Source organism: Hymenobacter mellowenesis (genome assembly GCF_030581005.1).
GTDB lineage: Bacteria > Bacteroidota > Bacteroidia > Cytophagales > Hymenobacteraceae > Hymenobacter > Hymenobacter mellowenesis.
Genome location: NZ_JAUQSX010000010.1, coordinates 115344 through 172610, shown reverse-complemented (window position 1 = coordinate 172610; position 57267 = coordinate 115344). Strand labels below are relative to the sequence as shown.

Annotated in this window: 54 protein-coding genes (2 of these 54 running past the window's edge); 31 read left to right on the top strand and 23 right to left on the bottom strand. The window is 58.9% G+C overall.

From position 1 onward, the window contains the following. Nucleotides 1-499 carry the 5' portion of a pyridoxine 5'-phosphate synthase gene (locus Q5H92_RS18645; RefSeq protein ID WP_305013069.1) on the bottom strand. The gene continues 215 nt to the left of window position 1, outside the view, so the window shows 499 of its 714 coding nt (coding positions 1-499); it begins with the start codon at nt 497-499; the stop codon falls past the left edge of the window. 204 nt (nt 500-703) lie between these two features. On the opposite strand from Q5H92_RS18645, the gene Q5H92_RS18640 reads away from it, so the two are divergent. The 14 genes from Q5H92_RS18640 to Q5H92_RS18575 all read left to right on the top strand — a co-directional run bounded on the left by Q5H92_RS18640 (nt 704) and on the right by Q5H92_RS18575 (nt 14428). Then, nucleotides 704-1165: a GatB/YqeY domain-containing protein gene (locus tag Q5H92_RS18640; RefSeq protein WP_305013068.1), complete on the top strand. Its 462-nt coding sequence runs from the start codon at nt 704-706 to the stop codon at nt 1163-1165. 140 nt (nt 1166-1305) lie between these two features. Beyond that, nucleotides 1306-1836, top strand: coding sequence for a CvpA family protein (locus tag Q5H92_RS18635; protein ID WP_305013067.1), 531 nt, complete (start codon nt 1306-1308; stop codon nt 1834-1836). A gap of 146 nt (nt 1837-1982) precedes the next feature. Continuing rightward, nucleotides 1983-2579 (top strand): anthranilate synthase component II, encoded by a 597-nt coding sequence (locus Q5H92_RS18630; protein ID WP_305013066.1) that lies wholly within the window; start codon nt 1983-1985, stop codon nt 2577-2579. Nucleotides 2580-2590: 11 nt separating this feature from the next. Beyond that, nucleotides 2591-3373: an alpha/beta fold hydrolase gene (locus Q5H92_RS18625; protein ID WP_305013065.1), complete on the top strand. Its 783-nt coding sequence runs from the start codon at nt 2591-2593 to the stop codon at nt 3371-3373. A 129-nt stretch (nt 3374-3502) separates the two neighbouring features. Next, nucleotides 3503-4180 (top strand): CBS domain-containing protein, encoded by a 678-nt coding sequence (locus tag Q5H92_RS18620; protein ID WP_305013064.1) that lies wholly within the window; start codon nt 3503-3505, stop codon nt 4178-4180. Nucleotides 4181-4186: 6 nt separating this feature from the next. Then, the gene (locus Q5H92_RS18615) at nt 4187-5647 is read left to right on the top strand and encodes a BamA/TamA family outer membrane protein (protein WP_305013063.1); all 1461 of its coding nucleotides are present in this window, start codon (nt 4187-4189) and stop codon (nt 5645-5647) included. A 91-nt stretch (nt 5648-5738) separates the two neighbouring features. Continuing rightward, nucleotides 5739-6626 (top strand): NAD kinase, encoded by an 888-nt coding sequence (locus Q5H92_RS18610; protein WP_305013062.1) that lies wholly within the window; start codon nt 5739-5741, stop codon nt 6624-6626. 146 nt (nt 6627-6772) lie between these two features. Beyond that, entirely contained in the window at nt 6773-7675 is a 903-nt protein-coding gene (locus tag Q5H92_RS18605) for a DUF6089 family protein (protein WP_305013061.1), read from the top strand. Between the two features lie 47 nt (nt 7676-7722). Next, nucleotides 7723-8478: a type IX secretion system protein PorG gene (porG, locus tag Q5H92_RS18600; RefSeq protein ID WP_305013060.1), complete on the top strand. Its 756-nt coding sequence runs from the start codon at nt 7723-7725 to the stop codon at nt 8476-8478. A gap of 131 nt (nt 8479-8609) precedes the next feature. Then, nucleotides 8610-9356, top strand: coding sequence for an undecaprenyl pyrophosphate synthase (gene uppS / locus Q5H92_RS18595; RefSeq protein ID WP_305013059.1), 747 nt, complete (start codon nt 8610-8612; stop codon nt 9354-9356). 18 nt (nt 9357-9374) lie between these two features. Continuing rightward, complete coding sequence (gene bamA, locus Q5H92_RS18590; RefSeq protein ID WP_305013058.1) at nt 9375-11882, top strand: outer membrane protein assembly factor BamA; 2508 nt, start codon at nt 9375-9377, stop codon at nt 11880-11882. Nucleotides 11883-11920: 38 nt separating this feature from the next. Continuing rightward, nucleotides 11921-12613 carry an OmpH/Skp family outer membrane protein gene (locus Q5H92_RS18585; RefSeq protein ID WP_305013057.1) on the top strand — a complete coding sequence of 231 codons (693 nt, stop codon included), beginning with the start codon at nt 11921-11923 and terminating at the stop codon, nt 12611-12613. 51 nt (nt 12614-12664) lie between these two features. Further along, a complete protein-coding gene (locus Q5H92_RS18580) occupies nt 12665-13294 on the top strand; it encodes an OmpH/Skp family outer membrane protein (protein ID WP_305013056.1) in 630 nt (209 codons plus the stop codon). An 81-nt stretch (nt 13295-13375) separates the two neighbouring features. Then, nucleotides 13376-14428 (top strand): RluA family pseudouridine synthase, encoded by a 1053-nt coding sequence (locus Q5H92_RS18575; RefSeq protein WP_305013055.1) that lies wholly within the window; start codon nt 13376-13378, stop codon nt 14426-14428. A gap of 66 nt (nt 14429-14494) precedes the next feature. Here the strand turns inward: Q5H92_RS18575 and Q5H92_RS18570 are convergent, their stop codons facing one another. The 9 genes from Q5H92_RS18570 to mazG form a co-directional block, all read right to left on the bottom strand. After that, nucleotides 14495-16126, bottom strand: a complete 1632-nt coding sequence (locus tag Q5H92_RS18570; protein ID WP_305013054.1) for a tetratricopeptide repeat protein — start codon at nt 16124-16126, stop codon at nt 14495-14497. A gap of 54 nt (nt 16127-16180) precedes the next feature. Continuing rightward, complete coding sequence (locus Q5H92_RS18565; RefSeq protein ID WP_305013053.1) at nt 16181-17176, bottom strand: PstS family phosphate ABC transporter substrate-binding protein; 996 nt, start codon at nt 17174-17176, stop codon at nt 16181-16183. Continuing rightward, nucleotides 17169-17441 carry a hypothetical protein gene (locus tag Q5H92_RS18560; protein ID WP_305013052.1) on the bottom strand — a complete coding sequence of 91 codons (273 nt, stop codon included), beginning with the start codon at nt 17439-17441 and terminating at the stop codon, nt 17169-17171. The genes Q5H92_RS18565 and Q5H92_RS18560 overlap by 8 nt, the downstream gene beginning before the upstream one ends. 180 nt (nt 17442-17621) lie before the next feature. Further along, the gene (locus tag Q5H92_RS18555; protein WP_305013051.1) at nt 17622-18443 is read right to left on the bottom strand and encodes an energy transducer TonB; all 822 of its coding nucleotides are present in this window, start codon (nt 18441-18443) and stop codon (nt 17622-17624) included. Between the two features lie 214 nt (nt 18444-18657). After that, nucleotides 18658-19488 (bottom strand): energy transducer TonB, encoded by an 831-nt coding sequence (locus Q5H92_RS18550; RefSeq protein WP_305013050.1) that lies wholly within the window; start codon nt 19486-19488, stop codon nt 18658-18660. Continuing rightward, nucleotides 19485-20021, bottom strand: coding sequence for an ExbD/TolR family protein (locus Q5H92_RS18545; RefSeq protein ID WP_305013049.1), 537 nt, complete (start codon nt 20019-20021; stop codon nt 19485-19487). The genes Q5H92_RS18550 and Q5H92_RS18545 overlap by 4 nt, the downstream gene beginning before the upstream one ends. A 57-nt stretch (nt 20022-20078) precedes the next feature. Continuing rightward, on the bottom strand, nt 20079-20708 hold the full coding sequence (locus Q5H92_RS18540; protein ID WP_305013048.1) for an ExbD/TolR family protein: 630 nt from the start codon (nt 20706-20708) through the stop codon (nt 20079-20081). Nucleotides 20709-20795: 87 nt separating this feature from the next. Beyond that, the gene (locus Q5H92_RS18535; RefSeq protein WP_305013047.1) at nt 20796-21665 is read right to left on the bottom strand and encodes a MotA/TolQ/ExbB proton channel family protein; all 870 of its coding nucleotides are present in this window, start codon (nt 21663-21665) and stop codon (nt 20796-20798) included. Nucleotides 21666-21950: 285 nt separating this feature from the next. Beyond that, nucleotides 21951-22805, bottom strand: a complete 855-nt coding sequence (mazG, locus tag Q5H92_RS18530) for a nucleoside triphosphate pyrophosphohydrolase (protein ID WP_305013046.1) — start codon at nt 22803-22805, stop codon at nt 21951-21953. Between the two features lie 73 nt (nt 22806-22878). On the opposite strand from mazG, the gene glmM reads away from it, so the two are divergent. Both glmM and Q5H92_RS18520 read left to right on the top strand, forming a co-directional pair. After that, complete coding sequence (gene glmM, locus Q5H92_RS18525; protein ID WP_305013141.1) at nt 22879-24276, top strand: phosphoglucosamine mutase; 1398 nt, start codon at nt 22879-22881, stop codon at nt 24274-24276. Between the two features lie 152 nt (nt 24277-24428). Then, nucleotides 24429-25598: a cysteine desulfurase family protein gene (locus tag Q5H92_RS18520; RefSeq protein ID WP_305013045.1), complete on the top strand. Its 1170-nt coding sequence runs from the start codon at nt 24429-24431 to the stop codon at nt 25596-25598. Nucleotides 25599-25624: 26 nt separating this feature from the next. Here Q5H92_RS18520 and Q5H92_RS18515 read toward each other — a convergent pair whose 3' ends face one another. The 3 genes from Q5H92_RS18515 to Q5H92_RS18505 form a co-directional block, all read right to left on the bottom strand. Then, nucleotides 25625-26821 carry a hypothetical protein gene (locus Q5H92_RS18515; protein WP_305013044.1) on the bottom strand — a complete coding sequence of 399 codons (1197 nt, stop codon included), beginning with the start codon at nt 26819-26821 and terminating at the stop codon, nt 25625-25627. Then, complete coding sequence (locus tag Q5H92_RS18510) at nt 26818-27861, bottom strand: DUF2157 domain-containing protein (RefSeq protein ID WP_305013043.1); 1044 nt, start codon at nt 27859-27861, stop codon at nt 26818-26820. The genes Q5H92_RS18515 and Q5H92_RS18510 overlap by 4 nt, the downstream gene beginning before the upstream one ends. A 71-nt stretch (nt 27862-27932) precedes the next feature. Continuing rightward, nucleotides 27933-28862 (bottom strand): DUF389 domain-containing protein, encoded by a 930-nt coding sequence (locus Q5H92_RS18505; RefSeq protein WP_305013042.1) that lies wholly within the window; start codon nt 28860-28862, stop codon nt 27933-27935. A gap of 210 nt (nt 28863-29072) precedes the next feature. On the opposite strand from Q5H92_RS18505, the gene Q5H92_RS18500 reads away from it, so the two are divergent. Both Q5H92_RS18500 and Q5H92_RS18495 read left to right on the top strand, forming a co-directional pair. Continuing rightward, complete coding sequence (locus Q5H92_RS18500) at nt 29073-29759, top strand: hypothetical protein (protein ID WP_305013041.1); 687 nt, start codon at nt 29073-29075, stop codon at nt 29757-29759. Between the two features lie 5 nt (nt 29760-29764). Then, complete coding sequence (locus Q5H92_RS18495) at nt 29765-30217, top strand: PRC-barrel domain-containing protein (protein ID WP_305013040.1); 453 nt, start codon at nt 29765-29767, stop codon at nt 30215-30217. A gap of 163 nt (nt 30218-30380) precedes the next feature. Here Q5H92_RS18495 and hemH read toward each other — a convergent pair whose 3' ends face one another. Continuing rightward, on the bottom strand, nt 30381-31427 hold the full coding sequence (hemH, locus tag Q5H92_RS18490) for a ferrochelatase (RefSeq protein ID WP_305013039.1): 1047 nt from the start codon (nt 31425-31427) through the stop codon (nt 30381-30383). Nucleotides 31428-31652: 225 nt separating this feature from the next. Between hemH and era the strand changes: the two genes are divergently transcribed. The 3 genes from era to Q5H92_RS18475 all read left to right on the top strand — a co-directional run bounded on the left by era (nt 31653) and on the right by Q5H92_RS18475 (nt 34467). Continuing rightward, nucleotides 31653-32549, top strand: a complete 897-nt coding sequence (gene era / locus Q5H92_RS18485) for a GTPase Era (RefSeq protein ID WP_241938252.1) — start codon at nt 31653-31655, stop codon at nt 32547-32549. Nucleotides 32550-32707: 158 nt separating this feature from the next. Next, complete coding sequence (gene der, locus Q5H92_RS18480; protein WP_305013038.1) at nt 32708-34036, top strand: ribosome biogenesis GTPase Der; 1329 nt, start codon at nt 32708-32710, stop codon at nt 34034-34036. 164 nt (nt 34037-34200) lie between these two features. Further along, nucleotides 34201-34467, top strand: a complete 267-nt coding sequence (locus Q5H92_RS18475) for a hypothetical protein (RefSeq protein WP_305013037.1) — start codon at nt 34201-34203, stop codon at nt 34465-34467. A gap of 128 nt (nt 34468-34595) precedes the next feature. Here the strand turns inward: Q5H92_RS18475 and Q5H92_RS18470 are convergent, their stop codons facing one another. The 4 genes from Q5H92_RS18470 to Q5H92_RS18455 all read right to left on the bottom strand — a co-directional run bounded on the left by Q5H92_RS18470 (nt 34596) and on the right by Q5H92_RS18455 (nt 37703). After that, the gene (locus Q5H92_RS18470) at nt 34596-35180 is read right to left on the bottom strand and encodes a hypothetical protein (protein WP_305013036.1); all 585 of its coding nucleotides are present in this window, start codon (nt 35178-35180) and stop codon (nt 34596-34598) included. 110 nt (nt 35181-35290) lie between these two features. Then, nucleotides 35291-36127, bottom strand: a complete 837-nt coding sequence (gene murQ / locus Q5H92_RS18465) for an N-acetylmuramic acid 6-phosphate etherase (RefSeq protein WP_305013035.1) — start codon at nt 36125-36127, stop codon at nt 35291-35293. Between the two features lie 36 nt (nt 36128-36163). Further along, the gene (locus Q5H92_RS18460; protein WP_305013034.1) at nt 36164-36406 is read right to left on the bottom strand and encodes a cytochrome b5 domain-containing protein; all 243 of its coding nucleotides are present in this window, start codon (nt 36404-36406) and stop codon (nt 36164-36166) included. 145 nt (nt 36407-36551) lie between these two features. Then, nucleotides 36552-37703, bottom strand: coding sequence for a formimidoylglutamase (locus Q5H92_RS18455; RefSeq protein ID WP_305013033.1), 1152 nt, complete (start codon nt 37701-37703; stop codon nt 36552-36554). A gap of 198 nt (nt 37704-37901) precedes the next feature. On the opposite strand from Q5H92_RS18455, the gene Q5H92_RS18450 reads away from it, so the two are divergent. From Q5H92_RS18450 to Q5H92_RS18420, 7 genes are all read left to right on the top strand, one after another. Then, nucleotides 37902-39701 carry an AMP-dependent synthetase/ligase gene (locus Q5H92_RS18450; RefSeq protein ID WP_305013032.1) on the top strand — a complete coding sequence of 600 codons (1800 nt, stop codon included), beginning with the start codon at nt 37902-37904 and terminating at the stop codon, nt 39699-39701. A gap of 135 nt (nt 39702-39836) precedes the next feature. Beyond that, the gene (locus Q5H92_RS18445; protein WP_305013031.1) at nt 39837-40316 is read left to right on the top strand and encodes a MarR family winged helix-turn-helix transcriptional regulator; all 480 of its coding nucleotides are present in this window, start codon (nt 39837-39839) and stop codon (nt 40314-40316) included. A 162-nt stretch (nt 40317-40478) separates the two neighbouring features. Continuing rightward, nucleotides 40479-42884, top strand: coding sequence for a 3-hydroxyacyl-CoA dehydrogenase/enoyl-CoA hydratase family protein (locus Q5H92_RS18440; RefSeq protein ID WP_305013030.1), 2406 nt, complete (start codon nt 40479-40481; stop codon nt 42882-42884). A 248-nt stretch (nt 42885-43132) separates the two neighbouring features. After that, nucleotides 43133-43378, top strand: a complete 246-nt coding sequence (locus tag Q5H92_RS18435) for a four helix bundle protein (RefSeq protein WP_440137025.1) — start codon at nt 43133-43135, stop codon at nt 43376-43378. A 45-nt stretch (nt 43379-43423) separates the two neighbouring features. Beyond that, nucleotides 43424-44614, top strand: a complete 1191-nt coding sequence (locus Q5H92_RS18430; RefSeq protein ID WP_305013029.1) for a thiolase family protein — start codon at nt 43424-43426, stop codon at nt 44612-44614. A 293-nt stretch (nt 44615-44907) separates the two neighbouring features. Then, complete coding sequence (locus tag Q5H92_RS18425) at nt 44908-46698, top strand: acyl-CoA dehydrogenase FadE (protein ID WP_305013028.1); 1791 nt, start codon at nt 44908-44910, stop codon at nt 46696-46698. Nucleotides 46699-46953: 255 nt separating this feature from the next. Beyond that, a complete protein-coding gene (locus tag Q5H92_RS18420; protein ID WP_305013027.1) occupies nt 46954-48150 on the top strand; it encodes a fibronectin type III domain-containing protein in 1197 nt (398 codons plus the stop codon). 104 nt (nt 48151-48254) lie between these two features. Here Q5H92_RS18420 and Q5H92_RS18415 read toward each other — a convergent pair whose 3' ends face one another. From Q5H92_RS18415 to mutY, 5 genes are all read right to left on the bottom strand, one after another. After that, entirely contained in the window at nt 48255-49727 is a 1473-nt protein-coding gene (locus Q5H92_RS18415; protein ID WP_305013026.1) for a hypothetical protein, read from the bottom strand. A gap of 619 nt (nt 49728-50346) precedes the next feature. Continuing rightward, nucleotides 50347-52446, bottom strand: a complete 2100-nt coding sequence (gene recG / locus Q5H92_RS18410; RefSeq protein ID WP_305013025.1) for an ATP-dependent DNA helicase RecG — start codon at nt 52444-52446, stop codon at nt 50347-50349. A 96-nt stretch (nt 52447-52542) separates the two neighbouring features. Beyond that, nucleotides 52543-53127, bottom strand: a complete 585-nt coding sequence (gldD, locus tag Q5H92_RS18405) for a gliding motility lipoprotein GldD (RefSeq protein ID WP_305013024.1) — start codon at nt 53125-53127, stop codon at nt 52543-52545. A gap of 156 nt (nt 53128-53283) precedes the next feature. Continuing rightward, nucleotides 53284-53718: a single-stranded DNA-binding protein gene (locus Q5H92_RS18400; protein ID WP_305013023.1), complete on the bottom strand. Its 435-nt coding sequence runs from the start codon at nt 53716-53718 to the stop codon at nt 53284-53286. Between the two features lie 142 nt (nt 53719-53860). Next, nucleotides 53861-54943 carry an A/G-specific adenine glycosylase gene (mutY, locus tag Q5H92_RS18395; RefSeq protein WP_305013022.1) on the bottom strand — a complete coding sequence of 361 codons (1083 nt, stop codon included), beginning with the start codon at nt 54941-54943 and terminating at the stop codon, nt 53861-53863. Nucleotides 54944-55132: 189 nt separating this feature from the next. Between mutY and Q5H92_RS18390 the strand changes: the two genes are divergently transcribed. From Q5H92_RS18390 to Q5H92_RS18380, 3 genes are all read left to right on the top strand, one after another. Continuing rightward, entirely contained in the window at nt 55133-55441 is a 309-nt protein-coding gene (locus tag Q5H92_RS18390) for an HU family DNA-binding protein (RefSeq protein WP_190928317.1), read from the top strand. A 123-nt stretch (nt 55442-55564) separates the two neighbouring features. After that, nucleotides 55565-56524 (top strand): tetratricopeptide repeat protein, encoded by a 960-nt coding sequence (locus Q5H92_RS18385; RefSeq protein WP_305013021.1) that lies wholly within the window; start codon nt 55565-55567, stop codon nt 56522-56524. Nucleotides 56525-56931: 407 nt separating this feature from the next. Beyond that, nucleotides 56932-57267 carry the 5' portion of an Rne/Rng family ribonuclease gene (locus Q5H92_RS18380; RefSeq protein WP_305013020.1) on the top strand. 1272 nt of this gene lie beyond the right edge of the window, so only the first 336 of its 1608 coding nucleotides appear in the window; the start codon lies at nt 56932-56934; the stop codon falls past the right edge of the window.

The following is a 57267-nucleotide window of genomic DNA, read 5'->3' as shown; positions in this document are numbered from 1 at the left end:
CTTCGCGGTCGGCGAGGTACTGCACGGCGTAGGCTTCGGTGTAAAGCTCGATGCGGTCGGTGCCGGTGCTGGCGGCGGCTTCCACCAAGCGCACGTCGGGGTCAAGGAAGATGCTCACCCGGCAGCCAAAGGATTTCAATTCAGCCACTACGTCGCGCAGGAATTGCTGGTGCGTCACCACGTCCCAGCCCGAGTTGGAGGTGATGGCGTCGGGCGCGTCGGGCACCAGCGTCACCTGCTCGGGGCGCACCTCGCGGCACAGGGCCACGAAGTCGGGCGTGGGGTTGCCCTCCACGTTCAGCTCCGTCGTCACAATGGGCTTGAGGTCGCGCACGTCCTGGTAGCGGATGTGGCGCTCGTCGGGGCGCGGATGCACGGTGATGCCCTCGGCCCCAAACCGCTCAATGTCGCGGGCGGCCTGCAGGATGTCGGGGCGGTTGTGGCCCCGGGCGTTGCGCAGGGTGGCCAGTTTGTTGATGTTGACGCTGAGCTTGGTCACGGGGTGATGGGTTGGTGGGGTAGTGGATTGGGTTAGCGAGGGCAAAAGAACGTCATGCAGAGCGCCGCGAGGCATCTTGCCCGCAACAACTAACGCACCCGTTTAGATTACTTGCTGCGGGCAAGATGCTTCGCTACGCTCTGCATGACGTTCTTTGTTGTTCTATCTATTCAACCCTCCGCCATCAACCCACCAATCCGCCTCATGTTAAAAGACACCATCGACGCCGCCATCAAGCAAGCCATGCTGGCTAAGGACAAGTTGCGCCTCACCGCCCTGCGCAGCATCAAATCGCAAATCATGCTGGCCGAAACCGCTGAGGGCGCCCACGGCGCCGCCCTCACCCCCGAGGCCGAGCTCAAGCTCCTTAACAAAGCCGCCAAGCAGCGCCGCGACGCCGCCGCCATCTACAAGGAGCAATTCCGCTCCGAGCTCGAAGAAAACGAACTGGCCGAGCTGGCCATCATCGAAGAATTTCTGCCCGCCCAGCTCACCGAAGCCGACCTCGTGGAGCGCCTCGTGCACATCATCCAGCGCGTGGGCGCCACCGGCCCCTCCGACCTGGGCAAGGTGATGGGCGTGGCCGCCCGCGAGCTCTCGGGCCAGGCCGACGGCAAGCGCATTTCCGACGTGCTGGGCCATTTGCTGAACAACACGAACCTATAATCAGTGGGTGAATGAGTGAATGGGCGAATGAGTGAATGGATTCATTCGCCCATTCGCCCATTCACCCATTCGCCCATTCGCCCATTCACCCATTCGCCCATTCACCCATTCGCCCATTCGCCCATTCACCCATTGAAGAAGTGACTGCCCTCGACATCCTGCTTCTCCTGCCACTGGGCATCGGGGCTGTGAAGGGCTACCGGCGCGGGCTGGTGCTGGAAGCCGTGTCGCTGCTGGCCTTCGTGCTGGCCGTAATAGGGGGGCTGAGCCTGCTCTCGGCGGCCGTGCCGCTGGTGCGGCAGTACGTGGGCGACGCCTTCGGCATGCTGCCACTGGTGTCGTTTGCGCTGGTGTTTGTGGGCATTATGTGGGGCGTGCACCTGCTGGGCGGCCTGCTCAAAACGGCCGTCCACCTCACGCCCCTCGGTGTGCTCGACAACCTGCTGGGCGGCGCGGCCGGCGTCCTCAAATGGATTCTCGGCCTGAGCCTGCTGTTGCACGGCACCGGCCTGGCAGGTTTGCATCTGCTTTCGCCCAGTCTTGTGGCTGGCTCGCAGGTGCTGCCCATCGTGCGACAAGCTACGCCAATGGCCCTGCAAATCACCGGCTACGTGCTGCCCATCGCCCAGGATTTGCTGGTGCGAATGCGGGCGGCGTTTGTGAAGGGGTGAAGATTGAAGAAAATGAAACGTCATGCAGAGCGCAGCGAAGCATCTTGCCCGCAACAACTAACGCACCCGATTAGATTACTTGCTGCGGGCAAGATGCTTCGCTGCGCTCTGCATGACGTTCTCTATTCTCCGTTTTCCCTCCAAAAGTGCGCCTGCTGCTCCTCGATAATTTCGATTCCTTCACCTTCACGCTGGCCGACTACCTGCGCCAATTGCAGGCCGAAGTCATCGTGCGCCGCAACGACGTGCCGCTGTCGGAACTCCAACAACTCAGTTTCGATGGCATCGTCCTCTCGCCCGGCCCCGGCACGCCCGCCCAGGCCGGCGTGATGCCCGCCGTCATTCAGCATTATCATGAGCAGGTGCCGATGCTGGGCGTATGCTTGGGCCACCAGGCTTTGGGGGAATTTTTCGGTGGCACCGTGACCCGTGCGGCGCGCCCGGTCCACGGTAAAGTGTCGGAAATGCAGTGCGCGCCGAACGAACCGCTTTTCGCGGGGCTGCCTGCCACTCAGCAAGTCACGCGCTACCATTCGCTGCTGGTCTGCGAACCCCTGCCGCCGGTCCTCGTGCCGCTGGCCCGCACCACCGGCCCGGTGCCCGAGCTCATGGCCCTGCGCCACCGCACGCTGCCGCTCTACGGCGTCCAGTTTCACCCCGAAGCCCTGTTGACGCCGCACGGGCTGGCAATTTTGGCCAATTGGCTCCGTTGTTGTATCATTGCCAAAACCGCCGGTAATTGACGAGAAACGAGATGGAATTGCGCCGCCAGCACCAACATGGGTACGAGTATGTGGACGAAGGCCAGGGCCCTGTGCTGCTCCTGCTACACGGCCTCTTTGGCGCGCTCAGCAACTGGCAGGACGTGGTGCAGGAGTTCTCCACCGACCACCGCGTCATCATCCCCCTGCTGCCCGTCTACGACATGCCCCTCACGCAGGCCGGCGTACCGGGCCTGGTGGCCTACGTCGAAGGCTTCGTCAAAGCGTTGGCGCTGCCGCCGTCCTTCGCCGTACTCGGCAACTCCCTGGGCGGCCACATCGCCTTGGTCTATGCTCTCAGCAACGCCAGCCGCGTCAATAGCCTGGTGCTCACCGGCAGCAGCGGGTTGTTTGAGGATAGCATGGGCGGCTCCTTCCCCAAGCGCGGCAACTACGCCTACGTGCAGGAGCGGGTGGGCTACACGTTCTACGACCCCAGCATTGCCACCCGGGAGCTGGTCGATGAGGTGTTCAACGTCACGAATTCCAACGCCAAGTGCCTGCGCATCATCGCCATTGCGCGGTCGGCCCAGCGCCACAACCTGAGCAAGGAGCTTACGAAAATCGGGGTGCCCACGCTACTGGTTTGGGGGCTGAACGATACCATCACGCCGCCGCCCGTGGCCCACGAGTTTGCCCGCCTGCTGCCCCACGCCGAGCTACGCTTCCTCGACCACTGCGGCCATGCCCCCATGATGGAGCGCCCCGCCGGCTTTAATGCCTACCTGCGCCGGTTTTTGCGTACTACCGAAACCGCGCCGGCCGTGGCTGCCTAAAAGGCAGTTATCTTTTTGGCCGGCCCGATTGTTGTTCACCAGACCATCACGCCGCGGGCTGCTGTTTTATTCTATCCTTTCCACCCAATTCCGCCATTATTGCCGTTTACCTCCTTATCAGCTAAGACTATGCCCGCTCTGCTCGCCGAGGACTTACTCAACGAAATGATTCCGCCCCTGAAAGGCACCGATTCGGCGGGCAAAGCAGCGCGCTGGCTCGATGAGTTTCACGTGGCCCAGCTGCCGGTGCTCGACAACCGCCACTACCGTGGCCTCGTCACCGAGTCCGACCTGGCCGATTTCGACGACCCCGAAACGCTGCTTTCCGAGCTGCCCCTGGGCTACGCCGATGCCTACGTGCGCCCCGACCAGCACTTCTACCGCGTGATGGAGCTGGCCATTGAAAATAAAATTCAGCTCGTACCGGTAGTCGATGAGCACCAGGAGTACGCCGGCGTGGTGACCATTGCCGACGCGCTGGCCGCCTTTGGCCAGCAACCGGCCGGCGGCGGGCAAGGCGGCATCATCGTCCTCACCATGGAGGAGCGGGACTACTCGCTCACCCAAATCAGCCGCTACGTAGAAGAAAACAACGCCAAAATCCTCAGCGCCCTAGTCGCGCAGGACGAAGTCGACCCCTACCGCATCCGCCTCACCCTCAAGCTTAATACCGACAACCTGGCCCGCATCACGGCCACGCTGGAGCGGTTTGGCTACGTTGTCACCGCCCAGTTCAGCGGCACCGCCGCCCCGAACGAGGATGAGCAGGACCGCTACGACGCCCTGCTGCGGTACCTGAGCGTCTAATCACGGGTGTTCGGCGTCTTCCTACTATTCCTGCGGATGCTGCTGGCCGGCCCGGCCCCCAGCCAGGCGCCCGCCGATACCCTGCCGCGCCTGCTTAAACCCGTCGTAGTGCCGTCCGATACGCTGGTGCGCGTGTTGCCCTGTGCTGCTTTGGCCCGTGCCCCGGTAGGCACCATCCTGTTTTTGGGCAATGCCATTACTAAAGAGCGCATCCTGCGGGTCGAGCTTGATTTTCACGAAGGCGATACCTTGGCCGTAGCCGACGTAGCCGCCCGCCTCGAAGCCAACCGCAGCCGTCTGTTTAACCTGCAGCTTTACCACGCGGTGGTGGTGCAGGCCAGCTGCACCGGCGGCAAGTGGCTCATCGTGTTCGGCTTGCAGGAACGGCTCTACACTTTCCCGGTCCCCATTCTTTCGCTGGCTGACCGCAACCTGCGCTCCTGGCTCGACCGCTCCGACCGTTGGCGCCGTCTCGATTACGGCGTGCATTTGGTGCGCACCAACTTCCGCGGCCGCAACGAGCAGGTCAGTGCCAATCTGCAGCTCGGTTTCAATCGCAAGTACGAGCTGTTCTACGAAGCCCCTGGCTTGGGCCGTTACCGCCGTCTGGGCTTCGGCGTGGGCGCCTCCTACTACCAAAGCCGCACCCTTGACTACATCACCCAGGCCGACCGCCTCGTACCGTTTCGCGCCGAAGCAGGCTTTCCCATTCAGCGCTTCTACGCTACGGGCGGGCTGCGCCTGCGGCACACCGTTCAGTTCCTCACGGCGTTCGACGTGTCTTACCACCGCGAGCGCCTCGCCGACACCATTGCCTACTATAATGCCGATTATTACCTCGGCCGCACCCAGCGCGAGTACCTGGACTTCACTCTCACCAGCACCCGCAACCAGCGCCGCACCTTTGCCTATCCGCTCACCGGCCAATATGCGCAGGTGTCGCTCTCACACCGCGTTTTTCTGGGAGGCGTCGCGCCCAGCATCACCACGCTGCATCTCAGCTACTCGCGCTACCTAGCGCTGGGCCACAACTTTTATTACAGCATCGGCCTCAGCGGCCAAACGCGCCTCGCCCGCCGCCTCGCCTACGCCGACACCCGCGCCCTGGGCTACGCCGACCTCGTGCGGGGCTACGATGAGTACGTTATCGACGGCCGCCACTATGGCCTGGTGCAGCAAGGTGTATCCTACGCCCTCCTGCGGCCCCGCGCCATTCGCTTGGGCAGCATCGATAATCCCAAAATCAACACCATCCCGCTCGCCCTCTACCTCAATATCTTTACCGATGCCGGCTACGTCATCGCCCCGGCACCTCCGCCCTCAAATCGCCTGCCCAACCACTTTCTTCGCTCCGTCGGCCTCGGCCTGCACCTCGTCACGTATTATGACCGGGTCTTCACCGTCGAATACACCCTGAATGGCCTAGGGCAAACCGGCTATTTTTTCCGAGCCGAATTCCCTATTTAGCCGCTGATGCCTGCTCGTCTGGTTATTTCTTTGTTATGAATCACCCAAGTGAACCGGTCGCGTCTATGCCCAAGTCTTTTCTTCCCTCCGCATGAAAATCGCCATTCTCGGCAAGCCTTTCGACGATGAAGCCGCACCGGCTATCCAAGCCCTACTGGACGACCTAGCCGCGCGCCGCGCCGAAGTCCGCATCGGCGAGGCCTTTCGCACCTTCCTCGACAACCGCCTGCGCCTGCCCCCCGGCACCACCGAGTTCCGCCGCGGCGACTCCCTGCGCGGCGTGCAGTTCGTGCTCAGCATCGGCGGCGATGGCACCCTGCTCGACACCGTCACCTACGTTGGCAGCCTCCAAATTCCCATTCTTGGCATCCACACCGGCCGGCTCGGCTTCCTCGCCACCATCACCCCCGACCGCATTGCCCAAGCCATTGATGCCCTCTACAAAGGCCACTTCAATATCGAAGAGCGCAGCCTGATTCGCGTCGACACCGACCCCGATGTCTTCGGCAGCCTCAATTTTGGCCTCAACGAGTTCAGCGTCCTCAAGCGCGACACCTCGTCTATGATTGTAGTACACACCTACATCGATGGCGAATACCTGAACTCTTACTGGGCCGACGGTCTGGTCGTTGCCACACCCACCGGCTCCACCGGCTACTCCCTCAGCTGCGGCGGCCCGGTAATGCTCCCCCAAACAAACAATTTTATTATTGCTCCCGTATGCCCCCACAATCTGAATGTGCGCCCCCTCGTGGTGTCGGACCAGAGCGTAATTTCCTTTGAGATTGAAGGCCGCAGCACCAGCTATATGCTGGCCCTCGATTCACGCTCCCTGCCCGTCGAAGCCTCCGTCCAGATTGCCGTTCGCCGCGAAACCTTCAACGCTCGTCTAGTAAAATTAAACCACGTTAACTTCCTTAGTACCTTGCGCAGTAAGCTCAATTGGGGCCTCGACCGTCGTAATCCGGCCGGAAGTTAACTGAAAATGAACAGGTTTTTTATTGAAAAAATCGCTGAAAGTTTTTTTAGTTCCCGATTAGGCCTACTTTTGTCACCGTCTGAAACTGCGCATTCACTGCACTGCCCTCAACACCCCGAAACTCGAATCATCATTTTCGTTGCCTTATGAAAAATATTTTCACTTATTCCTCGGCAATTGCGCTCGGGTTGGCCCTGGTGGCTGCGCCGGACGCGGATGCTCAGCAGTTCAGCAAGCGGAAGCAGTACAACTCGGTTGGCTTCAGCCTGAACGCAATGAACTACTTCGGCGATATTACGCCGAACACTAATTTTACCAGCCTCCGGGCCGGCGCCACCCGCGTAAGCGCAGGCGTTTCCATTACTCGTCGCTTTTATCCGCGCGTATCGGGCCGCTTTGGTCTTACTTACGGCCGTATTACGGGCGATGACGCTTTGGCTACCAAAGACGTGAGCGACCCGGATGCTCGTTTCCGTCGCAACCGAAATTTTTCTTTCCGCAACGATATCTTCGAGGCATCGGCCGTCGCTATTGTCGACCTGATTGAGAACCGCAACAACTACCTCAAACGCCCGGACTTTGTGCCGTATGTATTTGTAGGCGTTGCCGGTTTCTACAACTCTCCCCAAGGCCTGTACACCGATGGTACCTACGTGGACCTGCAGCCGCTGAAAACCGAAGGCCAGGAAACGGCATACAGCAAATACCAACTGTCCATCCCCTTCGGTGGCGGTATCCGGTACCGTATCAACCGCAACTTTGACGCCAGCCTGGAAATCGGTTGGCGCAAGACCTTCACCGATTACATCGATGACGTAGGCGGAAAGTACACGGCGCTTTCAAAAATCAGCGGTACGCCCCAGCAGGCGTACTTTGGCAACGGTATCACCTTGAGCCAGACCGGCGAATATGCAGGATTTACCGGCCAGCCTAACGGCGGCGTAGCACAGCGCGGCGACACCGGCAATAAGACCGACTGGTACATCGTTACCGGCGTTACCCTGAACTACATCTTGACGCCCCGCATCAAGAACCCCAAATTCCGCTAACCAGCGGCCGCTGGTTGAGACCCTTTCCTAGCCAGCAAATAGTTTAAATGACAAATTCAATTTTCAATACCGCACTCCTCGTTTGCCTCGTGCAAGCGGGGAGTGTTTGTTTTTGTGCATCAGTAAGTGCGCAAAATACCAGCGAGTTGGGCATTGGCCTTGGCGCCACCAATTACCGGGGAGAAATCTCACCGGAGTATCAGCTGCAAAACAGCCGGCCCGCCTTCACGGTGTTCTACCGCAAAGATGTGTCGGTGCCAATTACGTTGCGGGGGGGATTCACCGCCGGCCTACTACGGGCTGCCGATGACAATGTGAGCGGGATGAATGGGGGAGTGCCACCTTTGCTGGGGTACCGGCAGACCAATATGAAAGGCAGTGTTCTGGAGGCATCGGCCGTCGTGGAATACAATTTCCTGGACTATCATTACCGCACCGACAAGATTCACTTCACTCCTTATCTGTTTGCTGGGTTGGCCGCATTCTATGCCAATACCAGCACGGTGACCAACAACGCCCAACTCGGGAATGACTTCAATCGGGATGGGGCGATGCTGGGATTTTCTATCCCAGCGGGGGCAGGGTTGAAATATGCTTTGTCGGAGCACCTCAACTTGGGATTGGAACTAGGTGTGCGGAAGGCCTTCACTGACCAGCTTGACCATCTCGGCGACCAAGACCCGTTGCTGGTGAACCCGCACGACCAGGATTGGTACTACTACAGCGGCCTGAATCTGTCCTACACTTTTTATAAGATACCTTGCCCCAGCCAGTATAAAAAGAACAAGAAGCTGCTCAAATAGCTGGTGCTGCAATAGAACAATCTGAGAAATAAAGAGAATTTGCTATGCCGCGACGGGTGTGCCCAAGTGGGTGCCGCCGCTAAATGCAACCATTTCCGTAACTTGCGGCCTCTTTTAGCGAAACCGCAAAGATGACCGGCAAGGCCGAAATAGATACTCAAAATATTCCCGCTCATGTAGCCGTCATAATGGACGGCAACGGGCGCTGGGCAAAGCAACGGGGCGGCCTGCGTGTGTTTGGGCACCAGAGTGCCATCACGGCTGTGCGCGAAACCGTGGAGGAGGCTGCCGCACTGGGCGTGCGCTATCTGACGCTGTACGCCTTCTCGACCGAGAACTGGAACCGTCCAGCCCTCGAAGTGATGGCCCTGATGCAGCTGCTGGTGCACACCATTCGGCAGGAAACGGCGACTCTGCTGAAAAACAGCATTCGCCTGGAAGCCATTGGCGACATCAGCACACTGCCGAAAAATTGCCAGCGCGAACTGGCCGAGGCCATGGAACTGACCAAAGCAGGCACCCGCATGACTTTGGTGCTGGCGCTGAGCTACAGCGGACGCTGGGACCTGACCCAAGCCACGCGGCGCATGGCCGCCGATGTGGCCAGTGGCCAACTGCAGCCCGCCGAGGTAAGCGAAAAGACCGTGGCTAGCTACCTGGTGACGGCCAACATGCCGGACCCGGAACTGCTTATCCGAACCAGCGGCGAACAGCGCATTAGCAATTTTCTGCTGTGGCAACTGGCTTATACCGAGTTATATATTACGGACTTGCTGTGGCCGGATTTTCGGAAAGAGCATTTTCGGGAGGCCATTATGGCCTATCAGCGCCGGGAACGCCGCTTTGGCAAAACCAGTGAGCAAGTAGCTGTCTCTTAAATTTTTGTAATTTTTCTTGTGCGTAATTTAGTTGTAAGATTAGTGCTGGCCTTGGGGATGCTGGGGAGTGCGGTGAGCCATCCGGCACGCGCGCAGCAGGCGGCTCCACCAGCGGGCGACGAACCCAAAAAATACCAGCTGGGCGGCGTCACGGTGAGCGGGGCCCGTAACCTTGACCCCAATACGCTCATCAGTCTGTCTGGCTTACGGGTGGGCGATGACATCAATATTCCGGGGGAGGAGATTGGCAAATCCATTCGTAAGCTGTGGGGCCAGGGCTTGCTGGGGGATGTGAGCGTGACGATTTCCCGCATCGAAGGCAACAAGATTTTCCTCGACTATAATGTGAAGGAGCGGCCGCGTCTGTCGAAGTTTACCTTCTCGGGCATTCGCAAAGGCCAGACGGAGGACCTCACCAAGAAAATTGCCCTCATCCGGGGTAAGGTGGTGACCGACGCGCTGCTGAACAACACGCGCGCTCAAGTACGTAAGTTCTTTGTGAACAAAGGCTACCTCGATGCCAAGGTGAACGTGGTGCAGGTGGCCGACTCGGCGCTGGCCAATAGTGTGGCCCTGCGTATTGACGTGGACAAGGGCTCTAAGGTGCGGATTCACGACATTGCTTTTGAGGGTAACAAGGCTTTCTCGGACCGCAAGCTGAAAGGCAAGCTGAAGAAGACGAAGGAGCGTAAGCCTTATAAATTCCTGACGGCGGGCAAGTTCCAACGCAGCGAATACGAGGAGGACAAAAAGAAGCTCATCGAATTCTACAACACTGAAGGCTACCGCGATGCCGCTATTGTGAGCGACACGCTGATACGTGACAGCCAGGGCTTGGCGCTCAGCATCAAGGTGGACGAGGGGCCGAAGTATTACTTCCGCCACATCACCTGGACCGGCAACTATCTCTACGACGATAAAACGCTGGCTAACGTGCTGGGCATCAAGCCCGGCAGCCCGTACAGCAAGGAAGTGCTGGACAAGCGCATGAACTACAACCCCACGGGGCAGGACATTTCGTCGCTTTACCTGAACGATGGCTACCTGTTCTTCACCATCGACCCGGTGGAGACGAAAGTAGATGGCGATTCCATCGACATCGAGATGCGCATCAGCGAAGGCGTGCAGGCGCACATCAAGGACATCAACATCGCCGGCAATACCAAAACCAGCGACCACGTGCTGCGGCGCACCCTGCGCACGCTGCCCGGCGACAAGTTCAACCGTGAACTGCTCATTCGTTCGCAGCGGGAAATTGCCACGCTGGGTTATTTCGACCCCGAGAAAATTGGCATCAACCCCGTGCCGAACCAGGCCGACGGTACCGTGGACATCAACTACACGGTAGTGGAGAAGCCTTCGGACCAGGTGACGCTGTCGGGCGGTTGGGGCGGCTATGCCGGCTTTATTGGCACGGTGGGTCTGGTTTTCAATAACTTCTCGTTGCGCAAGGCCGGCAATTTCCGCAACTGGACGCCCGTGCCGGCTGGCGACGGCCAACGCGTGGCCCTGAACGTGCAGGCCAACGGCGTGCAGTACCAGGCATATTCGCTGTCGTTTACGGAGCCGTGGCTGGGCGGTCGTCGCCCCAATTCCTTCTCCTTCAGCCTCAACCACAGCGTGCAGCGCGCCGGAGCGGCTTTGGACGCGGCTTCCGACCAGTTCATCAAGGTGAACAGTGCTACGGTGGGCCTGGGCCGCCAGCTGCGCGTGCCGGATGACTACTTTACGCTCAGCAATTCGCTGTCGTACAGCCAGTACCAGACGCAAAACTACATTGCCATTGCCGGCGCCACCACGGGCACGTTCAACAACATCACGCTGAACACCACGCTGGCCCGCAACAGCATTGATAACCCGACCTATACCCGCCGCGGCTCCTCGCTGAGCCTGAGCGTGAACCTGACGCCGCCGTACTCGCTGCTGAATAAAGACCACACCAGCAACGAGTGGATTGAGTTTCACAAATGGATGTTCGACGCCTCGTGGTTTACGCCCATTGTGGGCAAGCTGGTGCTGAACACCCGCGCCCACTTCGGCTACCTGAGCACTTACAACTCAAACCGCAACGTGGGGCCGTTTGAACGCTTCAAAATGGGCGGCGCGGGCCTGGGCTACAACGGCGGCGGCAACTTCCTGGTGGGCGCCGACTACGTGGGCCTGCGCGGCTATGCCGACCCAGGCGAAGCCTATGCCATTCCCACGGCGCAGCAGAACCAGCCCGGCGGCATTGCCTTCAACAAGTACGTGCTGGAAATGCGTTACCCGGTCAGCCTCAACCCGGCTGCTACGGTGTACGTGTTGGCCTTTGCCGAAGCCGGCAACGCAGTTGATGCTTACACCAACTACAACCCCTACAAGCTGTACCGCTCGGCCGGGGTCGGCGCCCGCATCTTCATGTCGGCCTTTGGTTTGCTCGGGTTTGACTTCGGCCACGGCTTTGACTCCGTCATTCCCACTGCCCTCAACCCGGGCACGCAGGACATGAACCGTTTCCACTTCATCATCGGCCAGCAAATTCGCTAGCCGGGCACTAGCGAGCGACATTTCACGTTTCCTCCTGTATGAAGAACATCAGTGGCCTGTGGCTGGCCTTATTGTTGCTGTTGGCCGTGCCGAGTGCTCAGGCACAGAAGTTTGGCTGGGTTGATTCGGAGTTTATTATGGGCAAAATGCCTGAATATGCCAAAGCCCAGACGGAATTGAATGCGCTGTCGGATACATGGCAGAAGGAAATTGAAGCTCAGAAAAAGGACCTCGACAAGCTCTACCGTACCTATCAGGCCGAAGAAGTGGTGCTGACGGAGGCGATGAAAAAAAAGCGCCAAGACGAAATCCTGAAGAAAGAGCAGGACATTAAAGCCTATCAGAATAAGCAGTTTGGCTACGAAGGTCAGCTGTTTAAGAAACGCCAGGAGCTGAACAAACCGGTGCAGGACAAGGTGTTTGAAGCCTGCGAAAAGGTAGCCAAGAAGAAAAGCTTGGCGGTGCTGTTCGACAAATCCGGCGATTTGACTATGCTTTACACCAATCCAGCGCACGATTACACCGAATTTGTGTTGGAGGAACTGGGTCTAGGTGCTGAAGACCGCAACCAGCCCGGCCCCAAAGGCCCGCTCAAAACTGTAGTGCCGCCCAAAACGCCGGTCGACCCCAATTTTGAGTCCGATTCGGGTACGCCCGAACCGGCTATATCGCCCGCCACAAAGGCTCCGGCCACAAAAACGACGAGGCCGGTGAAGAAGACCTCGAAGTAATTACCTTTGTCCCAACATTTTTCCTGACCCTTTTTCTTTTTGATGAATCTCGTGAAAATTTTTCGTCTGACGCTCGCCGCCGCTCTGCTGACCGCCGGAACCCTGGCCGCCACTTCTGCGCAGGCCCAGGCTCCCCTGAAAATCGGGTACACCGACGTGCAGTATGTGCTGGCCCAGATGCCCGAAAGCAAGCAAATTGAATCGGACCTGAAAGCCTACAATTCGCAGCTGGAAAACCAGCTGAAGAGCAAGACTTCCGAGCTGGAAACAAAATATAAGGCTTACCAGGCCGGTGAGGCTACGATGACTGACATCGTGAAGGCCGATAAACAAAAGGAACTGCAGGGTATGCAACAGTCCATCCAGGAGTTCCAGCAGAGCGCGCAGCAGTCGCTGCAGCAGAAGCAGCAGACACTGCTAAAGCCGGCTCTCGACAAACTCCAGAAGAACATTGACCTGGTGGCCGACGAGAACGGCTTCACTTATGTGTTCAACTCCGACGGTGGCGGCAGCCCGCTGCTGTTGCATGCTCCTAAAGACGGCGATATTTCGGACATGGTGCTGAAGAAAATGGGCATCACGCCCGGCGCCAATACGCCCGTAGTTCGTCAGCCTACCCCGGCTCCGAACACGACGCCGGCCCCCAAGACGCCGACCAAGACCAAAGTCAAAACCAAGTAATGCTATAATGGCCGCTACGGCGACCAGAAAAAGCCGGAGCATCCGCTTCGGCTTTTTTCGTGCCAAGTAGTTTAGAAACCGATGGAAGACGCGTTTGAAGAGGATGAGGACTTGCTGGGCGTGGGGCCCGACGAGGAGGGCGATGAGTTGTATGAACACCACCGCATCGTAGTCGACCGCGGGCAGGAGTTGCTGCGCATCGATAAATTCCTGCACAACCGCCTGCGCAATACCTCGCGCAACAAGATTCAGGAAGCCATTCGGGCGTCGGCAGTAGAAGTGAACGGCACGGCTGTGAAGCCAAACTACCGCATCAAGCCGCTCGACACCATCACTATCACGCTGCCCGAACCGCCGCGCGACGACCGGGTGGTACCCGAGGAAATGCCTCTCGACATCCGTTACGAGGACTCGGAAATACTCATTGTGAACAAGCCGGCCGGCCTGGTGGTGCACCCCGCCTACGGTCACTGGCAGGGCACGCTAGTCAATGGCCTGGCTTTTCACTTGGCCAACCTGCCCACGGGGCGCAACGGTGAGGTGCGCCCCGGCTTGGTGCATCGCATCGACAAGGACACGTCGGGCCTGCTGGTCATCGGCAAAACGGAGTTTGCGATGACGCACCTGTCCAACCAGTTTTTTCACCACACCATTCAGCGCAGCTACTTGGCGCTGGTGTGGGGCACGCCGCCCGGCCCCACGGGCACCATTCGCGGCCATATTGGCCGCAGCGTGCGCGACCGCAAGGTGCAAGCCGTCTATCCCGATGGCGACTACGGGAAGGCCGCTGTGACGCATTATGAGGTATTGGAAAGCTTCGGTCCTGTCACGCTCGTGCGTTGTGTGCTCGAAACCGGGCGCACCCACCAGATTCGAGCGCACATGCAGTATCTCGGTCACCCGCTGTTCTCGGATGCCACCTATGGCGGCGACCGTATTCGGGTAGGGCAGAACACCGGCGCCTACCGCGATTTCGTGGAAAATGCGTTCCAGATAATGCCTCGCCAAGCCCTGCACGCCCGCTCGCTCGGTTTCGTGCATCCTACTTCCGGCGAGCAGTTGTTTTTTGAAGCAGAACTGCCGGAAGACTTTGCAATGGTGCTGGAAAAGTGGCGTAACTGGGCCGCTTCGTAGCCCTTTGTATAGGTCACAAAAAAAGCCCCGCTGTGTCACAGCGGGGCTTTTTAGCTACTTCAACCGTTACTTTTTCTTAACGGTCGTCGTGGTAGTTTTCTTAACCGGCGTGCGGGCCGGCGTCTTCAGGATTTTGATGTTCTCCTCGGCACCCTTGTTGGTAGGGTCCGCTACCAGTACCTGCTCGAAGTATTTGATGGCACCGGGCTTGTCGCCGGCAGTGGCGCTGTATACGCCCAATTGGCCGTATGACTCGATGACGCCGGATTTGAACTTAGCCGGGTCAGCACCTTCGGCTTTCGAAAGCTCAATGTACTTCTCGTAGTAAGGCTTAGCCAAACCTTTCTTACCATCCGAGTCCATGTAGTTGTTAACCCGGGCACGCTCCAGGTAGCCAGGCGCGTAGGTGGGCTTAGCCGTCAGAATGATGTTGTACACGCTGTCGGCACGGGTGTACTGCTTGTCGCCGGTGAAGGCAGTGGCCAAACGGAATTGGTCAGTCAGGTCACCTTTGCAGTTAATGAGCTTGTACTTGTACACGCTGATAGCGCCTTTATAGTCCTTCTTGTTGGCGTAAATCGTGGCCAGGTCGTTCTGCAATTCACACGCCTTCGACGGGTCCTTCTTAATCATTTCCTGAATACCAGCCACGGCTTCGTCGCCTTTGCCGGTACGGCTCAGAATCTTGTTCTTGTAGGCCAAGTCTTCAGGAATAATCTTGTCCTTAGGAGCAACCCTCAGGTACGTATCCATGGCTGCAGCAGCACCGGTATAGTCACCGGTTTCATACAGCAGGTAGGGCTTCAGGCGGTTCATTGTGAAGTTGTTGGGCTCAACGGCCAACACCTTGTTCACTTCAACCAGCGACTCAGGATACTTCTTGGTCAGGTACAGGAACGATGCGTACTGGGCGTTCGTGGAAGACGAAGGCTCAGCCAAATCCGTGTACTTCTTGAACGTGCTCAGCGCCAAGTCGTACTGGCCGGCGTAGTAGTACATGTCGGCCAACTCGCGGTAAGCCGGAGCGTAGCTGGGGTCCAGCTCGATGGTTTTGTTCAGCGCTTCACGGGCAGCATTGAAGTTACGGGCCCGTACGTCCAGCACGCCTTTTTTGTAATAGGCTTGGGCGTAGCTGGGGTTGGCCGCGATGGCGCGGTCGAAGCTGGTCATGGCTTCGCCACCGCCTTGGTCGGAGTGCAGGTAGATGTCGCCGCGAGCTACCATCAGAGCCGGGTCGTCCTTCTTGAAAGCCGTTTGGGCAGCCGTCAGGTAAGTCTGCGATTTGCCTGCTTCCTTGATGTCAGCTTCGCCATATGCCTGCGCAATCATGGTCAGGACTTTGGTGTCTTTGTTTTTGGTGGCTTTGGCAGCGGCATCAAACTGTGCCTCGGCCGGGGCCAGCTGACCTTTGGCGAGCAAAGCCCGGCCGGCAGCTACCTGGCCAAACGGCGTCGTGCCGGCGGCCTTGTTGAAGAAGTAAGCAGCCGAATCCGGCATGTCACGCATTTGATACAGACGGCCCAACTCAAACGCCGACTCGGGCGAAGAGCCGGGGCGCAGCATGGCGCGGGCTTCGTTGTAGCGGCCCAGTTCGATGGCGCGCTGGGCTTTCTGTACGTCTTGGGCGGTGGCCGCCGTAGTGCCTGCTGCCACAAAGAGGGCGGCGAGCAGCGGCTGTTTCCAGGGCTTGAAACTCATAGGATGATGAAAAGATGAAAAGCGTAAGTGAAAAGGGGTACGCGCAACGCGCGCTTACAGTTTAGGGGTGGTCACGATGCGGGCCTGCATCTGGGCCGGCAGCAAGCCCGACTTCTGAAAAATCAGCTGACCACTTTTACCTGCCACGAAGGATGCAAACCCTGTGCCTAATCCGGCGCGCGCCTCCCGGCTGATGATGTAAAGGTTGCGCCGCAGCGGGTAATTCTGCAACTCGCGGTGTTCGGCGAGCTGTTGCGGAGTCTTCTCGGCTAAGTACACCTGGTAAGGCTGGATGTAGTCGGCGGGCGTTGGGTTGGGCCGGGAAGTGATGCTGGCCACCCGCACCTTGTTGGCAAACTTCATGGCGGCGGGGTCGTCGCGGTCCGATATCCAGTTCACGCCCACCACACCAATGGCATTCGGGTGCGTCGCAACATAATCAATCAGGGCGGGGTTCGATGTTGCGGCAAAAACGCGGGTGGTCAGCGCCGCGCCGCGCGTCACCGAGTCGCGCACGAAACGCGCCGTGCTGCTGCGGTTGGCATCAAATACTACGTTGATGGCCGACAAACCTTTCTTGCCGCTAACTTGGCTCCAGTTGGCTGTTTTGCCCGTGAAAATATCGGCCAGCTGCGCCACCGTCAGTAGCGAGTCCGGATTGGACCGGTTGAGCACGATGGCCAACCCATCGATGCCAATGTGCGTGGTGCGCGTGCTGATTGTCTGCTTCTCAAAGTCGGCCTTTTCCTCCGCGTTTAGCTCCCGCGATACTACCGCCAGCTTAATCTTGTCGTTCACCAAATCCAGCATCACCTTCTCCTCGGGCTGAAAAGACGTCTTCAAATGAGCATTTGGGTAGAGCTTGCCAAACGTGTCAATCTCTGCTTGCAGGATGGGAGCGAATGTTTCATCTACGCCCACGGCCACGTTGCCGCTGGTGGGCGTGTCCTGCGCGCCGGGGGTGCCGGGGCCATTGCAGGAGGCCACCGCTAGGGCAGCCGCCAGCATCGTAGCCGCGCTGGTAGTCAAAAATTGCGTGCGCTTAGTCATGGTCGTTTGGAGGAGTAGTTTTGCGAAACTGGGCCTGATAGATGCGGTAGAAGCGCAGCAGGCCGTAAAGAACGAACACCGAGCCCAAAACGCGGCGCGCAATTGGCCCCAATGTGATAATGCTGCCAGCGGCTGGGACGTCGGCCGTCCACCAAAGCCAGGCTCCCAGGCCCACATAAACCAAGGCCATTATCAAAGCAAAGTAATGAACCAAGCGCTGAGGCGACTTCCCGAGCCGTTCTTCAGTTGTGGGGATGTTGAGCATGAGGCAATAAGCGCAGGAATGGAGATGGATAAACCGTAGAACGGCTGCTAAAGGTTCGGATGGCCCGGAGATAGCCACGGAATCGGCCCACAAAAAAGCCGAAAATTAGCCGCTTTTCATAGTTGCGGACAATTTTCAGCTTTTCTGCAGGCGCTTGCCATGATGCTTGGCGTTGGGTTGCTACTCAAATTGGAATGTAATGGGCAGCGTGAAGCGCACCGGCACGGCATGATGGTTTTGCAGGCCCGGCGTCCAGGCCGGCATCTCGCGCACCACGCGGGCCGCTGCTTCCTCCGTGCCATAGCCCAGTCCCTTCAGAACTGTTACCTCGCCAATCGAGCCATCGGTCTGCACGACGAAGGAAACAAAGACTTTACCCGATACCTGCGCCGCCAGCGCGGCCGCCGGAAACCGCAGATGCTTTTGCAGGTAGCGCTGCAAAGCCGCCCGGCCGCCCACAAAATCCGGCATCACTTCGGCATACAGCACCGCGGTTGGTGCGGGCGCCGCTGCAGGCCGGGCTGAGTCGCTACTTGGTCCAGTGCTCAGGCCGGTGCTGCTCGTGGCGCCATCAGCATCCATTGCTCCGGCCTTCGCGGGGCCGGTTGGGCCCACATCGGGGAGGAGTTTCGTGTCTACCTCTGGTTTAACTTCCTGGTCGGGAGCAACCTGTGTCTTGATGACGGCGTGCGGAACTACCGTCACGGCCGGGTGCACGGCTACGGGTGGAGGCGTCGGCTTGATTTTGGGCAGCTCGTAAATCTGTGGATGAGACTGTGGCATCTCGGGCAGCGCAGGGCCGGCTATCGGCGCATCCGCAAAAAGCGTTTTGGCCGTCATTCCTGCGAGGAACAGCAGCGAGCAGGTTGTTAGCGTAATGGCCAGCGCCGACCCCAAGTGGCGCTGGTAAGACCGGCGCAGCTGGAAGGCGCCATAAGCTTGGTTGCGGCCCTCGAAAACGATGTCATCGAGCGAGCCAGTGAGCATGATGGGCGTGGACATAGCAGTGTGGGTTGAGGTGAAACAATCGAACCTAAGCCACATCAGCGGGGGCCCACCGCCATTGGCTTTCCTGCTCTCAACGCCGGATACATGTAGTATAGTATGCAAGCATACCTTTTTTCTTTCTTCGAGTAAGAAAAAAGAAAAACCCCGAATCAAGCCGTAAAGCTTCATTCGGGGTTTTCTTATTGCTGCCTTACGGCAGCGGTATTCTTTACTGAATTTTGAAAGTAATCGGTACCGTAAACGATACACTTACCGCGCGGCCGTTCTGCTTCCCGGGGATGAACTTGGGCAGGGTTTTTACCGCCCGAATCGTTTCCTCGTCCAAGCCGGAGCCCAGTCCTTTCACCACTTTCACGTCCGAAACATCGCCTTGGGCATTCACCGTGAAACTCACGAAAATGCGTCCTTCGACTTGGTTGCGGAGTGCCAGGGGCGGGTACTTGGTGGCTTTCTGAATGGCTGCTACAATGGCACCGTTGCCGCCGCCGCCGGGCAACTGGGGCATCTGCTCCACGTAGGTGTAGACTTTGTTTTCTACCACCTCTTCAACCACCTTGTCGCCTTCACCCGAGAGTTCCGACAGGTCAGGAGCGGCATCGGTGTTGCCCTTTACGGTCACCGTCGATACCGCTTTGTCCTTCAGCTCGTCCTGGTCCGGCACCTCTTCCTTCTTCACTTCCTCATCCTTTTTCACTACCGGAGGAGTGAATTTGATGGTGGTGAGCTTGGGCGGCGGGGGTGGCGGCGCCTCGGGGGGCGGGGGAGGGGGTGGCGGCTTGGTTTCGTCCAGCGGAGGAGCGTCCATTAGCACGTTCTCCTGCAAGTTTTTCTTCGGCTCTTTCGGCATCTTGTCCTTCAAGTACTGCGAAATGAGTGGGAAGGCAATCAGCAACAGGAAAAAAGCCGTGGCAATAATCAACGCCCGGGTTACGTGGCGCTGGTACAACCGACGAAGCACATAAGCTCCGTACGCCTTGTTACGGCCTTCAAAAACGATGTCGTTTAAGCTGGCCTTGGCGATTTGCGCATTGTCCATCATAAGCCAGATTCTTTAATAAGGTCTAAGTCGTCTTTGAACACCTTCACCAGTGCATATTTCTTCTGGTTCGTGATATTCATCTCGTCGAGAATATCCACCATGTTCTTATACTTGGCGTCCTCAGTCGGCTTGATGAGGATAATGGGCTCGGGGCTTTGGCGCTGGCGGTCCAACAGGACCTTCCGGATGCCGTTGGCCGAATAGTCGGTCACTTTCAGCTCAGGCTTCGGTACGGTTTTGTCGTTGGGCGTGTTCAGGCCAAAGTAGTAGTAAGCTTTGTTGTCCTTGCCCAGCAGGATGGTCATGGCCTGCGAGGCCTTGATTTTGGTGTCCTCCACGTCGTCGGTCTTCTTCACCGGCATCGTGAGCTGCATCACGTTGGGCTTGGCAAAGGTGGTCGTCAGCATGAAGAAGGTGAGCAAGAGGAAGGCCAAGTCAACCATCGGGGTCATGTCGATTTTAGTCGACATTTTCTTGGCCCGCTTTTTCCCACCTTTCCCACCGGAATCGGCTTTTCCTTGAATTTCTGCCATGGGATTTACAAAAGTGAATGAACAGGGAAATGAAAAGCTTGTGTAGCTAAGTCAGAACTACTTAGCAGCAACAGGCTTGTTTTCCAGGTCCGTAATGAGGTTGAAGCGGTTGATGTCGCGTTCCTGTAGCAGCTTGATGACCTGCTGCACCGTCGGTACGTCGGCGTTGCCGTCGCCCTTGATGGCGATAAAGGTTTGCTTTTTGAAAAGCGCCAGGTTGGCCCGGCGGGCTTCCATTACCCAATCAATAAGCTGGTTATTGAGCGAGTCAATCGGAATGCCGGGCTGTTGTGCGTTAAGCGCCTTGCGCTCTTCCTTCTCCACGTTGAGGTAAGACCCCAGTTGGTTGATAGGAAGGCCGAAGTTGGGCAGGTTGCTGAATTCCTTGGCCTGTGCTGCCGTAAAGTTGACGCCGTACTTGGCTGCCACCTTTTGCAGGATTTGGGTTTTGGTTTTAGCATCATCAACCCCAAAAAACACGCGCTTTTTGTTGTCGATGGTCAGCGTAATCACGTTACTCTCGGGCAGCTTAATTTCCGAGACGGACGATGGCGTGTCCACTACCACCGTCTCTTCAGGGGCGAATTTGGTGGTGAGCATGAAAAACGTCACCAGCAAGAAGGCCAGGTCCACCATCGGCGTCATGTCGAGCGACGGCGAGGTACGGTGCGGTTTTACTTTAGGCATTGCGAGGTGGGATTAAAAGGGGGCGATTCGTTCGGGATTAGCTGAACGAATCACCCCGCATTTTAGTGCATCAGTGAAAGACGGAAATTAAACCGTCCGAACCGGCTGGCCCGCGTTGCTGCCGTGCTGGCCGGCAAACGTCTGGATGATGCTGAAACCAGCCTCGTCGATGCTGTAGGTCAGCTCGTCAATTTTGCTGGTGAAGTAGTTGTAGGCTACGATGGCGAGAGCCGACGTACCGATACCGAGAGCCGTGTTGATAAGTGCTTCCGAGATACCGTTTGCCAGAGCTACGGCGTCGGGGCTACCGGCCTGGGCCAGAGCGGCGAAGGCGTTAATCATGCCGAATACCGTGCCGAGCAGACCAGTCAGCGTGGCGATAGAAGCCAGCGTCGAGATGATAACCAAGTTCTTCTCGAGCATGGGCAGCTCCAGAGCGGTGCTTTCCTCGATTTCTTTCTGGATGGCGAGTACGCGCTGGTCGGTGCCCATGGAGGTTTCGCGCGACATTTCGTTGTATTTCAACAGGCCGGCTTTCACCACGTTGGCTACCGAGCCTTTCTGCTGGTCGCACACGGCGAGGGCGCCGTTGATGTCGTTGGCGTTCAGCTTCTGACGCACGCTACGCACGAACGACTCGATGCTCTTGCTGCCTTTGGCTTTGCTGATGGTGAGGGCCCGCTCGATGGAGAAGGTGATTACGCAGAGCAGCATGGTCATCAGGATGGGTACGATGACACCACCCTTGTAAACTATACCCAGGTAGTCACCGGCCATGGGGTTGTTTTTGTGGTCACCGCCTTGGAAGTGGCTGCCGTCACCAAGCACGAACTTATAGACTACAACGCTGACAATAAAGGCTAGGATGATAACCAGGACGGAGAACAGCGAGGCTCCACCGCTGCTTTGGGCTTCGGCTTTGGCGGCCGTCGCGGCGGGCCGGGGGCTCGTATTCATGGCATTTTTCTGTTCCATTGTTCCGGAGTGTTTGGGGTTGTTGTTGTGAAGTAGTTGAATTGAGTGGGTAAAGAAAAAGCAAAAAGTTGGTTAGAAGCGCAGCAAGTGGCAAAGAACGTTGATAATCCCGTAAATGGAAGGACTAAAATGGCACTTCCCAAAGTTCAAATTTCCCACTGAGCCGTCTTAGCTGGGCAAACCTAACCAAAAAGCTTGGCCCGACCAAAGAAAACTTGCCCGGCGCTGACCAGAAATGAGAAGGATGAAGGTAGAATGAGGCCAACGCTAATCGGGCGCGTTAGGTTGGGCGGGTCGCCGCTTGGCTTCTTCCCAATACACATCCATCTCGGCCAGCGATAGGTCGGCGAGGCGTTGGCCGGCGGTATTAGCCGCACTTTCTAGGTACTGAAAACGATTGATAAACTTGCGGTTGGTGCGTTCTAGTGCTTCTTCGGGGTTAATACCTGCAAAGCGGGCAAAATTTACCAGCGAAAATAGCAAATCCCCGAACTCATCTGCGGCCCGCTCGGCCTGCATCTTCTCGGGATTGCCGTGGCCATATTCTTCGCCGAACTCCCCTAATTCTTCCTGCACTTTCTGCCATACTTGCTCGGGCTGCTCCCAGTCGAAGCCGGCGCCGCGGGCTTTTTCCTGAATGCGCATAGCTTTTACCAGCGCCGGGAGGGAGGTGGGCACGCCGCTAAGTACGCCTTTGTTACCTTTTTCCTTCAGCTTGAGCTGCTCCCAGTTGCGTTTCACGGCGTCTTCGTCGTCGGCCCGCACGTTGCCGTAGATGTGCGGATGGCGCGAGATGAGCTTCTCGCACTGGGCGTTGAGGACGTCGGCAATGTCGAAGGCGCCCTTTTCGGCTGCAATGCGGGCGTAGAAAAGCAGGTGCAACATCACATCGCCCAGCTCTTTCTTGAGGTCGGGCAGGTCGTCGCGCAGAATGGCGTCGCTGATTTCGTAGGTTTCCTCGATGGTGAGGTGGCGCAGGCTCTGCAGAGTTTGCTTTTTGTCCCAGGGACACTCGGTGCGCAGGCGGTCGAGCACGTCGAGCAGGCGGCCGAAGGCTTCGAGCTGAGCGGGGCGGCGAACGTTGGTAAGCAGGTCTGTAGGGGCGGGGGCGGAATTTTCCATTGTTCCAAAGATAAATCGGGCGCCGCCAACCGGCGGTTCATGCCTAATTTTGGCCTTTCAAAAATTCGACTACGTGACTCTCATAAAATCAATATCCGGCATTCGGGGCACCATTGGCGGGCCGGTAGGGCAGGGCCTGACGCCCCTCGACGTGGTGAAGTATGCGGCCGCTTACGGCACGTGGGTGAAAACCCAGGCCACTGACAGCAAGCTCATTGTAATCGGCCGCGATGCCCGCCTCTCGGGCGACATGGTGAGCCGGCTGGTGGCTGCCACCTTGCAAGGACTCGGCCTCGATGTGTGCGACCTGGGCCTGAGCACCACGCCCACCGTGGAAATGGCCGTGCCCGCCAAAAACGCGGCCGGCGGCATCATCCTCACCGCCTCGCACAACCCCAAGCAATGGAATGCGCTGAAGCTGCTCAACGCCACCGGCGAATTTATTTCTGAAGCCGATGGGCAGCAGGTGCTGGCTTCGGCTGAAAGCGAGGACTTCGATTTCGCGCCGGTGACCAAGCTGGGTGAGTACACCACGGACGATACCTTCCTGACGACGCACATTGAAGCTATTCTGGCGCTGCCGCTGGTGGATGTGGAGGCCATCCGGGCCCGCAACTTCCGCGTGGTGGTGGATGCGGTGAACTCGTCGGGCGGCTTTGCCGTGCCGCAGCTGCTGGAAGCCTTGGGCGTGACGACGGTGGAGAAGCTGCACTGCGAGCCCACCGGTGACTTTGCCCACAACCCCGAGCCGCTGCCCGAGCACCTGCGCGACATTGCCAAGGCACTGGAAAAAGGCGGCTTCGACCTCGGCATCGTGGTGGACCCCGACGTGGACCGCCTGGCCCTGGTGAGCGAAAACGGCCAGATGTTCGGCGAAGAATACACCCTGGTGGCTGTGGCCGACTACGTGCTAAAGGCCTTGGGCGGCGGCAATACCGTGAGCAACCTGAGCAGCACCCGCGCCCTGCGCGACGTGACCGAAAAGGCCGGCGGCAGTTACGCCGCCGCCGCCGTGGGCGAGGTGAACGTGGTGACCAAAATGAAGGAAACCAATGCCGTGATTGGCGGAGAGGGCAACGGCGGCATCATCTACCCAGAATTGCACTACGGGCGCGACGCGCTGGTGGGCATTGCGCTGTTTCTGACGCATCTGGCCAAATCGGGCCTCACGGTGAGCCGGCTGCGCAATTCGTACCCGGGCTATTTCATCTCGAAAAATAAAATTGAGCTGACGCCCGACATCAACACCGACGACGTGCTGGCCAAGATGCAGAAACGCTATGCCAAGCAGCCGGTGAATACCATCGACGGTGTGAAAATTGAGTTCGACAAGGAGTGGGTGCACCTGCGCAAATCCAATACCGAGCCCATCATTCGCATCTATGCCGAGTCGGATTCCAACGCGACGGCCGATTATCTAGCCCAGAAAATCATCGGTGATATCAAAGAAATCATTGCCGTGAAAGCATAGTAAGCAGGGCCCGGAACCACGTTCCGGGCCCTGCTTGCTTTGGGGCAATGGTTAACGGCCGAGTTGGTTTCGGCTAAAAGTCCGAGGTTTGTGTTTTAATACCCTGATTTGGCGGGAGCACCCACTCCCCATTGACTTGTTTTTCTTACTTCATGGCCCTCTCCACCCCCTCCGCCCCCGCCTACGTTTACTTCGACAACGCCGCTACCACGCCCCTCGACCCGGAGGTGCTGGAGGCCATGCTGCCTTTTTTGCAGAATCATTACGGCAACCCGAGCAGCCTGCACGGCCCCGGCCGGCAGGTGCGCGCCGCTATTGAAAACGCCCGCAAAACGGTAGCTCATCTGCTGAATGCCGCGCCGGCCGAAATCATTTTCACCAGCGGCGGCACCGAGGCCGACAACTACGCTGCCTTTGGCAGTGTGCGGACGCTGGGACTGAAGCACGCCATCACCTCGAAGCTGGAACACCACGCCGTGCTGCACCCGCTGGAGGCGCTTGCCAAGCGCGGCGAAGTTGAGCTGCACTACGTGAAGCACGACGAGCAGGGCACGTTGGATTTAGGCCATCTGGAGGAGCTCTTGGCCGGGCAGTCGCGCACGTTTGTGAGTTTGATGCATGCCAACAATGAGATTGGCAACCTGAACGACATCAAGGCCATTGGGGTGATTTGTGCGCGCTACGATGCCGTGTTCCACACCGACACGGTGCAGACCATGGGCCATTACCGCCACGACGTGCAGCAGCTGAAAAACCACTTTCTGGTGGGCTCTGCGCATAAGTTTCACGGGCCGAAGGGGGTGGGCTTCATCTACACCCGCAGCGGCTTGCAGGTGAGCCCGCTCATCCACGGCGGCGCGCAGGAGCGCAACGTGCGCTCGGGCACCGAGAATGTGTACGGCATCGTGGGGCTGGCCAAAGCGCTGGAAATTGCGGTGCGCGACCTGGCCGCCCACCAGGCCCATGTGCAGGGGCTGAAAACCCGCTTCATCGAAAAGCTGCGGGCCGAAATCGACGACGTGCAGTTCAACGGCCTCTCCGAGTATGCTGACAAAAGCCTCTACACGGTGCTGAGCGTGAGTTTGCCGCCGTCGGCCATCAGCGAAATGCTGCTCTTTAACCTTGATATCAGCAAGGTGGCGGCTTCGGGCGGCTCGGCTTGTACCAGCGGGGCGCAGGCCGGCTCGCACGTGCTCGAAGCCCTGGGCTGCGACCCCGACCGCGCCACTGTGCGCTTCTCGATGAGCAAAATGAATACGGCGGCCGAGGTCGATTACGCCGTGGCGGCGCTGGCCAAGCTCTACCGGCCGGTGGCCGTTTAGAGAATTCGCGGCACTGTCATCCTGACTTAAAACTGCCCCGTGGCTCCGCCACCGCCCGAATGGCCGCCGCCGAACTCGAAGCCGCCCGTGGAGGGCGCGTCGGGCGCGTGGGCGGTTTGGGCTTGAATCAGGTTTTCAAGATTGAAATGGCGGGGCTCGTCATCAGGCAGGGAGGTGAGGCCGAAGCGGGCGGGGCGCAGGGCGCGCAACAGGGCGCTGGCCAGCGCCGTGAGCAGTACCCCAGCGGCCACGGCGGCCACTTCGGGCGGCAGCAGCGAACGGTAGTGCCGCAGGGTGAAGAGCGAAAACGCCAGCGCCAGCAACCCCAGTAGCAGTAGGGTGCGGTCGGCCCGGCGCAGGCCCAGCACGATGTAAACCAACGGAATGCCGGCCGTGAGCGCATAAAAGACCGGCGCAAACGGGATTTGGGACGAGGTGAATTGGTGGTGCAGTTCGGCGTTGCCTTCGCGCACCACGAGGTAATTGCCGGCGAGGTAGAGCACCACCAGGCCTAGCACTTTAAGCGTGAGCAGGCAGTTGGCGTAGTAGTCGGCGAGGTAGGTGCCGGCCAGGCGCTGGGCCAGCCGGCGGTAGAGCAGTAGCAGGCCCCCAGCCGCGGCCATCATGATGAAGGGAAGGAGCATTTGCCCGAACTGGCTATTCAAGCCAAACAGCGCGACCAGCAGCAGCGCGGCTAGGCAGGCGGCGGCCGTCACCAAGGCGTCGGCGTAGCGCAGGGCGGCGGCGGCGAGCAGGGCCAGTACCAGCAGGAGCACCAGGTAGCTGGCGCCCAGGTCGAGATGGTAGCCCCCGCGGAGGGGCCACAGGTACTCCGAAAAAGCGTAGTAAATCAGCCCGGCGGCGCTGGCCAGCCCCGAATACAGCAGCGCATTGTCGACGCCGGCGTGGTAAAAGCGTTGTTCTTTGATAAGAAATTCCAAGAGCACAAAGCAGGCCGCGCAAAAGAGTATTCCCGCACCGAAGGGTGAATTAACCCCGGTAATCATCAATGAAAAACCACTCGCCAGCGCCAGCCCGATGCAAGTGAAAACGAACAGCCCCACGCGCAAGGGCCAGGCCGGTTGGTAGTATTCCAGCGGATAGGCCGCTTCGATGGCCGCCCGCTGTTCGGCACCGACCAGCTGCTGCCGCTGCCAGCGCGCCACCCGGCCCCGCAGGGCCGCGTTGAACGCCCAGTCGGTGTTATAGGCGGGTATTTTCATGCTTGCGGGGAAGAAGTAGGGGGATGGGGAGGAGCGGTGGGCCCGTGCAGGATTTTTCGGATGTTGATGAAAAAAAGCACCACCAGCAGGGCCGACAATGGGAACAGCAGGAAGGCCGTCATGAAAACTATTTCGTGGGGCAACAGTATCACCACCTCCACCAGCACGTAGCCCACGGCAAAATAGGCGTAGCCGGCCGCCAGCACCAGAAACCAGTACGACTGCGTTCGCCGGGCGTACCAAAAAAGGCCCGCGCACAGCGCCAGCATCACAACGACATAGCTCAGCGCCAGGGCCGGCTGCTCCTGAAGGCCTAACTCCATCAGGGACGTTGCCAGCGCGGCCAGGGCCAGGTTGCTGCCCAGCAGCAGGTAGGTGAATGCAAAATGCGCCTTCCGGCCTTGGTGCTCGGAATAGAAGCCGACAGCCATAAACAGAATGCCTAAGGCCATGGCGGCCCCGCGAATGTGCTCGTTCCAGAATTCGTTTTTGGTGAGCACAGCCAGCGGGGCCACCGTCAGGCCCACCCACGACGCCAGTGCGGTGAGGCCCATAGCCAGCACCCCGCGGTGGTCGAAATAATAAGCCAGCGGCAGAAAAACCAGGGCCGGCAATGCCGTGGCCAGCCCGTAACGGTTGCCAAAAATGCCGTATTGATACTGCACATAGCCCTCCAGCACCACAAACAGCAGGCAGCTCAGTAGCAGCAGGTAGTCGGCGCCCACCGAAGTTCTGGGGGCAGCCGCCCAAGTGAAGGGCGCGCGGTGCCGCGCCGCGTAGGTGAAGCAGGCCGCCATGAGCGCGGCAATCACGGCGATGATAACGCCGTGCCCAAGGCTGTCGATGTGTTGATAGACCAGCACGCCCAGCCCCCCGGCCAGCAGCGTGATGCCCAGATAGAGCAGCGCCCGCAGCTCGTAATGCAGCGAAAAGGGTTGGGCGCTTTCGCTGGCAGCTATGGCGGCCGCTTGGTCCGGGGACAGCAGGCCGCGCCTTTGCAAGTCGGCTAGGTAAAGGTCAGTGGAGGGTTTTGCAGGCATGTGACGGACGCGCCGACCGGTGGATGGCGGGCGCCGCAAGTACGCCATCCATCGGGCAAATCGGGCCGGCTTTACTCAATGGGTTTGCGCTGGTGCTGGAATAATTGCTTCAAGCCAAATATCACCAGGCCCGCAATCATGATAAAACCGGCGTCAGCCAGCGTCCGCTCCAGGCCCTCCAGGGCCAGCCCGGGCTGCCCAACGGCGAGGCCACTCCCAATGAGAGCGGCGGCCGGCATCAGCGCCAGCGCAATGAGCGGGCCGGCAATGATGCTGCGCCGGTAGGCCGCCAGAATCAGGATGCCCGCCAGCGCGCCCGCACCGGCCACGCTCAGCTCCTTGAGGCCGGGATGGCGCAGGCTTTCCACTTCGGAATTGGTCACGAGGTCGGCCACGGTGGCGGCGCCGGTGCTTAGCAGCACGTGCATGGTGAGAAAAGCCAGCAGCACAAACACGGCGTAGCCAACCACGGTAGAGGCCACGCCTCGGCCCGCCAGCTGCCAGTTGCGCAGCACCAACCCCAGCGGCATTTTGGCCAGGGGCTCAAAACCCGGGGCAATGATGCTCGAAGAAATGAAAGCAATGGCCTGCGGCACCGGGTCGGATACCAGCCCAATGGCCGCCAGCAGGCCGCCCAGCGCCATTAGGGAGAGGTAGTTGGCATTGATGCGGGCGCTGTAAGAAAGGCCGGCAATCATTTCTTCCCAAATGGCCTCGTCCCGGTCGGCCTTTATCTGGGGGTAGTCGGCGGGGGAAATAAGGCTGGCGATTTCGGCTGTGGCGATGGACAACTGGTCGGCGCTGGGCACGGCGGCGCGGGCCAGGCGGAGCACCTCGTCGGCGCCGCGGTTGAGCACTTGCAGGGTGAGCACATCGCCCACCGGCTTGCGCGAGCCGCCCGCCTGCACGCTCAGCCCAATGACTTCCGGTAGCTTCTCAAGCTGCTGGCAAAGAGGCTCGGTAGCGGAAGCAGGGATGGTGAGCGTGAACGTGCGATGCATAGAATAGACCTATAGGGAGCCTTGCCGGAAGCGGTGGGTAAAAACGGACAGCAGCTTTGCCTACGGCAATTCAGCCACCAACGGCCGGATGCCAGGAGCGGGCCGGGCGGGCCGCTGCGCCGTTTGGCAACCCCCGAGATAGCCAGAAGCAGGCAGGAATAGCTACTTTTCGGCATCCTTCGTAAACACGGGGCGCAAACTTCTTCTCGCATGGCTGACATCAATATTCAACGCAAAAAAGCATCGCCCAGTCCGTGGCTGCTCGTCGTGCTGGCGGCCGTGGTGCTGGCCTTGGCCGCCTACTTTTTCCTCCGCCCCGACCCCGCCGACGAACCCACGCCGCCCGCGGCTACCCCCGAAGCGACGGCCCCCACCGCTGCGCCCGATACGCTGGCCGCTGCCGCCGCCGTGGACCAAGCCACCCGCCGCGCGGCCATAGCGGGCATTCCGCAAGGCGACTCGGCCACCGCGGCCGGCAGCCAGGAAACGGCCGAGTCGCTGGCCGCCCAGGCCGCTGCGAACCCCGCCGCGCCCGACTACGCCCGCAATGGCCTGCAAAAGCTCACCGGCGTGCTGGTGGCCCTCACCGACCGCGACGACCTGCGCGACGCCACCATCACGGAGCAGCGCGACAACCTCACCAGCGCCACCGCCCGCCTGGACGAGCCCACCGCCAGCCTGCGCCCCGGCTTTGTGGCCGCCGCCGGCCTCATCCGGGCCATTCAGCAAAAGGCCTATCCCGACCAGGAAGGCCCCGCCAAAGACCTAGTGAACGTGGCCGGGCAGCTATCGGGCCGCAACGCCACGGCGGCCGACCAACAGAAAAACAAACAGTTTCTCACGCAGGCCGCCGCCGCCGTGCGCGTGCTAAGCGAGCCGGCCCAATCATCCTTGTAAAAGCTATGGAAACCCCCATCCTGCGCCGCTTGCGCGATATGACCGATTTTGAAGTGGCCGACGGCAACCCCGACGTGCGCGGTTGGACCGTGCGCGGCGCCGACGGCCAGGCCCTGGGCACCGTGTTCGAGCTGATTGTGGAGCCCGACGTCCTGAAAGTGCGCTACCTCGACGTAGAGCTCGATGGCCGTTTCAACATCAACGAGCACGAAAACCACATCCTGCTACCCATCGGCGTGGCCGCCATTGATGCCGACGGCGACAACGTCTTCGTGCCTGCCCTCACCGCCGAATCGGTGCTGAACTACCCGCCCTACGTCGAAATCCAAATTACCCGCGAATACGAGGAAGCCATGCTCCGCGCGCTGGGCAAGGAGGGGCAGGCCGCCAACCCGCGCTTCTACGAGCAAGAGTCTTTCGATGCGGATAGTTTCTATAGCAACCGTCGAGCGTCGTAAGGGCTGGCTGCGGGTGTAGTGCCAGCCGTGAAAACAGACAAAAAGAACGTCATGCTGAGCGGAGCCGAAGCATCTCTACCACAGCAGTAACTATTTACGCTCGCAGTAGAGATGCTTCGACTGCGCTCAGCATGACGTTCTACTTCTCGGTATCCTCAACCTATTAATTCCGCCGTACCATCTCCGCCACTGCCTCCACCCAGTAAGGCTCCGAGTTCAGCGAGGGCACCAGTTGCCAGTGCTTGCCACCGGCTTCCTCAAATAATTCCTTAAATTCCTCGCCCACTTCGATGGTCGTCTCCAAGCAGTCGGCCACGAAAGCGGGGGAGAAGGCCAGCACGTTGTTGATGCCCTTGGCGGGAAATTCTTTGATGACTTCATCGGTGTAAGGCTGGAGCCAGGGGTCGCGCAAACGGCTTTGCAGGCGGCTTTGGAAGGTGACGGTGTACTGGTCGTCGCGCAGGCCCAGCTCTTTGGCCAGCAGGCGCGAGGTGGCGAAGCACTGCGCACGGTAGCAGTAGCGGTTGTTTTTGTTGTAGCTGGCGCAGCAGGTGCTCAGCTTGCAGTAGCCCTTGAAGCTGCCCTTGAGCACGTGCCGCTCCGGGATGCCGTGGTAGCTGAACACGACATGGTCGTATTCGTGCTTGGCCATTTCGGCCTTGCCCCGTGCCGCGAAGCTGCCGATGAAGCCCGGGTCATCGGCGAAGGTGCTGATGAAGCTGATATTGGGCACTATCCACCAGTCTTTCACAATGTCCATCACCTTTTCCTGCACCGAGCCCGTACTGGCCGACGCATACTGCGGAAACAGCGGCAACACGATAATACGGTCCACGGCCGCGTCGCGCAGCTCCTCCAGCGCCTTCTCGATGCTGGGTTTCTGGTAGCGCATCCCGAAGGCCACCACGTAATCCTTGCCCAGCACCTCCCTCAGCCGGGCTTGCAGGTCGAGGCCGTGGTAGAGCAGGGGTGAGCCCCGCTCGGCATCCCACAACTGTTGGTAAATTTTGGCCGATTTCGGGGCGCGCAGCGGCACGATGACGCCCTGAAAGAGCGGGTAGCGCACGGCGGCCGGCATGTCAATTACGCGGCCATCGGTGAGGAATTCGTTGAGGTAGCGGCGCACATCGGGCGTGCTGGGCGAGTCGGGCGTGCCGAGGTTGACGAGGAGCACGCCGATGCGGCGGGTAGGCGAGGCAGGAGAATTCATTAGAGCAAAGTTCGGAACTGTAGCGTGGACTCTGCGAGTCCGCGCGTGGCCGGATTCGTTGAATGCGCGGACTCGCAGAGTCCACGCTACACGCGCTTGCCCAGCAAACAGCCGGCAACCCGCATGGTTTCGCGTCCGGCCCGAACGGCCCGATTTCCGCCCCACCCTAGCTTTTCCGCCCTGAAAGCCGTACCTTTGCGGCCCTGATTATCAAACCCATCCATCGTGAACCCCGAAACTAAACCCCACCGCGCCGGCTTCGTGAGCATCATTGGCAAGCCCAACGTGGGCAAGTCCACGCTCATGAATGCGTTGGTGGGCGAGCGGCTCAGCATCGTCACGAGCAAGGCCCAGACCACGCGCCACCGCATCCTGGGCATTCTCAACGGCGATGATTTCCAGTTGATTTATTCCGACACGCCCGGCATCATTCAGCCCAAATATGAGCTGCACAACGCCATGATGAGCTTCGTGTACTCGTCGCTCGAAGACGCCGACGTGGTGCTCTTTGTGACGGATATCTACGAAAAGCACGACGAAGAGCCTGTCGTAGAGCGCCTGCGCAAGATGGTGGACACGCCCATCATCCTGCTGGTCAACAAAATCGACCAGGCCGACCAGGCCGAAGTCGAAGCCAAGCTGGCCTACTGGAAAGAACAGCTGCCCAACGCCGCCGAAGTCCTGCCCATCTCGGCCCTCAACCACTTCGGCACCGATGGCGTGCTGCAGCTGGTGCTGGAGCGCCTGCCCGTGCACCCGCCCTACTACCCCAAAGACGAGCTAACCGACAAACCCGAACGCTTCTTCGCCGCCGAAATGGTGCGCGAGAAAATCTTCAAGCTCTACAAAAAGGAGATTCCCTACAGCTGCGAGGTGGTCATCGAGGAGTTCAAAGAAGAAGAAGCCATTATCCGCATTCGCGGCATCATCTACGTGGAGCGCAGCTCCCAGAAGGGCATCGTCATCGGCCAGGGCGGTGAGGCGCTGAAGAAAGTAGGCACTTGGGCGCGCGAGGAAATGGAGAAGTTTTTCCTGAAAAAGGTGTTCCTGGAGCTGCACGTGAAAGTGAACGAGAACTGGCGCACCGACGCGAAAGCACTGAGCCGGTTTGGGTACCAATAGGCCTGTAGCGTGGACTCTGTGAGTCCGCGCATCGAACGAACGAAACCATACGGGCGCGGACTCGCAGAGTCCACGCTACAAATATTCCGACCATCTATAACTAATACACCCCGGGCACTGCCGAATCTAGGTCGGGTCGGCGGCTGGGGCCACACATCATGTCAAAGCAAAACACGGTCGCCATTGTAGGGCGGCCCAACGTGGGCAAATCCACGCTATTCAACCGCCTCGTAGGCCAGCGCAAGGCCATCATGGACAACGAGAGCGGCGTCACCCGCGACCGTCACTACGGCTACGGCGACTGGATTGGCAAGAACTTCACCGTGATTGACACGGGCGGCTACGTGCACAACTCGGAAGATATTTTCGAGGGCGAAATCAACAAGCAGGTGAAGCTGGCCATCGAAGAGGCCGACGTGGTGCTCTTCATGGTGGATGCCGACGCCGGCGTGCACGGTCTCGATGAGGAATTTGCGCACGTGCTGCGCCGCTACATGGGCAAAAAGCCCATCTACTTGGTGGCCAACAAAGCCGATACTAACCTGCGCGCCAACGGCGTGGGCGAGTTCTATTCGCTGGGCCTCGGCGACGGCGAAATCTTCGCCATCAGCAGCCAGAACGGCCACGGCACCGGCGAGCTGCTCGATGCCGTGGTGAGCCATTTCGACGACCCCGGCATTGAAGAGCCCGAGTCGGAAATCCCGCGCATTGCCGTGGTGGGCCGCCCCAACGTGGGCAAATCCAGCCTCGTGAACCTGCTGCTCGGCGAAGACCGTAGCATCGTGACTGACATCGCCGGTACCACCCGTGACTCCATTTCGGCCCGCTATAATGCCTTCGGCAAGGAGTTTATCCTGGTCGATACGGCCGGCCTGCGCCGCAAGGCCAAGGTGAGCGAGGACGTGGAATTCTACGCCAACATGCGCAGTCTGCGCGCCCTGGAAGAAGCCGACGTCTGCATCGTGATGCTCGACGCCAGCCGCGGCATCGAAGCCCAGGACGTGAACATCATCACCCTGGCCGACAAGAACCGCAAAGGCATTGTCATTCTGGTGAATAAGTGGGATTTGGTGGAGAACAAGGATACCAATACGGCCAAGGAATTTGAGGCGAAAATCCTCGAAAAAATTGCGCCGATTTTGTACATCCCCGTCATCTTCATCTCGGTGCTGAACAAGCAGCGCGTGCACAAGGCCATTGAAACGGCCATCGAAGTGTACCACAACAAGCGCCGCAAAATTCCGACTTCGCAGCTCAACGACGTGATGCTGAAGGAGATTGAGAAATACGGCCCGCCCGCGCTCAAAGGCAAGATGATTCGCATTAAGTACGTGACGCAGTTGCCCACGCACAACCCCGTGTTCGCCTTCTTCGCCAACCTACCGCAGTACGTGCAGACCAACTACACGCGCTACCTCGAAAACCGCATGCGCGAGCATTTCGACTTCACGGGCGTGCCGATTGGCATCGTGTTCCGGAAGAAGTAGGTTGTGAGGGCTTTCGGTGGAGTTTTACAAAAACTTCACAAATTTTTTACGGAGGCGGGTTACTTCTACCGTGTGCGGGTATAAAGCCCCGAATTTGAAATTTTGCTCCGGCTAAAATTTCAGAAGTTGTCTGAAATCTCACCCCACATTTAACAAAAAACAAGATGAAAAAAGTATTGTTCCTCGCCCTGGCTGCCGCTTCGTTCTCGTTCACCGCTTGCGAAAGCAAGAAAGAAGAGGCTGTTGAGCAGCAGGCTGAAAACGTAGAAGCTGCTGGCGAAGCCAAAGCTGACGCTATGGAAGACAAGGCTGACGCCGTACGTGACTCGGCCGATGCTAAGTCGGACGCTATGGAGAACGCCGCTGACAAAATGGCTCCCGCTGGCACCACCGAAACCACGACCACCACGACCGAAGAAGTTAAGAAGTAATTTCTTAGCCCTCCGGCAACAAAAAAGCCTCTCCGGCAACGGAGAGGCTTTTTTGCGTTTTCACTTAGCGCGGGCTCTGTAGTCCGCGAGTGAATTGCCCTGTGCAAACGCGGACTACAGAGTCCGCGCTACAACTCGGTTTCGGGCAGGCCCAGGCGGCGGTTCAGCAAATTATCGACAACCTCGAACAGGCGGCGCGGCTCGTAGGTGCGCCAGGGCAGGTCGTCGAGCTGGCCGCCAAAATTGATGTAGTTGTCGACGTTGAACTGCTTCATTTCGCGGAGTACGTGCTCCTGGAAGTTCACGCCGGCAATCCAGCCGTCCTCCACGTCCTCGTACCACTCTTCGTAATAGGAATCGTCGGAGCCGTGGAAATTGAACACGTTCTCGCCGATGAGGATGAACTTGCGGATGCCTTCATGAGTCAGAATATCAATGATATTTCGCTTGAGCTCCATGATATCGTTTTCGATGGCATCGTTCCATTCGCCGATGAATTCGAGCACGGCAATGCCCAGCTCGTAGTCGGCAAAGAGGATTTTAAAGAACAGCGTATCCGACCCCAGGCTGTCCCACTGCGGGTGGATGTAGTAGCCGTAGATGGTATTGGTGTAGGTATCGAGGCTGTTCTCGGTTTCGAAGAGCGGCGAGCGGGGGTCTTCGGTAGCCGAGTATTGCTCAATCCAATTGTAGTGCGGCTCGATGGTGTGCATGGGCAGTAGGAGGCACCCGTTGTAGCCGGTGCTTCCCTAGAAACGACAGAAAGCCTGAATCGTTCGCCCGAAAAAGTAAGCCTATGAGGCACAAGCTAAAGCAAGTGCTGCTACTGCTTCGCCGCTGCCTCCAGCGCCGCCCGCACGCTGCCGTGCTGCTTCAGCAACTCGGCCGCCTCAGCCTGCCCAATGCCGAGTTCATCCATCAACATGCGTTCGCCGCGGTCCACCAGTTTCACGTTGGACAGCTTCATGTCAACCATCTTATTACCGCGCACATAGCCCAGGCGAATAAATGTGGCCGTGGTGAGCATATTGAGCGCCATTTTCTGGGCCGAACCAGCTTTCAGACGTGTGCTGCCCGTAATAAATTCGGGGCCCGTCACCACTTCCACCGGAAACTCGGCCGCTGCCGCCACCGCCGAACCCGCGTTGCACACCACGCAGCCAGTAGCTACACCGGCCGCCCGTGCCCGTTGCAGTCCGCCAATGACGTAGGGGGTGCGGCCCGAGGCGGCAATACCCACCAGCACATCTTTGGCGCTGATGTGGTGCTGCTGTAAATCAACCCAGGCCTGCTCGGCGTCGTCTTCAGCTCCTTCCACCGCCACGCGAATGGCCCCGTCGCCGCCCGCCATGATGCCTACGACCATTTCGGCCGGCACGCCAAACGTGGGCGGGCACTCCGAGGCATCTACCACGCCCAGCCGCCCACTGGTGCCCGCTCCGATGTAAAACAGCCGCCCACCGTCGCGCAGCCGGGCCACCGTGGCTTCTACCAACGCCTCAATCTGCGGCAGGGCTTTAGCCACCGTTTCGGGCACGGTGCGGTCGAGCTGGTTCATACCGGCCAGCAGCTCAGTGGTGGAGAGGGTTTCGAGGTGGTTGAATTCGGAGGGCGCTTCGGTGGTCATCATAGACTGTAGAACATGCTTTAGCTTGTTCAAAGAAAGGTTTTGGCGGTGAACAAGCTAAAGCCTGTTCTACACAAGTTGCCCCACAACGGGGAAATTTTCAAATACGTTGGCCGTGTGCGGGGCGTCTTTGTCGAGCTCGGCGGTGAGGTCCTGGCCGGCCCAATGCTCGTAGTGGTTGCCGCGCTTCCACAGCCGCGAGCGGCTCACATCGTAAATTTGCCCCTGATACGCCACCCAGATTTCGTCGCGGTCCTGGCCGTTGCGCAGGGCGAGCTGGTTTTTGGTGTAGGTTTTCAGTTCAAGGTTCATGGGCGAAGAACGACGCAAAAACGTCATGTCGAGCGCAGTCGAGACATCCCGCGTGCCGAAGTAATTCTTTTCTTGCGATTGAGTCACTACCACACGCGAGATGTCTCGGCTGCGCTCGACATGACGTTCTAAATAAACAACAAATCTAGCTCAACAGCGCCTGCAGCCGAATCCAGCGTTGCGGCAAGTCGCCCTGGGAGGCGTTCAAATAGTCCTCATACGTGCAGGGCACCACGCGCTTCACCACGTTGTCGCCGAGGCGCTCCACTTCCATCCACCACTTCTCGGCGCGGCGCGATTTGTAGAACACCAGCTTGTCGGGGTTACCAGGCAGCACCACAGTGTAGGTGAGGAAGCGGAAGGTGCCGAAGCCCGTTTCGGGCCGGCGGTGGTAGAAGCCTTCCACGAAATACCAAAGCATGGTGGCCAGCGTGGCGGCAGCCAAGCCGTTGACGTCCTGGTCGGTGCGGTAGCCGTAGAGGCCGAAGGAGCTAAGTTGCTCGTTGTGGCCCGCGTACCAGCACAGCTGGGTGGCTTCCTCGTTGCCGAGGCCGAAGGGGTAGGCGGGGTAGTAGCCGGGCGCGTCCTGCCAGCGCACGGCGGCAATGTCCATGCTCATGAAATCGGCCTGCCGGACAAGCGGCTCCGACAAGCGCCGGTCGGCCCGCACCTCGCCCACGCTCATGGTCTCGAAGTGCATTTTTTCCAACGCTACCAGTACTTCGGGCGGCGTGAGGTACTGCTGGTGGCCCAGGTGGGCCAGGCTGAACACGAAATTGGGCTCGTGCACCAGCATGCGGCGCAGGTGGCTGTCTTCGGGTGCGGTGCCAGGGCCGGGCTCGGCCATGTCGGGCCGCGAGTCGACCATAGCGAAGCTGATGGCGCGGTTCTGGGTTTCGTAGGCCAGAAACTGGCCGTAGTCGAGGTCGTGGCTGCCGCCGAGCAGGATGGGCACCGTGTTTTCCTCAATCAGAGCGGCCACTATCTCGCGCAGGCGCTGGTAGGTGTCTTCCAGCGTGAGGCCGGGGCGCAGGTTGCCGAGGTCGACGAGGCGCAGGGCGCCGCTGCCTTTTTGTAGATTGTAGAAGCGCTGGCGCACCTCGTTGGCGCCGTGGCGGCTGGGGTGGCCAATGGTGCTGCCGCGCCATTCGTCCAGCCCGATGAGGGCCAGGTCGGCGGCGCGCCAGTCCGGAAACGTTTCGGTGAAGCGGGTGGCGTAAGCGGCCAGCGTGGTGGGCGCGGGCGCGGCGGCGGTCAGCGTTTCCGGCAGCGGGTCAAAAAACAGGGCCAGATTCATTGGGGGCGGAAATGCAAGTGGCCCAAAATTACACAGGAAAAGGCCGCTTCGGCGGTTTTTTGACCGTTTTTGCGGCTCGTTTGGTTTTTACCCGTATGTGCAAGTCTACGGACGGGCTCGGTAACCCTAGCTTGGCCCGAAAAAAAGCTCTTTATTTAAGCTGAAATTCACCCGATACGCCTAATCCAACCCCACCCAATGGACGTTCGTCGCGCCTTCGATATCCTCCCGCATCAAATTGCTACCGCGCCCAAACCCGACGCTCTGGCCTCCAAAATTGATGGCCAGTGGGTGCCAATCAGCAGCCAGCAGCTACAGGACCAGGCCAATCTGGTGTCGCTCGGCCTCGTGTCGCTCGGCCTCAAGCGCGGCGATAAAGTGGCCATTATCAGCATGAACCGCCCCGAGTGGATGATGGCCGACTTCGGCATCTCCCAAATTGGGGCCACTAGCGTGCCGATGTACCCGAGCATCACCGTCGAAGACTACAAGTACATCTTCACCGACGCCGGGGTGCGGGCCGTGTTCGTAGCCGATAAGAAGCTGTATGACAAGGTAAAAGAAGCCACCCAGGGCCTCGATATTCCGGCCGCAAACATCTTCACTTTTGACAAGATTGACGGCGCCCGCCATTTCAGTGAGCTGCTGGAGCTGGGCAAGAAAGGCAACGTGGCAGATTTGGAACCGCTAAAAGCCGCCGTCGAGCCCGACGATTTGCTCACGCTTATCTACACCAGCGGCACCACCGGCCAGCCCAAAGGCGTGATGCTCACGCACGATAACATCCTAAGCAATTGCCGCAACTCGCAGCGATTCGTGCCCGTCACGAAAGACGACAAGGCCCTGAGCTTCCTGCCGCTGTGCCACATTTTTGAGCGCATGGTGACTTACCTGTACATGATAAACAGCGTGAGCATCTACTACGCCGAAAGCATGGACACCATTGCCGACAACCTGCGCGAGGTGAAGCCCGAAATCTTCACCACCGTGCCGCGCCTGCTGGAGAAGGTCTATGATAAAATCGTGGCGAAAGGCCACGAGCTGGACGGCATCAAAAAGAGCCTGTTTTTCTGGGCCTTGGATTTGGGCCTGAAATACGACACCCAGAAAGACCAGGGCTTTTTCTACAATACGCAGCTGGCCCTGGCCAATAAGCTCATTTTCAATAGATGGCGCGAGGCGCTGGGCGGTAACCTGCGCTGCATCGTGAGCGGCGGTGGAGCCTTGCAGCCGCGCCTGGCCCGCGTGTTCTGGGCCGCCGGCATCCGGGTAATGGAAGGCTATGGCCTGACGGAAACCTCGCCCGTAATTGCCGTGGGTGGTTACGAGCCGGAAAACAACATGATTGGCACCGTGGGCCCGCTCATCGACAACATGGAAGTGAAAATCGCCTCCGACGGCGAAATTCTCACCAAATCGGCTTCCGTGATGAAAGGCTATTACAACCAGCCCGAGCTCACGGCCAAGGAATTTGACGAGGATGGCTGGTTCCACACCGGCGACATCGGCGAGCTGGTGAACGGCAAATTCTTGAAAATCACCGACCGCAAGAAGGAGATGTTCAAGACCTCGGGCGGCAAGTACATTGCCCCGCAGGTCATCGAAAGCAAGCTGAAGGAAGACCCGCTTATCGAGCAGGCCATGGTGGTGGGGGCCGACCAGAAGTTTGCCTCCGCGCTGGTCATTCCGTCCTTCCCCGACCTCAAGGGCTGGTGCAAGCGCAACGGCGTGCCCGATGGCTCCAACGAGGAGCTGGTGAAGAACGAGAAGGTAGTGAAGCTATATAAGGACTTGATTGACAAGTATAACAAGGGCTTTGCACAGTGGGAGCAGGTGAAGCGGCACGAACTGCTGCCCACCTTATGGACTGTTGAAAGCGGCGAGATGACGCCCACCATGAAGGTGAAGCGCAAGGTTATTTCCGAAAACAACAAGGACCTGATTGCCGGTATCTACGAACGGGCCGAAAAGGAGCCGCACGAGCGCACGGCGCACTAGGTAAAAAGTAGCGCGGACCTTTAGCCTGCGAATGGTACTGCCCATTCGCGGACTAAAAGTCCGCGCTACTTTTTTGCCAACTGTTATGCAAGCCTAATATATTTTTCGTAAGTTTACCGCACTTACACCCCGCCCATGAAACCCGAAGAAACCGTCGATTATAACATCAAAGTAGCCTGGCACGCCATCTCGCGGATGTATAACACGCAGGCGGCGCAGAATGACATCACCACGAGCATCGGCTTCGTGCTGCTGAACATCGACCAGGAGAAGGGTACGCCCGCTACCAAAATTGCCCCACTGCTGGGCCTCGAAACCCGCAGCCTGACGCGCATTCTGCGCAGCATGGAGGAGAAAGGTCTGATTTATAAGCAGGCCGACTCGGTGGATAAACGCTCAGTTCGCATTTTTCTGACGCCGCTGGGCTTGGAGAAGAAGGAGGTTTCGCGCCAGACGGTGCGGCACTTCAACCTAAAAATCCGCGAGAAAATCCCGCAGAATCAATTGGATGTCTTCTTCAAAGTAGCGGCTCAGATTACGAGCATGATTGAAGGGAAGACCTTGTTTGAAGAATTCGTGCTCAAGCCGTTGCGGACGGAGCCAGCGGCTCCTTAAGGCTCATAAATTGAACGTCATGCAGAGCGCAACGAAGCATCTTGCCCTCAGCAGGTAATCAATGCTATTGCAACGAAGCGGGCAAGATGCTTCGCTGCGCTCTGCATGACGTTCTGCTAAATCATTACCAACACCCACCTCACCACCCACAGTAGAAAGAGGATGAACCGAACCATCAAGAAAGTGACCGTGCTCGGCTCCGGCGTTATGGGCTCGCGCATTGCCTGCCACTTCGCCAACATCGGCGTGCAGGTGCTGCTGCTCGACATCGCGCCTAAGGAGTTGACGCCCGACGAAGAGAAAAAAGGGCTGAAACTGGACGCTCCGGTCGTGCGCAACCGCATTGTGAATGCCGCTTTGCAGGCTGCAATCGTTGCCAACCCCTCGCCGCTCTACCGCAAGGCCGATGCGGCCAAAATCAAGACTGGCAACTTCGACGACAACCTCAAAGACATTGCCGGCTGCGACTGGACGATTGAGGTCGTCATCGAGCGGCTTGACATCAAAAAGAGCCTCTACGAGCGGGTGGAGCAGTTCCGCAAGAAGGGCACGCTGATTACCAGCAACACCAGCGGCATCCCGATTCACCTGCTGGCCGAGGGCCGCTCGGAGGATTTCAAGCAGCATTTCGCGGGCACGCACTTTTTCAACCCGCCGCGCTATCTGAAGCTGCTGGAAATCATTCCGACGCCGGAAACCAAGCCGGAGGTGCTGGATTTCCTGCAGCACTACGGCGACCTGTATTTGGGCAAAACGGTGGTGCTGGCCAAGGACACGCCCGGCTTCATTGCCAACCGCGTGGGCGTGTGGGCCCTGCTCGACGCCATGCAGACCATGCAGAAGCTGGGCCTGACCGTAGAGGAAACCGACAAGTTGACCGGCCCGGTGATTGGCCACGCGAAATCGGCCACGCTACGCACCTCCGACGTGGTGGGCCTGGATACGACCATCAACGTGGCCAACGGCCTGGCCCAGGGCCTGCCGGATGACGAGGCCAAGGACGTATTCGTGCTGCCCGATTTCGTGAAGAAAATGGGCGAGAGCAAGTGGCTGGGCGACAAAACCGGCCAGGGCTTCTACAAGAAAGTGAAGGGCGAGGGCGGTAAGTCAGAAATCCACGCGCTGGACCTCAACACCCTGGAATACAAGCCGAGCCAGAAGGTAAAATTTGCCACGCTGGAAATGACCAAAACTATTGAGAAGCTGGTCGACCGCTTCAAGGTATTGGTAGGCGGAAAGGACAAGGCTGGCGAATTTTATCGCCTGAGCTTCGGCGGCTTGTTTGCCTACGTGAGCAACCGGGTGCCAGAAATTTCCGACCAACTCTATAAGATTGACGACGCCCTGCGCGCCGGCTTCGGCTGGGAGTTGGGCCCGTTCGAAACCTGGGACGCGCTGGGCGTGCAGGCCGGCGTGGACCTCGCCAAAGCGGCTGGCCGCACCGTGGCCCCGTGGGTAGAGGAAATGCTGGCCGCCGGGAATTCGACCTTCTATAAGGTGGAAGACGGCGTGCGCAAGTTCTACGACCAGGCCAGCGAGAGCTACCAAGCCATTCCGGGTGTGGAGAATTTTATCATTCTCGACAACCTGCGGGCCAGCGGCAAGGTGCTGTGGAAAAACGCGGGCGCGTCGGTTATCGACCTCGGCGATGGCATTCTGAACGTAGAGTTCCACTCCAAGATGAACTCGCTGGGCACCGACGTGATTCAGGGCCTGCTGAAAGGGGTGGAGATGGCCGAAGCTGGCTACCGTGGCCTCGTGGTGGGCAACGACGCGCCCAACTTCTCGGCCGGCGCCAACCTGGGTCTTGTGTACATGCAGGCGCTGGAGCAGGAATTTGACGAGCTGAACATGATGATTCAGCAGTTCCAGCAGGCCATGATGCGGATGCGCTACAGCAGCATCCCGGTGGTGGGCACGCCGCACGGCCTCACGCTGGGGGGAGGATGCGAGCTGAACCTACACTGCGACCGCGTGGTGGCGGCGGCCGAATCCTACATCGGCCTTGTGGAATTCGGCGTAGGCCTGATTCCCGGCGGCGGCGGCACCAAGGAAATGACTTTACGCACCGCTCTCAAGTACGAAGACGGCGAGCCCGAATTCAACCTGCTGCGCAACACCTACATGACCATCAGCACGGCCAAGGTTTCGACCTCCGCCGCTGAAGCTTTCGACCTGGGCTTCCTGCGTCGGGGCGACGAAGTGGTGCTGAACTCGAACCGCGTCATCGCCGCCGCGAAATCAGCCGCCATCGACCTGGCCGATGCCGGCTACACCCAGCCGATGCAGAAAACTAACATCAAAGTACACGGCAAAGGCGCGCTGGCCATGTTCAAAACCGGTGTGTACGCTATGCAACAGGGCAATTACATCTCGACCCACGACCAGCTCATTGCCGATAAATTGGCCTATGTGATGTGCGGCGGCGATTTGTCGTCGCCCACCGAGGTGAGCGAGCAGTACCTGCTGGATTTGGAGCGTGAAGCCTTCCTATCGCTGTGCGGCGAGCGCAAGACGCTGGAGCGGATTCAGAGCATTCTGACCACGGGCAAGCCGCTACGCAATTAAACAAGAGGTATGCTAAGACATGAGACGTTAGACCTGAGACATGAGAAAGAAGTCGAAAGCGAAAGTCTGCCACAGAACAATTCTACTGTCTCAGGTCTAACGTCTCATGTCTTAGTAAAATCATTCCCATGTTCAAGCACCGCTTCAAAGAACTAATCGTCTGGCAGCGAGCTATGGATGTAGCTAGAACTACCTACCGCTTGTGCATGGACTTTCCGAGCAACGAACGCTCCGGTTTGATTTCTTAGATGCGTCGTTCAGCCGTTTCAGTGCCTTCCAATATCGCTGAAGGAGCAGGCAGGGGCGGTAATAAAGAGTTCGCGCAATTTCTGCGCATTGCCAATGGCTCCTGCTACGAATTGCACACCCAAATGCTCCTGGCGGCCGATTTCGGCTACATCACTGCTGAGCAGCTAACGGCTGCCGAAGGCCAGATTGAAGAAGTGGAACGGCTGCTTTATGCCTTCCAAAATAAAATTGATTCGCAATCATGACACAGAATCAGTCCAACGATTCTCATGTCTCAAGTCTAACGTCTCATGTCTAGCAACAACACCGCATATATCGTAGCAGGCTACCGCACGGCCGTGGGCAAAGCCCCCCGTGGCGGCCTCCGTTTCACCCGGCCCGACGACCTCGCCGCTGCCGTAATCAAACACCTCGTGGCCCAAGTGCCGGCCCTCGACCCCACGCGCATCGACGACGTAATCGTCGGTAACGCCGTGCCCGAGGCCGAGCAGGGCCTGCAAATGGGCCGCCTGATTTCGCTGCTGGCCCTGCCCATCAACGTGTCCGGCCTCATTGTGAACCGCTACTGCGGCTCCGGCGTGGAGACCATCGCCATGGCGGTGGGCAAAATCTCCTCGGGTATGGCCGACTGCATCATCGCGGGCGGCACCGAGAGCATGAGCATGGTGCCCACCGTGGGCTGGAAAACCGTGCCCAACTACAAGCTGGCGATGGCGCACCCCGACTACTACATGGGCATGGGCCTCACCGCCGAAGCCGTGGCCAACGACTACAAAATCAGCCGCCAGGACCAGGACGAATTCTCCTACAACTCGCACCAGAAGGCCATCAAAGCCATTCAGGCCGGCAAGTTTGCCAAGAGCATTGTGCCCATCACGGTAGAGGAAACCTACGTGGACCAGGCCACCGGCAAGAAGAAAAACCGCTCCTACGTAGTGGATACCGACGAAGGTCCCCGCGCCGACACCTCGGTAGAAGCCCTGAGCAAGCTGCGTCCCGTGTTCGCCGCCAACGGCACCGTCACGGCCGGCAACTCGTCCCAGACGTCCGACGGCGCGGCCTTCGTCCTCGTGATGTCGGAGCGCATGGTGAAGGAGCTGAACCTGGAGCCCATCGCCCGCATGGTGAACTACGCCACCGAAGGCGTCGACCCGCGCATCATGGGTATGGGTCCCATCAAAGCCGTGCCGAAAGTGCTCAAGCAAGCCGGCCTGAAACTCGAAGACATTGACCTGTTTGAGCTGAACGAAGCCTTTGCATCGCAGTCGCTGGCCGTTGTGCGCGAGCTCGGCATCGACCCCGAGAAGTTGAACGTGAACGGCGGCGCCATTGCCCTCGGCCACCCGCTGGGCTGTTCCGGCGCCAAGCTCAGCATCCAGCTCTTCGACGAGCTGCGCGAGCGCGGCAAGAAGTACGGCGTCGTCACGGCCTGCGTGGGCGGCGGCCAGGGCGTCGCTGGCATCTACGAGCTGCTGAAGTAGCTTTCTGTTCCGCCACTAAACTAAGAAGACCGTCATGCTGAGCGAAGCCGAAGCATCTCGCGTGTGGTAGTAATTCAATCGTTGAACGATGCAAGCGTTATGCTTCAACTACGCTCAGCATAACGGTCTAGGTAAAATCAGAAAACCCCGCTCATCCGGGGTTTTCTTTCGCTGATATAGTAGGCGTGCCTAACATTTTTTCTTAACTTGCAACACTAAACCCGCCGGCCCTTTGTTTCTCTAACTAGTAGGCTAGCCTAACACTTTTCAACTCCACACCCACCCCAACTGACATGGAAACCACGCAGCAAGCCAGCCTGAAGGGCGGCGAATTCATCATCAAGCCGACCGATGCCCAGAGCGTTTTCACGCCGGCCGATTTTACCGAAGAGCAGAACATGATGTACCAGACCTGTCTGGACTTCGTGCAAACGGAAGTGCAGCCGCTGCTCGAGCGCCTCGACAACCACGAGGAAGGCCTTATGCGCGGCCTGATGGAGAAAGCCGGCCAGCTCGGCCTGTTCGGCGTGAGCATTCCGGAGCAGTACGGCGGGTTGGACATGGACTTCACCACGGCCCTGCGGGTGACTGAAGGCGTGGGCGGCGGTCACTCATTTCCGGTGGCGTTTGCGGCGCACACGGGCATCGCCATGCTGCCCATTCTGTACTTTGGCAACGATGAGCAGAAGGCCAAATACTTGCCCGGCCTCACCGATGGCACCCTGATGGGCGCCTACTGCCTCACCGAGCCCGGCTCCGGTTCCGACGCTTTGGGGGCCAAAACCAAAGCTGTACTCAATGCTGAAGGCACGCACTACGTACTGAACGGCCAGAAAATGTGGATTACGAACGCCGGCTTTGCCGATGTGTTCATCGTGTTTGCCCAGATTGACGGCGATAAATTCACCGGTTTCATTGTGGAGAAAAACACGCCCGGCCTGAGCCTTGGCAACGAGGAGCACAAGATGGGCATCAAGGGCTCGTCGACCCGCCAGGTGTTTCTGAGCGACGCGCTGGTGCCGAAAGAGAACGTGCTGGGCGAGATTGGCAAAGGCCACCTCATTGCCTTCAACGTACTTAATATCGGCCGCATCAAGCTGGCGGCGGCCTGCCTGGGCGCCACTAAAATGGCCGCCGACCTCAGCGTGAAGTACGCCAACGAGCGGGTGCAGTTTAAACTGCCCATTTCGAAGTTTGGCGCTATTCGCTACAAGCTGGCGCAGCAGGCCATCCGCATCTACGCCGTGGAATCGGCCATTTACCGCGCGGGCTCCGACATCTACCGTATGGAGCAGCAGCTTATCGCCGAAGGCAAAGGCGCTAACGAAGCCCTGCTGGGCGCGGCCCGCGAGTTTGCCGTGGAGTGCGCTATTCTGAAAGTAGAAGGCTCGGAAGTGCTCGACTACGTGGTGGACGAGGGCGTGCAGATTTACGGTGGCTATGGGTTCTCAGCTGACTACCCGATGGACCGCGCCTACCGCGACTCGCGCATCAACCGCATTTTTGAGGGCACCAACGAAATCAACCGCTTGCTGGCTGTTGACATGATTCTGAAGAAGGGCCTGAAAGGCGAAATCGACTTGATGGGGCCCGCCCAGGCTGTGCAACAGGAGCTGATGAGCATTCCGAGCCTGAGCCAGGACGAGGAAACTGGTCTGTTCAGCAAGGAGCTGAAAACCATCGCCAACCTGAAAAAGGCCATCCTGATGGTGGCCGGCTCGGCCGTGCAAAAGTTCACCGCCACCCTCGCCAAAGAGCAGGAGCTGCTGATGAACATCGCCGACATGGCCATCAAAACCTACATTGCCGAGAGCACCCTGCTCCGCGTGGAGAAGGAAGCCGCTGCCAAAGGCGAAGAAGCCCTGTCGGTAGAAGCCGATATTGCCCGCGTGTACCTAGCCGACGCCGTGGACATTGTGGAGAAGGCCGGCAAAGACGCCATCGGTAGCATGGCCGAGGGCGACGAGCAGCGCCTGCTGCTCATGGGCCTGAAGCGCTTCACCAAAACGGAGTTGCTGAACGTGAAGGAAGCCCGTCGCCGTATTGCCGCCAAGCTGATTACGGCCAACGAGTACGCTGTTTAACCCACGGATTAACTTCGCGGGACTTGGGTTCGTCGGATTTAACGACGGATTTGTAGACGATTGAGAAAGGCCGCTTCTGGGTTCAGGGGCGGCCTTTTTGTTGCGCCTGGCTTGAGAATGAGCAGATATCGGAAAAACAATTTGTAGAAAAGTTGAGATATTGAGAAGCCTTTTGGTTTTGGGCATGGTCTGGTAGGAAAGCACGGCGCGGCCGCCCGGCTTCAAGCATTCATCACTCCTTTTCTTTCTATGTTTATGAAAACCTTTACGCTTCTCCTGACAGTGCTGGCAGCATCGTTGGGCTGGCTAACGCCCGCCGCCCAGGCCCAGTCTTGTGCGCCGCCCACCAACGTTGTCATAACCAATGTGACGAATGCCAGCGCAGTGGTCAGCTTCACGCCTTCGGCCACCGCCAGCAGCTATACGGTGCGCTTTTATTCCATCGATAGCACGGCGGCAGGCATCACCAGCATCAACACCACCGCCTCGCCGGTGACGCTGACGGGGCTGGTAGCGGGGCGCTTCCACCGGGTATCGGTGATGAGCAACTGCGCGGGCGGCCTCAACACGTCGTCGCCCTGGGTTGGGTTCCAGACCACGGGCGGCGGTTCCAATCCCACGGGCTGCGCGGCGCCAACCAGCCTTGCCGTTACCGGATTGACTACCACCACGGCTTCCATCTCCTTCACAGGGGCGGCCGGTGCCGGTAGCTACCGCGTGGTATATTATGCCCTTGGCGACAGCATCAACGCCATTACGCAAACCGTGGCCGGTTCGCCCATTGGGCTCAGCGGCTTGCTGCCGGGCACGCAGTACATCGTTCGCGTTTTCAGCAATTGCAGCGGCGCTACATCGGCCGCCAGGCTGATTACCTTACGCACCCAGGCCATTCCGGTGCCGTGCGGCGCGGTCACCAACGTGGTGGTGACGGCCACCAGCGCCTCCACGGCCACGGTCAGCTTCACGCCCGGCGCCAACAACACCCAGTTCACGGTAACCTACTACGTGCCGAATGATTCGTCGCGCTGGGTGATTTCCAACACTTCACCCATCACGCTCACCGGCCTGGTGCCCGGCCGCACCTACACCATTCAGGTCAGGAGCACCTGCGGCACCGGTACCACTGTCACTTACACGGCCGGTACGCCCATCACTTATTCGTTCCGGGGCACGCTGGGCGCCCGGGCCGCACTGGGCGGAGCTGCGGTGGAAGTGTTTCCCAATCCGGCCCGCCGCGCCGCCAATCTGGTGCTGCCGGCCGTGGCCGGAGCTACGCAGGCGCGGGTGGTGTTGCTCAATGGGCTGGGCCAGCAAATCCGGGTGCTCACTGTGCCGCTGGCGGGCGCCGAAACCCGCACTTCTCTTGATTTGACGGGCGTGGCACCGGGCCTCTATACCTTGCGCGTGGCGGCGGGCAGCCAAACGGCCAGCCAGCGATTAGCGGTTGAATAGAAGTTGTTATCGCACCAAAAAAGCCGCTCCTGTTTCAGGAGCGGCTTTTTTGTGTGAACAAACAGGCAGGTCGAACTGGCCAAAAACGGCCAGCCTAGTCCGTTCTATTTCACCACAATCTTCTCCAGCTGTAGCGCCGCCGATTTCTTGCTCGGCCGGCTCACGCCTACGATGGTTTTCTCGCCTAGCCAAGCCGTGAAATCTTTCACGTAGGCCAGTTGCTGGTCGTCGGCCACGTTGAGCTTCAGGCGTTCGGGCAGGCTCACCACGCCGGTCTGGGCATTCACGCGGCGCAGGTAGAGGTCCGATTTCTTGTTGATATTTTCGAGCGTGAGCAGCTGCACCGTGTTGCCAAACACGGCCGCCCGGTAGCCGATGCCGGTGTAGGCATCCACGGCCGGGGCCACCTGGTCTTTGGCCACCAGACTGTGCCAGGTAGGCGCCCCAAACTCATTGTAGCCGAACAAGTGCAGCTCGCGAGCGTGCACCGGCGCCTCGCTGCCGCCTTCCTCGAAGTGCTTTTCGGCCACCACCACCAGCTGCTTGTCGGCCGTGAGCAGCAAATCGGCCAAATACACGTCATCCAGCCGCTTCACGTCCAGGCCGCTGGCCTTGCTTACCTCGGCCAGGTAGGCAGGGGTGAAGCGAAACTCCGGTGAAAACTTCATGTCGCCGTTGCCGCTGAAATCGTATTTCACCACTTTCAGGCTATAGTATTCGCCGGTGGCGTAGTCTGCGCACAGCGCGGCGGCATACAGGCTGCCATCATTCAGCACCGTGAATTTGGTGTCGCGCACCGTTACGGGCCGGCCGCCGAATACGCCGCCCACCGGCACGCCCAACACCTTAACGTCCTTGTTCGTCCCGGGCAGGTAGCGGCGCACGGTGAGTTTTTTCATGCCGTCGCTCACCAGCGTCACGTATTGCGTGCCATCGTTGGCCACGTGCACAGCGGGCGAGAAAAAGTCGCCCACATCGCGGAAGTCATAGCTCTTTTCTTCCAGCTGCAGCACATTCTGGTCAAACAGCGTGGCCGCAATGCTCTTCACCTGCTGGCCGTAAGTGAGGTAGCGGAAGGCCAGTAGCCGGCTGCCATCGGGCGAGATGGACACGCCCGGCCGCCGGTCGCGCGGGCTCACGCCCATCACCACTTTGGCGGGGCTGCGCTGGCCACTTTGCAGGTTCACGGCCACCACGGCCAGGTTCTGGCCAGCGTCGTCTTTGTGGTGCAACACCACCAGCGCCTGCTTATCGCCCCGCCCGAAGGCTTCGAGCGTTTCGCCGGGCGTCACCGGAATGGTGGTGCTCCACTGCTTTTTCAGGTCGGCGTCGTAGCGCTCCACGGCATAGCCACCGGCACTCTGGTGGGCCAGTATCACGAAGCCCGAGCCGTCGGCCAGGGGCAGGGTCTTGCGCGGCACACGCATGTCGTAACGGTCGGTGCCCTGCTCAGGCAGGTAGCTAAACGGAGTCGACTTTACTTTTTGAGCCAAAGCGGGCGTGCTCGCAAGGGCCAGCCCCAGTGTGCCCAACAGGCAGGCGCGCTGCATCAGATTTTTTACGTGCGATTGAATCATAAAATAAGTTTTTGGCCTAAGCAAGCCTTCAAAAGTAGCCATTTTAATGCTTGTATGGGGTGTTTTCAGGCCCAAGGCTATGATACTAAGGGTCTGGTAAAAAAATGTTAGCCCAACCATAACACTATTATCGACACCTCCGTACAGGGAACCCGTTAACTTTGCGTCAGGATATGGAACTCAATCGCAGCCCTGTCCGCAAGGTTTCTCTACCACCTTTTCAACTTGCCGGTTCCCCATTAACGGGTGTATAAAGTTTTGGCCTACTGTGCGAACAATAAATCCGCAGCATTACTTTTGTTCCCGTTATTATATATATAGTTATGAAGTCACTCTTAAAATTCTCGCTTTTGTCAGCGCTTATCATCGGAGGTAGGTTTGCCAAAACGAGCACACCCGCCACTACCGCCCAATCCAACACTTTCCAGAGCCGGCCCGATAGCTCGGTTGTATTAGTACACCAAGTACTCACTTCTGAGCCCGTGAAGCCCAACCGAGAGCAGGCTTCGCCGCAGCAGAGCGGTAGCGGCCTCATCACAGAGCTGTACTAACCGGAACACCCCAACGACTTTTAACAAAGTCGTTTTTTTTTGCCCGGCCGGGTAAGCTCGTTGCTGTTCTAACTAATCCGGCTCCAATTCACGGCTGTAGCCGGCAGGCTATCGATGTGCCGCCGGATGTTAGCATTGTCGGGATGCGTGAGGCCCGGGTCTTCCGTGAGCAAGGCCTGCGCCGCGGCCCGGCTTTCGCTCAGAATGCGGCCGTCCTTGGCCAAATCGGCAATGAGCAGGTCGAGCACGCCGCTTTGCTGGGTGCCCATCAGGTCGCCGGGGCCGCGCAGCTTGAGGTCGATGTCGGCAATTTCGAAGCCGTTGTTGGTCCGCACCATCGTTTCGAGGCGGGTGCGGGCGTCCTTGCTCAGCTTGAAGCCCGTCATCAGGATGCAGTAGCTCTGGTCGGCGCCGCGGCCCACGCGTCCGCGCAACTGGTGCAGCTGTGAGAGCCCGAACCGCTCGGCCGACTCAATCACCATCACCGAGGCGTTGGGCACGTTCACGCCCACCTCAATCACGGTGGTGGCCACCATTATCTGGGTTTCGCGCTTGATGAAGCGCTGCATCTCGTAATCTTTTTCCTCGGCCTTCATGCGCCCGTGCACGATGCTGATTTGCATCTCCGGGAAAGCCCGGGCCACGCTTTCGTAGCCGTCGGTCAGGTCCTTATAGTCCATCGTTTCCGACTCCTCAATCAGCGGGTACACGATGTACACCTGCCGCCCCAGCTTCACCTGGTCCCGAATAAACTCGAACACCTTCAGGCGGTTGGCGTCGAAGCGGTGCACCGTCACGATGGGCTTGCGGCCAGCCGGCAGCTCGTCAATCACACTCACGTCGAGGTCGCCATACAAGGTCATGGCCAGCGTGCGCGGAATGGGCGTGGCCGTCATCACCAGCACGTGCGGAATGACGTGCGGATTTTTCTGCCACAGCTTCGAGCGCTGCGCCACCCCGAAGCGGTGCTGCTCGTCCATAATGGTCAGTCCCAGGTTGCGGAACTGCACCACGTCCTCCAGCAGCGCGTGGGTGCCCACCAGCATGTGCATGGTGCCGTTGCGCAATTCCTCGTGCAGCACGCGCCGCTCCGAGGTGCGGGTGCTGCCCGTGAGCTTGCCGATTTTGATGCCCAGCGCGTCGGCGTACACCTTTAGGCCTACATAATGCTGGTCGGCCAGGATTTCGGTGGGCGCCATCAGGCAGCTTTGCGCGCCGTTGTCGGCCGCCATCAGCATGGAGATGAAGGCCACGATGGTTTTGCCCGAGCCCACGTCGCCCTGCAGCAGCCGGTTCATCTGCTTGCCCGCGCAGAAATCCTTGTAAATGTCGTGGATAACCCGCTTCTGCGCGCCGGTCAGGTCGAAGGTGAGGTGGTTTTTATAGAAGTCCACCAGCGTAGGCACCTCCTTGAAAATCTGCCCGGCCAGCGTCACCTTGCGCTGGTCGCGCTGCCGCAGCAGCTTGAGCTGCACAAAAAACAACTCCTCAAACTTCAACCTGAACTTGGCCGCCGCCAGCAGCTCCGGGCTCTGCGGGAAGTGAATCTGCTGCATGGCCTGCGCCTTGGGCATCAGCCCGTAGTGCTCAATCAGAGCCGGCGACAACGACTCCTGAATGTGCGGCAAGGCCAGCTTCAGCAGCTCAGCCACCATCCGCATAATGGCCTTGCTATCAATTCGATTATAGTTTTTGAGCTTCTCCGAGGTGTTGTACACCGGCTGCAAGAAGCTCTGGCCCGGCTTGCTTTCGCTCACTTCCTCCAGTTCCGGGTGGGCCATCTGGGGCCGGCCGTTAAACATCGTCGGCTTGCCGAAAACAATGTATTCCTGGTTGTTCCGGGCCACCTGCTGTACCCACTTCACGCCCTTGAACCACACCAGCTCCAATTCGCCGGTGCCATCGCCCACCTTGGCCGTCAGGCGCTGCTTGGGCCCTTCGCCCACCAATTCTTTGCCGCGCAGCATCCCGCGCACCTGCACATAAGGCAGGTCGTCGTTAAGGTCGGCAATGCGGTACACCTGCGTCCGGTCGAGGTAGCGGAACGGGTAGCGCTGAATCAGGTCGCCGTAGGTGAACAGATTCAGCTCCTTGCCCAGCAGCTGCGCCCGCTGCAGGCTGCCCACCGAGCGCAAAAACTCCAGCCGGGTGTTGAAAAAGTTACTCATTAAATCAGGCTGTCATGCTGAGCTTGCGAAGCATCTTTTCACTGCTGTACTGCTTTCGCAAACGTGAAAAGATGCTTCGCAAGCTCAGCATAACAGTTATTTGTACTTAAGCGTATTCAGCATCCGCACCATGTCCGTCTTCACGTACTCAATCACCGGAGCCAGCGAGTCGTTCGCCGTGGCCGTGCGGAAATAGAGCGCGCCGCGCAAGAAGTGTTTCGTGCTATCCGTGGTGTAAAACTGAAACTGACTCGGCACCTCGCCCGATAGCTCAAACACCGAGGCGCGCATGCCACTCGGCGTCTTCAAAATCCGCTCATCAATGGCCGTGGCTTTGATTTCGTGCTTGCCGGTGAGCTTGCGCGCATCCTCCATCATCTTATTGTAGAGGCGCCGGTCGCGCTGCACGTCCATGTAGGTAATCTGCACGTTGGCGTGCAGCCTAGGGTAATACACGTTCAGCCAGTGCGGCTGCGCCATGTACGACGAATCGCGCTTTATCACCGCTTCCTTCGAGTATTCGAACTCATACGGGTGCCCGCCGCCCAGCAGCTGGTAGCGGTGCGCCGGCAGGTCGATGCGGTTGTAGCCCTTCGGCTTGGGCGTGAAATCCGGTGCCGACGAGCAGCTAGCCAGCAGCGCCAGCCCCATCAGCAACGACACGGTCGAAAAATATCTCATGCAAAAAGCGGCCCCAGCCTGAAATGGCCCAGCCTTCGTAGCTTCAAAGGTAACCAGCACCGCAACGAAAAAAGCCCCGGCACAGTGCCAGGGCTCCTTACTAATAATCGATTTGGACAGCTGCAGCCACAGGCCCGTCAGTCCCACGCCCGGCATTCAGAACGGCAGCTGGTCCAGCTCCGGCTCCTGCCGGAAGGTCTGCTGGGTTTCGGCCGTGACCGCGCCGTTGGCTTCGCCAGCGGCACCATTGGCGCCCTGCGGCCGGCCACCCAGCATCGAAATCTCATCGGCGATGATTTCGGTGATGTAGCGCGTCTGCTGGTCCTTGTCCTGGTACTGGCGGGTGCGCAGCTTGCCTTCGATATACACCTGCTGGCCCTTTTTGAGGTATTTATCCGCCATGTCGGCCAAGCCGCGCCACGCCGAGATGTTGTGCCACTCGGTGCGCTCCACGCGGTTGCCTTGCTTGTCCTTGTAATAGTCGTTGGTGGCGAGGGTAAAGTGAGCCACGCTCACACCGCCTTCCAAATGGCGCACTTCGGGGTCTTTCCCCAGGTTGCCTACCAAAATCACCTTGTTCACTCCGGCCATATTATTGCACGTTAGGAAATACAGAATCGAAAAAGCCACCCGGCCATTTCTTGTCTCAAAGATAGTAGCTTAAATCAGAAAAGCAAAATAATTTGCTAATAATTTTTGCCCATAAATCTAAAAATATTGGCTAATGACTTAATCACCGGTTCTGCTCAACATAATTAGCAATGAGCACGGGCTTGGGCAGTGTTTCAATCTCCGCCAGCGAGTAAGCCCGCAGCCCCAAATCACGCAGAGTGGCCTCGGGCAGCGGCTTTGCCAGCGTCATCGGGTGGAAGCGTACCTCCAGTTTCTGGTGGCTCAGCACGTGGCGATAGGCAGCGGTGGGCTCGGCGGCTTGGCTGGTATCCAAGGTTGCGCCAAGCGCGTCGAGGTGGCGGACCAACTCCGCCGGCGGCAGCTCCGCCACGGTAGTTTCGGCCAAAGCGAAGTCATACAAGCCCTGCCAGATGTCCTTCTCCCGTCGTTCGCGCAGATAAGTCTGCTCACCGTGGCGCAGCACGAAGTAGTGGAAGTAGCGCGTGCGCGCCGCCTTCGCCTTGCTCTTCACCGGCAGCAGCGCCACCTGCCCGTGCTGAAACGCCCAGCAGGTGCTTTGCAGCGGGCAGAACAGGCAGTCCGGCTTGGCGGGAGTGCACTGAATGGCCCCAAACTCCATAATGGCCTGGTTGAAATCAGCCGGTGCGGTGGCCGGAATGTGCTGGTCAGCCACGGCCTGAAACTCCTTGCGCGAGCTGGGCGCCGCGATATCCGAATGCAGCCCAAAAATGCGGGCCAGCACCCGGTACACATTACCATCGAGCACCGCCACAGCCTCATCGAACGCAAAGGAAGCAATAGCCGCGGCCGTATATGGCCCGATACCGCGCAGCTTCAGCAACTCCGCATAATTGTCAGGGAATTTGCTGCCGTATTCAGCCACCACCTGCTGGGCGGTGCGGTGCATGTTGCGGGCCCGGGAGTAGTAGCCCAGGCCCTGCCAGTAGCGCAGCACCTCGGCTTCGGGCGCGGCGGCCAGGTCCTGCACGGTAGGGTAGGCAGCCAGGAAGGTTTCGTAGTAGGGGAGGCCCTGAGCAACACGGGTTTGCTGCAGAATTACCTCCGACAGCCAGATGGCGTACGGGTCGCGGGTGTGGCGCCAGGGCAGGTCGCGGTGGTGGCGCGGATACCACGCCAGCAGGGCCGACGCCAGAAAGGAGGGATGGGAGAGCGTTTTTGTCAAAATTTTGAAAGAGAATAATTTGGCCCCAGCCTTTGTTTGGGAGGGTAGATTGGTAAAACCAAAAAATGGGGTTACCTTTGTGGCCCCAATTCGAGGGCGAACCGCCTGCCAGGCAAAGGCTTACGCTGGAATTCGGGATTTTTTTGCCTAAAAACGTAATTTTTTCAACCACCTAAGTACCATACCAACGTGACTAAAGCTGAGGTAATCGCCGAAATCTCCACCAAGACCGGCATCGAGAAAGCAGACGTATTGATGACTGTTGAGGCTTTCTTCAAAGTCGTGAAAGATTCCATGACGGAAGGCAACAACATCTATGTTCGTGGCTTCGGCTCGTTCGTCAACAAAAAACGCGCCCGGAAAGTGGCCCGTAACATCTCGAAAAACACGTCGCTCATCATCGAGGAGCACTACATCCCGAGCTTCAAGCCGTCGAAAACTTTCGTTGCTAAAATCAAAAACAGCAAGAAAGTAAAAGCTACGGCTGCTAAAGCTTAGTCTATCAACGATTAACTGTTAGTGGTTGTCCCGGCCATCGGCCCATAACCACTGAAAATTGCCGGCCGCGCCGCCGGTGTCTTTTCCGCGAGGGAAAGCCCGGCGGCCGGCTTTTTTCAGCCCATGGCTACTACGTCCTCTTCTGCTTCGCATCAATTGGTTGTCCTCGCTGCCGCGCTCGCGCTGGTAGGAGGACTTTTTGTGTTGCCAAAAGGCATCATGAAGCCCAAGGAAAGCCGCTCGGAACTGAACAAGGACGCCGCCGCCACGGCCAACCGTGATGGCGGCGGTGCCAAAACCAACGGCTCCAAAACCGAGGCTTCCTCGGGGCCGGTGCCGGCCACGGCGACGGACAACGGCGGTGCTCATTCCGATGACGACGGCCACGACCACAGTGCCACGGCCGCCGCGCCGCACACCACGGCCACGGCTGCCCAGCGGCAGGAGCTAACCCGCCTGCTGGCCGAGTACAACACCGCCCCCAATGCGGCTGCCAAAGCCACGGTGGCTACCACCCTGGCCCGCCGCTACAACGACGTGGAGCGGTTCGACAGCGCCGGCTACTACCTGGAGCAGGTAGCATTGGCCCGGCCCACTGCCGCCAACTTGCAGCAGGCCGCCGATGCCTACTTTCAGGCATTCAGCTTCGCGGCTTCCGACGAGCGGATAAAACTGCTCGGCGGCAAGGCGCGGGAACTGTATGTGAAGGTGCTGAAGGAGCAGCCCGGCAACCTCGACGCCAAAACCAACCTCGGTATGGCCTACATGGCCTCCGACAACCCCGTGCAGGGCGTCACTTACCTGCGCGAAGTGCTGGAAGTCGACCCCCGCAACGAGAAAGCCCTGTACAACATGGGCTACCTCGCGGTGCAAAGCAACCAGTACGACAAGGCCGTGAAGCGTTTCCAGGATTTGGTGAAAGTCAATCCGAAAAACGTGAACGGTCAGTTTTATCTCGGCGTAACTTTGGCCCGCACCGGCGCCAAAGCCGAAGCCAAACAGGCGTTCCTCGCCGCCAAAGCCCTCAGCAACGACCCGGCGCTGGCGGCTTCGGTAGAAGAGGAAATCGCCAAATTGAAGTAGTTGCTCGTTGTCAGTTGTTAGTCTCTTACTGCAACCCAACGACGCTAACAACTGACAACGAACAACTGACAACTAAACATCAACCAACTTAACCCCCAAGCATCATGCCCTGCGGTAAAAAAAGAAAGCGTCATAAGATTGCCACCCACAAGCGTAAGAAGCGCCTGCGCAAGAACCGCCACAAGAAGAAGTAAGCCTCACGGGGCGTAGCGGCGGCCGGCAGTTTTCCTAACGGGAAGGGAGCCAGCCGCCTATCTCTCACGTAGCCTCCCGGGTGTGGCCGCGTTGGGCGCTTTTCCCGTGGCTCGCGAGGGAAGCCAGAACTTATGGTTCTGGCTTCCCTTTGCCGGTTTCGGGGTAGTGCTGCGGCGGCACGGCTGGCAGGTTACTTTAACTAAATCAAGGCTTTGAGTAATGAATTAGTCATTAATTCTACTCAGGAAGGCGAGCGGATTGCGTTGTTGCAAGACAAGCGGCTGATTGAATACCATTTCGACCGCAACGACACCAATTACTCAGTAGGCGACATCTTCCTGGGCACCGTGAAAAAGGTGATGCCCGGCCTGAACGCAGCATTCGTGGACATTGGCTACGAAAAAGATGCGTTTTTGCATTACGGCGACCTTGGCGAGCAGTACAACTCGTTCACGAAGTGGGCGCGCACCGTGCAAAGCGGCCGCGCCGCCACCGCCGGCCTCGAAAAATTCACGTTTGAGCCCGTCCTCGACAAAGTGGGCAAGGCC

Bases quoted from the DNA above. Each gene is read 5' to 3' on its own strand.
- Q5H92_RS18640 (WP_305013068.1), top strand. From the start codon at position 704: ATGTTAAAAGACACCATCGACGCCGCCATCAAGCAAGCCATGCTGGCT.
- Q5H92_RS18625 (WP_305013065.1), top strand. From the start codon at position 2,591: ATGGAATTGCGCCGCCAGCACCAACATGGGTACGAGTATGTGGACGAA.
- Q5H92_RS18620 (WP_305013064.1), top strand. From the start codon at position 3,503: ATGCCCGCTCTGCTCGCCGAGGACTTACTCAACGAAATGATTCCGCCC.
- Q5H92_RS18610 (WP_305013062.1), top strand. From the start codon at position 5,739: ATGAAAATCGCCATTCTCGGCAAGCCTTTCGACGATGAAGCCGCACCG.
- Q5H92_RS18605 (WP_305013061.1), top strand. From the start codon at position 6,773: ATGAAAAATATTTTCACTTATTCCTCGGCAATTGCGCTCGGGTTGGCC.
- porG (WP_305013060.1), top strand. From the start codon at position 7,723: ATGACAAATTCAATTTTCAATACCGCACTCCTCGTTTGCCTCGTGCAA.
- uppS (WP_305013059.1), top strand. From the start codon at position 8,610: ATGACCGGCAAGGCCGAAATAGATACTCAAAATATTCCCGCTCATGTA.
- Q5H92_RS18585 (WP_305013057.1), top strand. From the start codon at position 11,921: ATGAAGAACATCAGTGGCCTGTGGCTGGCCTTATTGTTGCTGTTGGCC.
- Q5H92_RS18575 (WP_305013055.1), top strand. From the start codon at position 13,376: ATGGAAGACGCGTTTGAAGAGGATGAGGACTTGCTGGGCGTGGGGCCC.
- Q5H92_RS18570 (WP_305013054.1), bottom strand. From the start codon at position 16,126: ATGAGTTTCAAGCCCTGGAAACAGCCGCTGCTCGCCGCCCTCTTTGTG.
- Q5H92_RS18565 (WP_305013053.1), bottom strand. From the start codon at position 17,176: ATGACTAAGCGCACGCAATTTTTGACTACCAGCGCGGCTACGATGCTG.
- Q5H92_RS18560 (WP_305013052.1), bottom strand. From the start codon at position 17,441: ATGCTCAACATCCCCACAACTGAAGAACGGCTCGGGAAGTCGCCTCAG.
- Q5H92_RS18555 (WP_305013051.1), bottom strand. From the start codon at position 18,443: ATGTCCACGCCCATCATGCTCACTGGCTCGCTCGATGACATCGTTTTC.
- Q5H92_RS18550 (WP_305013050.1), bottom strand. From the start codon at position 19,488: ATGATGGACAATGCGCAAATCGCCAAGGCCAGCTTAAACGACATCGTT.
- Q5H92_RS18545 (WP_305013049.1), bottom strand. From the start codon at position 20,021: ATGGCAGAAATTCAAGGAAAAGCCGATTCCGGTGGGAAAGGTGGGAAA.
- Q5H92_RS18540 (WP_305013048.1), bottom strand. From the start codon at position 20,708: ATGCCTAAAGTAAAACCGCACCGTACCTCGCCGTCGCTCGACATGACG.
- Q5H92_RS18535 (WP_305013047.1), bottom strand. From the start codon at position 21,665: ATGAATACGAGCCCCCGGCCCGCCGCGACGGCCGCCAAAGCCGAAGCC.
- mazG (WP_305013046.1), bottom strand. From the start codon at position 22,805: ATGGAAAATTCCGCCCCCGCCCCTACAGACCTGCTTACCAACGTTCGC.
- Q5H92_RS18520 (WP_305013045.1), top strand. From the start codon at position 24,429: ATGGCCCTCTCCACCCCCTCCGCCCCCGCCTACGTTTACTTCGACAAC.
- Q5H92_RS18515 (WP_305013044.1), bottom strand. From the start codon at position 26,821: ATGAAAATACCCGCCTATAACACCGACTGGGCGTTCAACGCGGCCCTG.
- Q5H92_RS18510 (WP_305013043.1), bottom strand. From the start codon at position 27,861: ATGCCTGCAAAACCCTCCACTGACCTTTACCTAGCCGACTTGCAAAGG.
- Q5H92_RS18505 (WP_305013042.1), bottom strand. From the start codon at position 28,862: ATGCATCGCACGTTCACGCTCACCATCCCTGCTTCCGCTACCGAGCCT.
- Q5H92_RS18500 (WP_305013041.1), top strand. From the start codon at position 29,073: ATGGCTGACATCAATATTCAACGCAAAAAAGCATCGCCCAGTCCGTGG.
- Q5H92_RS18495 (WP_305013040.1), top strand. From the start codon at position 29,765: ATGGAAACCCCCATCCTGCGCCGCTTGCGCGATATGACCGATTTTGAA.
- hemH (WP_305013039.1), bottom strand. From the start codon at position 31,427: ATGAATTCTCCTGCCTCGCCTACCCGCCGCATCGGCGTGCTCCTCGTC.
- der (WP_305013038.1), top strand. From the start codon at position 32,708: ATGTCAAAGCAAAACACGGTCGCCATTGTAGGGCGGCCCAACGTGGGC.
- Q5H92_RS18475 (WP_305013037.1), top strand. From the start codon at position 34,201: ATGAAAAAAGTATTGTTCCTCGCCCTGGCTGCCGCTTCGTTCTCGTTC.
- Q5H92_RS18470 (WP_305013036.1), bottom strand. From the start codon at position 35,180: ATGCACACCATCGAGCCGCACTACAATTGGATTGAGCAATACTCGGCT.
- Q5H92_RS18460 (WP_305013034.1), bottom strand. From the start codon at position 36,406: ATGAACCTTGAACTGAAAACCTACACCAAAAACCAGCTCGCCCTGCGC.
- Q5H92_RS18455 (WP_305013033.1), bottom strand. From the start codon at position 37,703: ATGAATCTGGCCCTGTTTTTTGACCCGCTGCCGGAAACGCTGACCGCC.
- Q5H92_RS18450 (WP_305013032.1), top strand. From the start codon at position 37,902: ATGGACGTTCGTCGCGCCTTCGATATCCTCCCGCATCAAATTGCTACC.
- Q5H92_RS18445 (WP_305013031.1), top strand. From the start codon at position 39,837: ATGAAACCCGAAGAAACCGTCGATTATAACATCAAAGTAGCCTGGCAC.
- Q5H92_RS18440 (WP_305013030.1), top strand. From the start codon at position 40,479: ATGAACCGAACCATCAAGAAAGTGACCGTGCTCGGCTCCGGCGTTATG.
- Q5H92_RS18435 (WP_440137025.1), top strand. From the start codon at position 43,133: ATGCGTCGTTCAGCCGTTTCAGTGCCTTCCAATATCGCTGAAGGAGCA.
- Q5H92_RS18430 (WP_305013029.1), top strand. From the start codon at position 43,424: ATGTCTAGCAACAACACCGCATATATCGTAGCAGGCTACCGCACGGCC.
- Q5H92_RS18425 (WP_305013028.1), top strand. From the start codon at position 44,908: ATGGAAACCACGCAGCAAGCCAGCCTGAAGGGCGGCGAATTCATCATC.
- Q5H92_RS18420 (WP_305013027.1), top strand. From the start codon at position 46,954: ATGAAAACCTTTACGCTTCTCCTGACAGTGCTGGCAGCATCGTTGGGC.
- Q5H92_RS18415 (WP_305013026.1), bottom strand. From the start codon at position 49,727: ATGATTCAATCGCACGTAAAAAATCTGATGCAGCGCGCCTGCCTGTTG.
- recG (WP_305013025.1), bottom strand. From the start codon at position 52,446: ATGAGTAACTTTTTCAACACCCGGCTGGAGTTTTTGCGCTCGGTGGGC.
- gldD (WP_305013024.1), bottom strand. From the start codon at position 53,127: ATGAGATATTTTTCGACCGTGTCGTTGCTGATGGGGCTGGCGCTGCTG.
- Q5H92_RS18400 (WP_305013023.1), bottom strand. From the start codon at position 53,718: ATGGCCGGAGTGAACAAGGTGATTTTGGTAGGCAACCTGGGGAAAGAC.
- Q5H92_RS18385 (WP_305013021.1), top strand. From the start codon at position 55,565: ATGGCTACTACGTCCTCTTCTGCTTCGCATCAATTGGTTGTCCTCGCT.